The following is a 57,671-nucleotide window of genomic DNA, read 5'->3' on the forward strand; positions in this document are numbered from 1 at the left end:
CTTCGATTTCAGGGCGATCTTCTCCGGTTTCGCAGGTTCGGCAATGATGTATGGCATCAAGCGCGGCCTGTACTCGAACGAGGCCGGTGTCGGTTCCGCCCCGAACGCCGCTGCAACCGCCTCAGTCTCCCACCCCGTGAAGCAGGGCCTGGTCCAAATGCTTTCGGTCTTCATTGACACAATGGTGATCTGCACGATCACCGCCTTCATCATTCTTTCTTCAGGGGTGCAAGGAGGCGAGGACCTCAAGGGAGCTCCACTGGTCACCCAGTCAATGGCGACCATCTTCGGCGACTTCGCTCTGCCCTTCACGAGCTTCGCTCTGCTCCTCTTCGCTTTCACGACGATTATTGGCAACTTCTACTACGCAGAGGTCAATCTTCGTTTCCTCGTGGGGGATCGTCCGACTCCGATCTGGGCACTACAGATTTTCCGCTCACTCGCGGCCGTGCTCGTCTTCATGGGTGGCCTCTTGGAGTTCTCGGTCGCCTGGAATCTTGGCGACATCCTCATGGGCATCATGGCCCTCATTAACCTGCCCGTCATCATCATCCTCGGCAAGAAGGCCCTCGACGCCGCCGAGGACTACATCGCCCAGCGCAAGGCCGGGAAGAACCCCGAATTCAGAGCCACTTCAATCGGTATTACCGACACGCTCGACTACTGGCGCTAAGGCTCCAGCGCTCCACGAGCCTTCACCCTTGGGCCCCGCCCTCGTTTCATACGAGGACGGGGCCGCACCCTTTTCAGTCCTCTTCCTCTTACCACTCCCCCTCCCCTCAGTTCTTCCTCGCACCCGCTTGATCTGCCCACTCGACCTCGCATTGCTGCCCTTGAGCGCAGTGGCCTTTCCAGCTCATTGCGCCTCAGAATCACGAGCACACCAAACTTGATAGCGAGAATGCTTATCATTAAGATTCTTCGGTGACCCACTCATTCGAGCGCCGCAACACGGACTCAGTGCCTCGAATGTCCTCGTCAATAAGGAAGCAGTGATGTTACTGAAGAAGTCGAAACTCCTCAGCGGGATCATGGCCTGCGCCCTCTCCCTCGGCCTCCTCGCACCCCCCGCGAGCGCCGCCGGGAGAGAAACCATCAGCGAAGGACACACCGATGCCTTCTACGTCGATACCAGCGACGGTACCCCGAAGGTCCTCGTCAATCACGGTCTGAGCAACACCAAGCACGACCCGAATGAGGTCGCTTTCGCCATTTCCGCCTCGACCTACGGCGAATACGAGGTCTTCGCCCCCTACCTCGAACGCGGACACAGCGGCTACTACACGGCTTCAGAAGACAGCGATTACTTCGAGCCCGGCTGGTCAGCACCACAATTCCGCACCAACGGATTCACCTCGGTACGCATCGACTTCACCAAGGTCGAAGGCCCCGGCGATGTCGCGGTCTTGGGCAATCGACTCATAGAGAGCGAACCCTTCGCGAAATTCCTCCTCCCCACCGAGCAGATCGACACACTGGGGGCCCTCTTTGAGGCCCTCGCTTCCCCGGACAAGCTCAACCAGTTTGGAACCGAGGGAATCCCCAATGGCAGCTACTACCTCGAGGCCGGCACCTCATTGCCGATCTTCGGTCACACGCACGCCCACTGGTTCTTCAACGCTCCCGGCCACTACGAATTGACCGGAAAGGCCGTTGCCACCAGGCAGGACGGCGAGACAGTCGAATCTGAACCCTTTACAAGCGTTTTCGAGGTCGAGGACGCAGGCGCGAGCGGCCCTGGGGCGCCGCCGAGCACGGACGGGGAAGAGGCAGACCCTTCAGAGACGGATGCTTCGGAGGCAACCCCTTCCCCTCAGGGAAACGAGGGGCAGTCCGGATACACACTGAAATCGGATCCGATCACCTTCGACTCCGGCCACATGGATGCTTTCTTCATCGGCACCCGCGGCGGCTCGCCCAGTCTCTTCCTCAAAGAGGACGTGAGCGCCGCAGAGCCCACGCGCCGCGTCCCCTCCTCAGTGACCATGGTCTTCGTCAAAGAACGCTACGAGGAGACCGGGAACTACAACGGGTCAATTCATGAGACGGCCGGATACCACTCGAATGCCATCGGCCCTGAGATGAGCATCTACTCCCCCGGCTGGTCCGTTGACGATTACCAGGCGAATGGCTTTTCGAAGGCGCAAGTGCGTTTCACCTCGGTCGAAGGCCCCGGAAAGATCGTCCTGACGGGCACCCCCACCCTGGAGGGATCCCTTCCCCCCGTTCTTCGTGATTCGAGCCCTTACCTCAGTGCAGGTGCGGTTCTTCCAGTTACTGGACACACCCACGGCTACTGGCTCTTCACCCGCCCAGGAACCTACACGATCAAAGCTCAAGCGCTCGTCACCCCTGCCAATGGGGGTGCAGCCCTCGAATCCCCGATCGAGACCTACACCTTCATCGTCGAAAAGAATCCGGCAGATCCTTCAGTTTCCGAGCACGAAAAGCCCTCGCTCCTCATCTCCAACACCGGCGGCAAAGTTGAAGCCGGCTCGTCACTCGAAGCCCTGGCTTCCGGCTTCCCCGAAGGCACTCGCCTCGAAGCCGCACTGACCGCCATGTCCGCGCCCAACACGCGCACGGCGCTCGCATCTGATGCCACCGCTGATAAGACGGGGAAAGCTACCCTATCCCTCCCCATCCCCGCGCAGCTCGAGCCCGGGATGTACACCCTCTCAGTCGGGCGCCCCGGTGAAGAACACGAGGCTTTCGCCCTCGTCACCATCACCGCTCGCCCCTCAAGCCCGCAACAGCCCGACCCTGAGGCACCCACGCCCCCGCAACAGCCAGGCAATCCCCTCCTCCCCACCCCCGAGGAAGGTCCCTCTCCCGATGGGATCATCACCACGAAGGACAAGGTCGAAATCGACCACGGACACCTCGACCTTCTCACCGCGATCGTCAAAGACCACGCCCTATACCTGGTGGTGAAAGACGATTCGACGGGTAGGCCCATCCTGCGTGACCCCGCAGATGTCACCCTGCGAGTTCGAGGCAATGCGTTGAGGAACTTCGACAAGCAGATCGCCCCGGGCCTTCCCGAACAGGGCTACCTTCTCGACGCCGGAGGTCTGAACCAGCAGGAGATCCTGTTCCCCGGATGGGACACGAACGGGGTTCGCCCCGACTACGGGGAGGTCGACTTCGAGATCGTGTCAATGAGCGCCCCCGAAGGCGCGAAAGCCTACATGTTCAACACGAAGACCTTCGGTGGAGCCGAGCCTGCCTTCACGAATGGTGAACTCGAGATCACGCCCGGCGCAATCATCCACCAGTCCCGCCCCGCCCACGTGCACACGAATTGGCTGTTTTCCGCTCCGGGCGAATACACGATGACGGTCCGGGCCACGGCCTCGCCGCTTCTCGCCATCGGCTCTGGCCCCTTGAAATCTCGGACAGCGACCTACACCTGGAAGGTCGACGAGGCCGAAGCGGCACCCGCTCCGCCCACGACCTCACCCTCCCCTGCGCCCGCGCCCTCTCCTGCGCCCGCACAGGACACGAGGGAACACTCCTCCTCCCCCTCTCCTTCACAAGCCTCCGCTCCTGGGACCACGAGCACGACATCGACTCAGCGTTCCAGCGGCTCTGCCCTCCCCAAGGCGAAGTGCTTCCCGAAGAGTCAAGCCGGTTCGGGGGCAGACACCCTCATTGCGCAGATCAAGGACGATAGGACTTCCCCAGGAGAGTGGGTCGATCCCACAACCTTGAACTTCTCCATCGGAGAGGCAGGGAAGGTCACCACCCCGATGGACATCGGAGGGATTGCGAAGGGCACCACCGCCTGGATGATCTCCATGTCCCAGGTCAAGGGTGTTCCCTGGATCGGCGTCAACACTCAGCATCCGAGCCTGCAAGAGAAGACCCAAGGGGCGACGAACTTCGCATTGACCTCCTTCTCAGGCCCGGGCAGGGTTGAGGTCTTCGAGTTCGGCCCTCCCCCCATCTCCTCAGTCGGCGAGATCTGGTTCTCCGGCTCTGAAGGCTCCGCGCAAGGATCCCATTCGGTCGATCCGAATACCCACGTCCACCCGAACTGGATCTTCACAGAACCCGGGCACTACACACTCGGAATCACCATGACAACTCAAGCGAAGGACGGATCCGAGTTGAAGGGTTCAACGACTCTGAGTATCGACGTCGGAACTGAAGGCGGCGTCAACGACGGACACTTCGACCTCGGGCCGAGCATCGGAGCGGCAGGTTCCACAACCGTGTGGGTCGACGCGAACGGCAACCCCTGCACCCCCGACGCGAACGACCTCGCAGCCGCAGGACTGGCGAAGACCGGGGCTGCGGGCATTGGAGAGCTCGAAACAGCCGCTGCTGCCCTTGCCTTCCTCGGAGCACTGCTCCTCGTGCTCAAGCGACGAGGCTCACTGCATCTCAGACCGCGAGGAGTCTGAGATGCACTCAAGGGTGGGGCTGTTTCTCCTCAAGAGAAGCAGCCCCACCCTCAGTGTGTATTCGCCGAAATGCACCATCCGCGTCATCGAGGTCTCTATTGAGAGGAGTCCAGATGGTGAAGGAGGCTTTCAATCAGGTCGGGTAAATCTCTTTCAGCCGTCCTCCACAAGATCTGCGGATCGATCTCGTGATAGCCATGGGCCATTCGGTTGCGCATGCCCCGCACGAGGGGGAAAGGCAGATCGGAGTTGTTCTGAGTGAAACCTTCCGGGAAGTCCTCAATGATTGCCTGCAATCTGATCACCGCGTGGCTCGCCGCAAGCTGGAGAACACCCGCCTCACTCGTAGAGGCAACAAAAGCGCCGTGTCCGCGCTCGACAATCCACTCGACCTGCGCTTTCAATTCATTGAGCGCTGCAATGAGCTCTTCAACGCTAACGGATTCGCGCGTCATACCAGTAGCACCGCCTGACGACGAGCATGGTCGGCGGCGTAGCCGCTCGCCCGGAAGGACATGATGTCGACAGGTCTTCCGAACAACTCCGAGAGTTCAGCCTCAGCGGCCACAACGTCAAGGAGCGATGTCCCCTCCCCGAACTCGACCAGAAGATCGATGTCCGACTCCTTGGTCGCCTTGCCCGTGACTTGAGAACCGAAGACGGCGATTTTTCCCGTCCCGTGGTGTGCACGGACGATGGCGCGAACCTCATCGGCACGCGACATGATCTCCCCCATCACCACAGGAGGGGTGAGATGCGTGCTCGTGCTCATATGGCCAGCCTATCTTCTCGCCCAGTTCATGTCAGTCCTTGTGACGCGCCGAGGCCCAGCGCCAGGCGATGGCCCGGATGGCGCTGAGGCTCATAGCACCTCGGGCGACGAAAAGCCTGAGACGCACTCAAGGGTGGGGCTGTTTCTCCTCAAGAGAAGCAGCCCCACCTATGCTTGTCCGACGGAACGAAGGACACCCGCTGACTCAGCAGGAGACGCCGATCACGACGGGTTCACTTCGCGCTCGCGAGCAGAGCCTCCTCGGCCTCCTTCGTCCACAAGCCGTCATTGAGCTTGGCCGCGACCTCGGGGAACTTCTCGGCAAGCTCGGTAACGGGAGTCAAGCCAAGATCGTGAAGCATCGGGAAGACCATGATCTTCCCGCCCGAGGTGCGCTTGATGACCGAGCCAATGGCATCGCCGAAGCCCGCCATCCCCGTCACCGCCCACAAGGAGATCGTCGTGTCGATGATCCCCTCCTCGATCTTCTTCAAGACCGTGCGCATATCGGACACATCCGAACCGGAGGTGCCGAGCATGAAGATCTTGCGCTCAATGATCCCCTGCAGATCGAAATCGCCGAAAGTCCCGGCGGGGATGCCTGCGAAAGCGTTAAGAATCGCCCCCTCGGCGCACATGTCGACCGCCTGGGAGACGAGGGGCGGGACCGGCACGAGGCAGGTGACGTAGGTGTAGCCGTACTCGAGGGGCTGAGTCGAAGTATTGAGGATCTCAAGGGGCACCCTGTTTTTCTCAGCGCTCGGGCCGACAACCTTCTTGAGGTTCTCCAAGCGCTCATCCGACAGGTCGGTGCCTACGACGCTCAAGCCCTTCACTCCCGAAGTGACGGCGCGCATCGTGTGCATGACGCCCATCGGACCGGCAGCGCCAATGAAGGCGCACGTGTCGTTCTCGCGCAGCTCGCCGTTCGCGGGGATCCAGGCGTACCCCTCGGCCGGGTCCGAGCCGGTCGTGCCGCAAAAGCGAGTGAAATCGTAGTGGACTCGACCGATGTCCAAGCTGAGCTTACGGTCGATCCTCTCTCCGGAAAGGACTGTGCACATCACTCCGCGCGTCCCCAGGAGCAGCGCGGCTTTCTCGATCCCCTCCGGGTCGGCGCCGAAGAAGACGATGTCGTCAAAAGACTCGCCCTCGAGAGAATCGAGCTCAACGACCTCGACGCGCACAATCTCGGCGGGAGTGTGCTCAGCAGTCAAAGAGTCGATTGTCCCCTCGCCCACGACGAGGAGGCGGCCGCCATCAGCGATGTGGTTGCGCTCGGCCCAGGCGTAGGAGCCTTCGACTGTCGCCCAGGGTTCGATGAGACCGACGGCCGCGGCGGAGGGGCCCTCCGAGACGTGGATGAGGAATTCTTCCCCATCGGGTGAAACGACGCAGCGCTCGTCGACGACGACGTACTCTTCGAGGGCTCCATCGAAGTTGTAACCGAAGGCAGCGTTCGACTTCGCGGTGCGCAGGTGCTTCCAATCGGCCTGGACGAGGAGGCGGTCGCCGACGGCGAAATGCGTGACCTTCTCGCCGACTTCAACGACGCGGACGACGGGCTCATGACCGGGGGTTGTCGGCTCTGTTCCGGGCCGGTAGCTCGGGATCTCCTTGAGGGCCTCCACGTCGATGCCACTGATGATCTCAGACTTGCGGGGGTGGGTGTTGAACTGGTGGAGGAGTTTCGTATCGGAGAAGCAGATGCCGCATGCCTCAACCTTGAGCATCATCTGGTGCGGGCCAACCGGATCGATCGCCTTGTGATCGTTGACGATGAACTCGTCGGGTCCGACGATCTGGATCGCGCACTGGGTCTTCGGGTACTCAGTCATGGTGTGTTTCCTTTGCTTCGGTTGTTCTCCGGCGAGCCCTGGCTCTCCCGGTCTGCACAAGGCGTGGGGTGGAAGTGACGCCCGCTCGCCAATTCACACGGCGATTGCATTCGAAGCCCAGCTGGGTCCGGGCGCGCACCCCACGCGTTCTCATGAGGATTCAGTTCATCATCACCTGGCCGCCCGTTACGGGCAGAGCCTGGCCGGTCTCATAGGCTTGTTCGACGATGTAGTAGATCGCGCGCAGCACATCAATGCCCGAAGCTCCGCGGCGCATCGGGACCTTCGCCTCGTAGAACTCCTTGACGTCCGCGACCGTCTTCGCACCGGGAACCTTGCCGGACTTGAGGTATTGGACGAAGAGTCCGCGCTCCGGGTCGGACCACAACGGCCCGTCGTAGAAGTTACCCGGGCAGATGGCGTTGACCTTCACCCCATGTTCAACGAGCTCGAGGGCGAAGGATTGGACGAGTCCAATGCCGCCGAACTTCGAACCCGCGTACGCCGCGTTCTTATTCGAGCCGACGAGCCCGGACTTCGAGTTGATCTGAATGATGTCGGTCAACCAGGCGCCCGAGGTGGCATGCTGACGACTCAGCACACCACCAAGGTGCTTCGTCACGAGGAAGAAGGCAACATAGTTGATGTCCGTGGACAGACGGAAAGCGGAAGCATCCTGTTCGAGGACGGAGCCTGCGCGAACGATGCCCGCATTCGACACGACGAGGTCAATGCCTCCGGTGATTCTTTCGATCTCTTCACTCATCGCGGCGACGGACTCCTCGTCGGCGACATTCACTGTGATCGGGTGGGTCGTCTCGCTTCCGAGTTCCTTCGACTTCGCGAGCGCGCCCTCGGCGTTGAGGTCCGCGATGTACACGAAACAGCCCTGCTCGACGAGGCCTTTGGCGATTTCGGCTCCGAAACCTTGGGCTCCGCCGGTGACGAGGGCGACGCGCCCGGAGATTTCACGCTCGCCCCGCTTCGTGGCGATCACCTCGTAGGTCTCCTCACCCGTGGAGACGACGACGGGCAATTCGACATCCTTGAGAGTCTGGGCGTCGACGCTGAGAAGATCAGCACCGAGTTCAAGCGTCGCGGGCTGATCAGTCTGGCGCACAATCACCGGACGGGAAAGGGCGTTAAGGAAGAGGCCCCGAAGGAGCGGTGCGTTGGTCATTGTCGTGTCCTTTGTCATGTCGACGTGGTCTTCGGCGTCTGAGTTTTCACAGGAGAGCAGCGGTTTTCGCAATCTCAGCAGGATCGGCACCATCGGCGATGGCCCGCCCCAGTGGGGCGTAGGCCGCGATCCGGGCGACGAGCCCCTCTGGGCTGAGACGCCTCTTCCCGAGCAGATGGAAGTCCGGGGAGATATTCATCAGGGCCTCGTGTGCGACGAGCGCCCAGGTCGCCTCGTTGAGCTCGCGGAACTGGGGTTGGCGCAGTTCAGGACAGTTGAAACTCTGACGGGGCTGATTGATGTCGACCCCAGAGATTTCAAGCATCCCGTGCGCGGCGGCGAGTTCGTGGACTCGTTTGAGCTGTTCGGGTGTGTTGCGCGGCGGCATGTAGGTGACGGCGCGCAGCCCTTTAGCTTCCATGGCGTCGAAAAGTTCGTCGAGGAATTCATCTTCGAACTTCTCGGCCTTCTTATCTCCCGTCGGAGATGCCAAGACGTCTCCGAGGTAGGCGTAGGTCGCGATCGCGCCAATAGAGTCGGCGAAAGCAACGACCTCTTCGGCACTCGGGAGTTCATCGCTCGGCTGAATGTAGATGCGCTCAAGGTACTCGGCTTTCAACACTCCGAGGAGGTCGTACATGAGGTGCGGGTTCTCTTCGGAGCTGAGGGCTTGCTCAAGGGAGGGGGGAATTGCAATCCCCATGGATTTCAGGCCCTCGAGGAGCTGTGGTCCTTTACCGAAGCCTTTGATGAGGGCACTCGCCATGGCGGCGAGCAGGTGGCGTTCAGTAATACCCCCACCATTCGCGTACTGCGAGATGGCGAGCATGTCCTTGTCGGGGTCGAAGGGAGCCAGGCCCAGGTTGATGAGGATCTCGTTTGCGACCTCGGCCATTTTCAGGGTGCGTTCGAGGCGGGCGGCACGCTTCGGGGCGAGCCATGCTCCGACTTCTTCGCGGGCTTTCGCCGGAACACCCTGAACCGTCATATAGGCAATCCCCATGGAGTCGGGGTTGTTGAGCTTACGCGTCGACAAAGGGCCCTCGGAGTCGAAGACTGCGCGAATCTCGAAGCCGGTGACCGAGCCCATCGAAAGGGCTCGGCATGCGGCCGTCATCTCGGGGGCGGCGGCAATGGAGTCATGGTCGACGGAGCCGACGACCCTCAGTCCGGCACGGCGGGCGTTCAATGCCGCGGCGGTCGGCGTGTAGGGGCTGAAGGAGTAGCAGGTGTGAATGTGGTTGTTCGACTCGGCAACCCATTCGGGGAATGACTCACTCTCAATGAGTTGCCCGAGGGCGTCGAGTCGTTCCTGCTGGCTCAGACTCGGATCGTTCGTGGCGTCCATCGGTTCCTCGCATCGCTGGGACAAGGGTGTAGGAGGGGGAAGCGGTGGTGACCGCTTGAGGATCGGGCGTCTTTGCCCTTTCGTGAGTCGGCTCTGCATTCGCTCTGATGGAGCCGAGAATCGTGCGTTTCAGGCCGAGGCGTTCAAGGCGCGCGTCGTGCGCGAGACGAGGGCAGGGCCCGGTGGGTCGGGGTGGATGCCCGACCCACCGGGTGCGCCTCACAGGCCGAGGCGGTTGCGACGAGCGATCTCGCCCTCGGTCTGGTTGCTCGTGGGCGTGTGGCCCGGGAGCGGGACGATGCGCTCGTGGATCGCATCGATGATCCACTCGACCTGCGGGAAGAAGTAGGACTCCAACTCGGGGCCGGGGGTGATGCCATTACGCGATCCGACGACCGCGATCGGCGCGTCAAGCGCATCGAAGGCGAGGGTCTGCACATTCGCGGCAACGGTGTTGAGGAAGTTGCCGCGCTCGACCGCATCCGAGGTGAGGAGCAGGCGACCGGTCTTCTTCACCGAGGCAATGAGCTTGTCGTAGTTGAGAGGTGCAACGAAGCGAAGGTCGATCACCTCGGCGCTCATGCCGTACTTCTCCTGGAGGACCTCGGCGGCTTCGAGGGCGCGGTACATTGTGGCGCCGTAGCCCGCGATCGTGATGTCGCTGCCTTCGCGGCGGATCGCCGGTTCGCCCTCGGGAGTCTCGTAGTAGCCCTCGGGAACACCGCCGGGTTCGAATTCTTCGCCCTTGTCGTAGAGGAGCTGGGATTCGAAGAAGACCACCGGGTCGGTGCCGCGCAGGGCGAGGTTGAGCATGCCCTTCGCGTCCGTCGGGGTCGTCGGGAAGTAGACCTTCAGGCCCGGGATGTGGGCGGTGAGGGCCGACCAGTCCTGAGAGTGCTGGGCGCCGTACTTATTGCCGACGGAGACGCGCAAGACGAGGGGCATCTTGAGCAGGCCTGCGGACATGGACTGCCACTTGGCCATCTGGTTGAAGACCTCGTCGCCGCTTCGGCCCAGGAAGTCGCAGTACATGAGTTCGACGACCGCACGCCCGCCGGCCATTGCGTAGCCAACACCGGCACCGACGATCGAAGCCTCGGCGATCGGCGAGTTGAAGAGGCGACGGTACGGCAGGGCCTCGGTGAGGCCACGGTACACGGCGAATGCGCCACCCCAGTCGCGGTTTTCCTCGCCCCAGGCCGCCATTGTCGGGTCCTCCTTGAAGCGGTGGAGCATCGCTTCGAAAAGGCCGTCGCGGAACTGGTACATCTTCATCTTCGAGACGGGCTTGCCGTTCTCATCCTTCGCGGTGCGAACCTTACGGGCGATAGCGGCGACACGCGGGTTGGCTTCGAGGTCGATCTCCGCTTCGCCCTCTTCCATCTTCTCCGTGGGGGTGTTGGAGAACATGACGGTGTCAATGTAGCCGTCGGCGATGCGCGGGCAGTTGTCCTCGTCGATCGCGAGCTGCAACACCTTCGTGAGCTTCTCGGTCAGGCCCTCGGTGTAGGCGTCGATGTCGTCTTGAGTGGTGAGGCCATTGGAGATGAGGAGCTGGGAGTATTCCTTGATGCAGTCGACGTTCTCCCACAGTTCGACCTCGTCCTTCGTGCGGTACGAGGACGCGTCCGAGGGCGAGTGTCCGGAGAAGCGGTAGGTGATCGTGTCCATGAGGACGGGGCCGCGTCCCTGCTCGAGGATCGTCTTCTTACGGGACACGGCGTCCGCGACGGCGAGGGGGTTGATGCCGTCGACGCGCTCGGCGTGCATGGCTTCGGGGTTGAGGGCTGCTCCGACGCGGGCGAGGACGTCATAGCCCATGGTTTCGCCGTAGGTCTGGCCGCCCATGCCGTAGAAGTTGTTGAAGAAGTTGAACAGGATCGGCGGGTAGCCGCCGTCCTCTTCACGCCACAGGGTGCGGAACTGGTCCATGGACGCGAAGTTCATGGCCTCCCAGACGGGGCCGCAGGCGAGGGCCGCGTCGCCAACATTGGACACGACGATGCCGGGCTTGCGGTTGATGCGCTTGAAGAGGGCCGCGCCATTGGCCACCGGGGCCGAACCGCCGACGATGGCGTTGTTCGGGTAGGAGCCGAAGGGCAGGAAGAAGGTGTGCATGGAGCCGCCCAGGCCGCGGTTGAAGCCGGACTTGCGGGCGAAGATCTCAGCGAGGGCGCCGAAGAGGATGAAGTTCTCCGTCAGTTCAGTCGTGTTCGCGTAGTTGATCTTCTCCGCGAAGGACAGGGTTTCGCCGCCGAGGAAGCTCTTCATGATCTCTTCGAGCTGATCTGCGGGGATCTGGCGCATCGCGGAGTAGCACTTCGCGAGGATCTCACCGTGCGAACGGTGCGAACCGAAAACGAAGTCCTCTGGGGCGAGAACCGTGGCCTGGCCGACATAGGCGGATTCCTGGCCGATGCCCAGGTGGGCGGGACCCTTGTGGTTGTAGGCGATGCCCTGCCATTCGCCGGTCTTCTTAATCGAGTCGAGCATGGATTCGAAGGTGCGCACGACGATCATGTCGTGGAGCATGTTCACCATGCCCTCGGCGCCGTAGCGCTCGAGCTCCGTGTTGAGGTCGAAAACGTACTGGTTGATGGGGACCTCGGGGAACTCGACCCGCCCGGCCGCCCGCACCTTCGCGGGATCAATGATGAGTGACTTAGTCATTGTCTTGTTTCTTTCGTGAGGAAGGATCAGAGATTCAGAGTTTGACGGCCCAGACGGCTTCGCGAATGACTTCGGAGACGGTCGGGTGGGGGAAGACGACTTGACGGAGGTCTTCGACGGTGAGTTCCATTTCGAGGACGGCCTGAGCTCCCCAGATCATTTCTGCGGCGTAGGCACCCAGGACGTGGATGCCGAGGATCTGGTGGGTCTTCGGGTCGACGAGGATCTTCGCTTCTCCGGTGGCTTTGAAACCGTTCTCCGCGATGAAGCGCCCCGACATTTGGGCGGGCACCTTCGCGACGAGGACGTCTCGGCCTTCGCGTTTGGCAGCTGATTCGGTCAGGCCCACGCCTGCGGCCTCGGGGATTGAGAAGACCGCCCAGGGCACGGTGTTCCAGCGCATGACCTCGCCTCGTTTGGAAGCTTGGGGGTCGAGGATGTTCGCTGCCGCGATCTCGCCCATGCGGTAGGCGGCGTGGGCGAGGAGGGAGCGTCCGGTGACGTCACCAATGGCCCAGACGTTCGGCAGATTCGTGCGCATGCAGTCGTCGACGACGATGCCGCGGTTGATTTCGAGTCCAGCTTCTTCACCTCCCCAGCCCTGGGTTGCGCTGCGACGCCCGACGGCCATGAGGATGACATCCGCTTCGAGGCTCTTCTTCTCCTCGCCCTTCGAATAATGGATGGTCGTGCCCTCGAGAGATTCGACGCGGCAGCCGAGCTCGAAGGTGATGCCCTTCATCGCCGCGCGCATCCTGGCGGCCATGTCATCATCCATGAAGGGCAGGATCTCGGGGGTCATCTCAATGACGGTGACCTCGGAGCCGAGGGTCGAGTACAAGGATGCGAATTCGACGCCGATGACTCCGCCGCCGATGACGGCAAGGCGCTTGGGCACCTCAGGCAGGGAGAGGATGCCCGTCGAATCGACGACCACCGGGTTGTCTTTCACTCCGGGGATCGGGGGAACGGCGGGCACAGAACCCGTCGCGATGATGACGTGTTCTGCGGTGTATTGAACACCGTTGACACTGACTTTGCCGGGAGCGTCGAAGTGTCCGCGCCCTTCAACGACGGTGACACCGGCGCGTTTCTCGGTGGCGGCAACTCCCGACACGAGGCCCTTGACGACTGTGTTCTTCCAGTCCTGCAGGCGGCCCCAGTCGAGGGCGAGGCCTTCCACATTGACGCCGAAGGTCGTGGCCTCCTTAGCGTGGAGGTAGTTCTTCGCACCGGCGAGCAGGGTCTTGGTCGGGATGCAGCCAACGTTCAGGCAGGTGCCACCGAGGTACTGCTCTTCGATGAGCACGACCTTCTTTCCGGCGTGTCCGAGTCGTTCGGCGGCGAGGTAGCCGCCGGGGCCCGCTCCTAGAACGATGACGTCGAAGTTCGTCTCAGTCATGACTCAGTTTTCTCCTTTAAATGAGTTTCAGGCGAGAACCGTGACGTCGATGTTTTCGATCGCCCGGACGAGGTCTTTGAGGAAGCGGGCGCCGTCTGCGCCGTCGATGACCTGGTGGTCGATCGTGAGGGACAGGCCCAGACGCTGCTCGACTCCGATTTCGCCTTCAGCGGTGACGACGGGGCGGGGCGTGATGGCGGCGACGCCGAGGATGGCGGTCTGCGGGCGGTTGATCACGGGGGTGAAGGACTCGATCCCGAAGGAACCGATGTTCGTCACGGTGAAGGTGCCACCGGACAGGTAGTCGGGGGCGATGGTGCCTTCAATGGCTTCGGAGGCGAGACGCTTGGCTTCAGCGGAGAACTGCTTGAGGGAGAGGGATTGCGCGGAGCGGATGACCGGGACGAGGAGTCCTCGCGGGGTGTCGGCCGCGAAGGCGAGGTGGACCTGTTCGAAGAGGGTAAAGTCCAGGCCCTCGAGGGTCGCGTTGAAGGCGGGGTACTTCGGCAAGGTCTTGACGACCGCGTAGCAGACGAGGTCGTTGAGGGTGATCTTGCCAAGGCCCAGGGACTCCTCGGCGTTCTTGAGTTTCTTGCGCAGCGCGAGAAGACCTTGAGCGTTCGCGGAGGTGTTGAGGGTGAGCTGGGCGCTTTCCTGCAGGGAGGCCATCATGCGTTGGGCGACGACCTTGCGGACGCCCTTGAGCTTTTCCGTGGTGGATGCACCCGGGAAGTCCGCGCTCGTAACCGCGAGAGGGGCCGGGGCCTGGGGGGCGGGCTTGAGGAGGTCGGCGGTGGTGACTCGTCCGCCAAGGCCTGTGCCGCTTGCTGCGGTGCCGCCGAGTTGGGTGGCGGCGGAGGTGTAGGCGGGGCCCTGGGCGATGACGGCCTGGACATCGCGTTCGATAACGCGCCCGTGGGGGCCTGAACCCTCGGCAATGGAGGAGGTGTCGATGCCTTTGGAGCCTGCGAGGGCGCGTGCTCTGGGGGAGACGGCGCCGCTGGCGGCTGTAGTGGCGAAGGAGGGGGCGGGGGCCTCGGGGACTTCGGCCTCTGGGGAGTCTTGGGGGGCGGAGGCTTCTTCGGCAGCGGAATCGGAGGGCACGAGGGCGGAGATGTCTTCACCGGCTTCACCGAGGATGATGAGCGGGTCCTTGACGGGGACTTCGTCGCCTTCGGCCCACAGGAGCTTCAAGACGGTCCCAGCGTCGGTGCTGGGAACCTCCATGGTGGATTTGTCGGTTTCGATCGAGCACAGCGTCTGATCGACGGCGACCGTGTCACCTTCGGAGACGAGCCATTCGACGATAATGCATGACTCTACAGAGTTGCCCAGCTGGGGCATCACCACGATGGTGGCCATGTGTTTCCTCCTAGACGATGCGCAATTGCGTGCGCTCGCTCAGTTCCTTTTGTGGTTCTTCCAAAAGGGCGTCGTCGGTGATGATCCCGGTGACGTCCTCGACTCCCATGAAGCTAACGAAGCCGGCTCGCCCGTATTTTGACGAGTCGCTCAGCAGCCAGGTTTCCTCGGTGCGTTTGCTCATGAGGGCGCCGATATGGCCGCCCTCGACGAGCTGGGTCGTCAAACCCCGTTCGACGGAGAAACCATCGGTGCCGAGGAAGACGAGGCGTGCGTTGAAGTCCGTGATGGACTTTTCTGCAACCGGTCCGACAAGGGATTCGGTTTCAGGGTGGAAGCGCCCGCCCGTAAGGGTCACAGTGATGTGAGGGTTCGGGCGAGCGTTTTGAAAAACGAGGAGAGAGTTCGTCACGACCTGGATCCCGCGTTTGCCGGTGAGGTACTTGACCACGAGGGAGCAGGTCGTACCCGCTTCGATCATGATGCGGTCGTCGTCACGGATCATGGCGGCGGCGGCGCGCGCAATCCGTTCTTTCTCCTTAATGCGGTCGTTCTGGCGCAGGTGGATATTACGGTAGGCGGTCGGCCTGGCTCCTCCGTGCGTGCGAACGAGGTAGCCCTCGTCTTCGAGTTCTTTCAAGGTGGTGCGGATGGTGACGAGAGAGACGTCAAGATCCTCGGCGAGGGCACTGACGCTGACCTCGCCGTTCATGGCGAGGCAATCGAGGATGTAGCTCGTGCGCTCTGGACGCCCCACACCCATCACCTCTTCGTGAGCCTTCGAGAAACTATCGCTTTGCTTCCGCTACAGCGAGTTTAGCCAAGAAATCGAAAGTGCACAAGCGCACATTTCCCCTCAAATCCACCTGCCTTAGATGAAGGGCGAAGAACCTGCTCCACATCATTTTTTCGGCTTTATTGCACGGTTTTCTCAGGAATGAGATCACCCCCTTCGGGGCGAAACCTATCCGAAGGGGGTGATCCTGAAAAAGAAAAGCAAGCGAAAGCTTTTCCTTCCCTATGATGAGTGAGAAGCAGGCCGACAGAGCTCACTGTCCAGGCATGCGAACTCCCACAGTGAGCAGCAGATTGCCGTAGAGACGCTGCTCACCGGTCGCGACGATAATGCCGACGTCCTCACTGCGGGCGGCATCATAGAAATCAAAACGGGACAGTTCAGCGAACTCGGTGTCGGGCAGCTGGGCCTTGAACTCCTCATGGATCGGGATCTGCACCTGGGGAGCATCGGGAGCCGGAACCATGATCTCGGCCTTTTCGATCGGGCACACCTGTTTCAAGACCTCGAGGATCTGGACGACATCAAGCATGCCAGGGGCGAAGTTCAAAGAGACGAGCTCACAGCGCGGGGAGACTCCGGTCGTGTGCGGGTAGTTCGCATCTGCGAGTAGGATCTTCGAACCGTGTCCGGCTGCGGCGAGCGCGCGCAGCAGCTGGGGATGAGTCATTGAGCCGTAGATCATGGCGGGCCTTTCTCCTGAGGGGGATTCTTGTTCAGTTACACAAGGGGTCTTAGAGAGTCGAACTCGCCCGGATCACGAGTTCTGGATCAATGGTGACATCCTCAGCCCTGCCGCCCTCCATGAGTGAACGCACAAGACGCACCCCAGTGCGCCCCAAGCGGTCGAAGGGCTGACGGATCGTCGTCAGGGGCGGCGTATAGCAGTCGGCGCCATCAACATCATCGAAACCGACGACGCGCACATCCTCGGGGACTTTGGCACCGCGCTCATGAATGAGGCGCATCGCTCCCAAAGCGAGTTGATCGTTCGCACATTGAAGCGCTTGAGGCAGATGCGAAAGGGAGCGCATCGCGTCATAGCCATCGTGAGCGTTCCACGAGAAGGACTCAATCACCTGGCCCTCCACGCCCGCCTCTTCGCAGGCCTGCGTAAAGCCCTGGCGCCGCATCACCGCATCCGACCAGTTCCGAGGTCCGGCGATATGCACGATATCGGACACCCCCTGACGCAAGAGATGCTCAGCTGCTAGCCTCGAGCCTCGAACATTGTCAATGGACGCCGTCGAAATCCCCTCGAGATTCTTCTCCGAGGACAAGAGCAGGCAGGTGGGAATCCTCTTACCGATCTCAATCGCAAGCTCAACACTCGGATCCTGGCCGGCCAGAATCACGACCCCGTCCACGTCAAAGGGGGCGACCTGCGTGTGCAGCGCACCATCGGGACGGTATGCGTTCGACAAGGAGACGTGATACCCGGCTTCAGAACCCGCATTGAGGACGGAGAGCAGGACTCTGCCGTGCCCATGGAACATCGGCGCGGCAAGCAGAACGTGCAAGACGCCCGTCTTCTTCGATGCGAGTGCCCGGGCCGCATAATTTGGCCGATATCCCATCTCATCGAGGAGAGCGGAGATCCTCGCCCTCGTCGCATCCGCGACTTCCGGGTCTCCTCGAACGACGCGCGAAACTGTGTTCGTGGAGACTCCGGCGTTGGCCGCAACGTCAGCGAGAGAGACCTTCTTAGGGCTTGGAGGGCGCGTGGACATGGGTCTTCGCTGTTTTCGCAATGAATGCGCTGCGCTGGGCGGGATCGAGATGCCCGAGGGTTTCAAGCTGGGCGATGAGTGAACCAAGGGTGGAGGCCTCGATCGGGCCACGGATCACGGTCACGCCGGAAATACTCGCGGTCAGATCACACAAGAGACGGTTGCGGGCCCCTCCGCCAACGAGATTGAGCTGTTCAGGGCGAGTGCCCGTCACCTCGGAAAGCTCATCAATTGCTCTGGCGTAGCGTCGGGCGAAGGATTCGATAATGAGGCGCACATATTCAGGCATTGAGGAAGGATGAGGGGCTCCTTGCTCGTCAAGCGCAGAATCGATCTTCTCTCGCATCTCCCCCGGTTCGGCGAAACGTGGATCATCAGGGTCGAAGAATGCCGTGCAAGGCGCGCATTCTCGAGCCTGGGCGACAAGTTCATCCGTGTCGGTGGGAGTGCCTTCGCGCTCCCACTGACGCTGAATCTCCTGGAGGATCCACATGCCGGTGATATTGAACAGAGGACGCACTCCCCCGTCCGTGCGAGACTCGTTCGTCACGCCGAGCTCATAAGCAGCATCGCTGATGAGCGCATGATCCTCGAGTGCACCAAGAACGGACCAGGATCCGCACGAGAGGAAGTAGGCGCGAACGCCCTCGTCAATGGGCAGGCCGTGGACGGCGCAGGCCGAGTCATGGGCTCCACCGCGGACGACGCTGAGCCCCTCAAGACCCGGGACGGTGCAGGGCCCGACAATGCTCAAATCATCGTTGAGCTCGCCGAACCAAGAGCGCGGGATCCCCAATCGCGCGAACATGTCATCGTTGAAGCGCGAGGCTCCGGGAACGCACAGGCCCGAGGTCGAAGCGATCGAACGCGACCATCCCTTCACGCCGGTGAGTTTCCAGGCGAAGTAGTCAGGCAGGAATAGAACACTTTCCGTCCGCTCGGCCAGTTCAGGATCTTCGATGGTGAAGGCGAAAAGCTGATTCGCAGTGTTAATCGTCGCAGGCTGGTTCCCCGACATCTCGAAGAAAGAACGGTCATCAATGCGGGAACGGAACGCCTTGAGGGTGCGGGTGGTGCGCTCATCACGATAGGCGCGGGCAGCACCGCATCTTTCCCCCTTCGCATCAAGGGGCACGAAGTCCACGCCCCAGGTGTCAACGGAAACGCAGACTGCGTCGGGGAAGCGAGCGACCGCCTTCTTCAATCCCTCGAGCGTCTGCTCCCACATCGTGTCGACATCCCAGATCAAGGAGCCAGAATCATCACGAGTCGCCTGGTGCTTGAAACGGTGAATCTCCTCCACCTCAAGGCGTCCGTCAAGGATCGTACCCGCGATCACGCGGCCCGAAGCCGAGCCGAGATCGACTGCGAGTGCAGTGGTCATGTGTCTCTTGCCTTTCGATGTCGAGATGGGGCGTTTCTTCTCACCCGGGAGCGTGAAACACTGGGCTCCAGGCTTCAGTATCCGAGCTAGGCGCTGCACCTAAGGTAGATGCTCTGTCCGACTGGGCGGTGCGCCCAAGGTAGGCGCTGCGCCCAAGTGAGGCGCTTCTTTGCGCCGGAGGTGATTCGTCTTCGAATCGATCCGAGGGTGGGTGGGCCCCTCGGCGGGGCCCACCCACCAATCATGAATCAGCGGTAGAGCGGACCGAACTCCGCGCAGGCACGGTAGTCGGCACCCTCCGGATCGGCAGTGCCGAACAGAGACCAGGCGCGCGGACGGAAGACCTGATCCTCAGGGACATTGTGCATATTGACCGGGATGCGCAGCATCGATGCGAGGGTGATGAGCCTCGAACCGATGTGTCCGTAGGAGATCGCACCGTGGTTCGCACCCCAGTTGTTCATCACGTCGTAGACGCTCTTGAAAGCGCCCTCACCTGTGAGGTTCGGAACGAACCAGGTCGTGGGCCACTCGATGTTCGTCCGTTCTTCGATCGTGGTCGCAACCTCATCGGGCAGCTCAACCGTCCACCCTTCGGCGATCTGGAGGTAGGGCTTTCCGTTCACGAGGTTGATGCGCACCATAGTGACAGGCATTTCGCCGGAAGTGCGGAAGTGGGTCGAGAAACCGCCACCGCGGAAGTAGCCAGTCGAAGCCGGATGGAAGGTTGTGGCCTCGAGAGTCGCCTTCTGGTCATCTTCGGTGATCTCCCACCAGGGTTTGATGACGTTCTTGCCATCACGGGTCGCCTTGCCAGCCCCATCCAGGGTCGTCGAGCCCGAGTTGCGCAGGTCGAGGAAGCCGACCGCAGCGCGGCCTTCGGGCTTCCAGCCGGTGACGCGCTCAACGGCTTCCGGGCTCCAGTAGGTGCGAACATCGGAGAAGATCTGAGGCGTATTGGTCAGCAGGTAGTTAAAGAGCATCGACACACCGTTGAGCGAGTCGTTCTCGGTGGCGAGGACATTGGGCTGACGCGGCCCGTTCCAATCGAAGTTGGTGTTGAGCAAAGTCTCCATGACATCGCCATTGGGGAAGTGATCGGTCCACTGGCGCTGCCCCTGGAAGCCCGCAGCGATTGCGCCGTGGCCACCGGCCTCTTCTTCGAAACCGAGTTCGGCGAGGCGAGGGTTGCCCTGCATGAGATCACGGCCAATGAGCGTCATCTTCGTGACGAACTTCCACCAGTCCTCGAACTGCTCAGGCTTCTGCCATTCTTCGGGGTTCCAGTCCTTGCCGAGGGTGAGGTTCTCACGAATCCACGCGTATGCCTTCTCGTACTCCTCCGGATCGTAGATACCCTCTTCGATGCGGCGAGTGAACTCGGACATGTCAATGTACTCATTGCGCATGCCGAGGTAGGGGCCGAAGAACGAGGGATCAACCATGGAGCCCGCAATACCCATGGCGACACCGCCCATGGACAGGTAGGACTTGCCCTTCATCTGAGCAACGGCGAGGCCTGCGGTTGCGTAGTCAAGGAGACGAGCGCGAACGTCCTCGGGAATGGAATTGTCGTCGCCGTCTTGCACATCCTTGCCGTAGATGCCAAAAGCGGGGATGCCCATTTGCGCGTATCCGGCCAAAGCTGCGGCAAGGTAGACGGCACCGGGACGCTCCGTACCGTTAAAGCCCCAGATGGCGTGCGGCATTGCGGGATCCATGTCGGTGGTTTCGGTGCCGTAGCACCAACAGGGAGTGACGGTGATGGTCAGACCGACATCGTTCTTGCGGAACTTGTCAGCGCAGGCTTGGGCTTCATGGACGCGGCCGATCGTAGTGTCGGCGATGACACATTCAACCGGGGTGCCGTCGGTGTAGCGCAGGTTAGCAGTGTAGAGCTCGGCGACGGCCTTCGCCATATTCATGGTCTGCTCTTCGAGCGCCTCGCGCACGCCCTGACGACGTCCGTCAATTGCGGGGCGGATTCCGATACGGGGGTGATCAGTCATTGTCTGTGTTTCCTTAATCGATTGTTCCTTAGACAGCGGGGTGGCCACACCCCTCGGATTCCAGATGCGAGTGGCAGGGGCGGGCCTGTGAAAAGGCCCGCCCCTTCACGCTCACTCGTAGAGGTTCGGCTTGATCTCGTCCGAATCGATGTTGGACTTGTCGTACCAGTAGAAGCCGGAGTCAATGGTCTTCGGCAGCGCGATTCCGTTGATCGCCTGAATGGCGGCGGTCACGGTCTTGTAGCCCATGAGCTTGGGAGCCTGGGTCACAGCACCCGCCTGAGAGCCGTCCTTGATCGCGTTGATCTGGGTCTTGCCGGAGTCGAAGCCGACGACGACGAGCTTCTTACCGGACTCGGTGGCACCCTGGATCGCACCGGAGGCTGCGGCCTCGTTCGAGCCGTACATGCCGACGATGTCGGAGTTCGCCTGGATGATGGCCTTCGAGGTATCGGCGGCCTTGCCGACCTCGCCTGCGATCTGCTCATCGAGGAGCTTGAGGCCGGAGGGAGCGTTCTTCTCGAAGTAGTTCTTGAAGCCCTCGCAGCGCTGCTTGCCGGTGGTGGAGGTCGCATCGTGGCAGACGAGGCCAACGGTGCCCTTCTGTCCATCGAGGAGCTCGATCATGTGCTTTGCGGCCTCTTCAGCGGCTGCGTAGTTGTCGGTCGAAACCGTGGTGAGCGGAAGGTCGGAGTCGACACCGGAGTCGAACGCAACGAGAGGAATCCCGGCAGATTCAATCTGGGTGAGGAGAGGGCCCGCAGCGCCCGAATCGAGGGCCGCGAGGCCAATGGCTGCAGGCTTCGTGTCGAGGGCAGCCTGGAGCTGGTCGAGCTGCTGGGTCACCTTCGTCTCATCGTCGGGGCCGACGAACTGGATCTTGTAGTTGAACTCGGTACCGGCCTGTTCTGCACCTTCCTTCACTGCCTGCCAGAAGCGGTGCTGGAAGCCCTTGGAGACGAGGTAGATGGTCTTGGAGCCATCGCCCTTGGGCACCTCAGTCGATTCCGTGACGGTCTCAGAAGCACCGCTCTTGTCTGCGGCGGCGGTGTCGCTAGCGGCCGAGTCGGTGGAGGTCGAGCAGGCGGCGAGGCCGAAGGCCATGGAACCGGCGGCGGCGACGGCGACGATACGTCCGATGGGGCGCATGTGTATTCCTTTCATGGGGGCGGTCAGACCTTTGTCTGCCCTGTGTTGTGTGGACGGCGATGTCCGTTGTTGTGTGGACGACGATGTCCCTTGGGAAAGATCTCGAGGATCAGGCGGCGTTTTCGCGGGCTCGACGGATGTTGTCGATGAAGACTGCGAGGAGAACGACGACACCGGTGACAACCAGCTGCCATTCGGAGGCGACGCCCATCATCGTCAGGCCCTTCTTCAGGGTCTCCATGATGAGCGCACCGAGGAGGGCACCGGGGATTGAGGCGCGACCGCCGGAGAGCGAGGTGCCGCCGATGACGGTTGCTGCGATGACGTTGAGTTCGAAGCCAACGCCTTCAGCGGGCTGGACGAATCCGAAGCGCGCGGAGTAGAGGATCGCGCCGATCGCCATGAAGACACCGGCGACAACGTAGATGATGACCTTCCACAGGCGCACGTTCACGCCCGAAAGACGCGTCGCCTCTTCATTGGAGCCGATTGCGAGAGCGTAGCGGCCCAAGAGCGTCTTGGACAGGAGGAAGGCGGCGAGGATGGTGAGCAGGACGAAGATGAGGGCGGCATTCGTCAATGTGGCGCCCCCGACGGTCGGGAAAAGGCTGCCGGTCGACAGGGCGATGTAATCCTTATTCGCGATCGAGATCGTGGACTTGTCAGAGATGATGAGCGCGAGGCCGCGGGCGACCATCATCATCGCGAGTGTGGCGATGAAGGGAGGAAGGCCGAGGATCGAGATGTTCACGCCGTTGATGAGGCCGACGAAGGCACCGAAGAGGAGAACGAGGATCAGGCCGACTCCCAGGGGGAGGTTCATCCAATCGGCTGACAAGAAGACGCCCGCCATGACTGCGACGAGAGTCATGCCGGTGCCGACGGACAGATCAATACCGGCAGTTGCGATGACGAAGGTCGCACCCAGCGCCATGACACCGATGTATGCGGCCTGCAAGAGGATGTCGGTGAAGATCTTCGCCTGAGCGAAGTTCGGGGCTGCGAACATGAAGTACGCATAGATGATCACCAATGCAATGAAGACCATCACGAGCTGCATGTTGGACTTGATGAAGGCGGCCACCGGATTGGTGGGCTGCTGCGCCTTGACGGTAGCGGTGGTCACGCGACTACTCCATTCGCTTCTTCCTGACCGACGGTGGCCAGTTCCATGATGTTTTCCTGGGTGGCGACCTCATTGTCGAGGGTGCCAATGATGCGCCCGTGGGCCATGACTGCAACTCGATTCGCGAGGCGCAGAACCTCTGGCAATTCGGATGAAATCACGATGATCGCTTTGCCTTGCCTGGCGAGTTCCTCAAGGAGGGTGTAGATCTCATCCTTAGCGCCGACATCGATGCCTCGAGTCGGTTCATCGAAGATCAAAATGTCCGAGTCGCGCACGAGCCACTTCGCGATGACGACCTTCTGCTGGTTGCCGCCAGAGAGGGAGCGGAGTTCGGCTTCGACGCTCGGGGTGCGGGTGCGCAGCTTTTCGACGTAGTCTCGAGCGACCTTGGTGATCTTCCTGCCGTTGATGATGCCGCCCGTTGTAAAGCGGTCCATCGCGGCGAGCGCGGTGTTGAAGGCGATCGATTTGTCGAGGAGGAGGCCGTATTGCTTGCGGTCTTCGGAGAGATAGCCAATGCCGTACTTCACACCGTCTGCGGCGTTGCGGATCGAGACTTTCTTACCGTTGATGGTGATCTCGCCTTCGGTATGAGGATCGGCTCCCGACAAAGCACGGGCGACCTCGGTGCGGCCTGCGCCGACGAGGCCGGCAAAGCCGAAGATCTCGCCCTTCTTCACTTCGAAGGAGACGTCGTGGACGGCTTTTTTCGTGGAAAGGTGCTCGACTTTGAGGACTGCTTCATCGGAGAGGGGGCGGGTTGTGGGACGAGCGTCGGCGGGGACCTCGCGCCCGACCATGAGGCGAATGACCTCGGACAAGGGGGTCGTTTCGGTTTCGACAGTTCCCACGTATTGGCCGTCGCGGAGCACGGAAATGCGGTTGGTGAGTTCCTTAAGCTCGGGCATGCGGTGGGTGATGAAGATGAGGCCGGTTTCGGGGGTGATGAAGTTACGAACGAGTTCGAAGAGGGACTCCGTCTCGGTGGTCGTGAGCGGCGCAGTAGGCTCGTCCATGACGAGGATCTTCGTTTCCTCGTAGGAGAGGGCTCGGGCGATCTCAAGCATCTGCAGGCGAGCAACGGTGAGGTCACGGCACACGTCGTTCGGGTTGAGATCCATGTTCAGGCGCTCGAAAAGGGCCTTGGCATCCCTTACCATCTTACGGTCGTTGATATAGCCACCCTGGTGGGAGCCTGCGCGACCGATATAAAGGTTCTGAGCGACCGTGAGGTCGGGAATGATATTGAGCTCCTGATGGATAATGCTCAGCCCAAGGTCACGCGCGTGGTTCGGCCCCTTGAGATTCACCTTCTCACCCTGCAGCCAGATCTCACCTCCCGGATCTGCCTTGTGAATACCGGTGAGTACCTTCATGAGCGTCGATTTACCGGCGCCATTCTCACCGCAGAGTCCCAGGATCTCGCCGGCACGAAGGTCGAGGTCCACATCGGACAACGCCTTCACACCGGGGAAGGTCTTGGAGATCCCCTTCAACTCAAGCAAGTTCGTCACTTTTCACCCCTCGGGTACCGGCCACGGCTATGTGTCCGGAGTTTTGTAAGCCACAACTCGTTAACGCTAACGAAACGGGTTACGACGATCACCTTCATTGGTGTAGGGCAAGCGTACGACACTTGGAAGCATCAACAAAATCGAGGACGGCACCTCGTTACCCAATCGTTACCGCTAACGATTTGTGGTGGAGCACACGGCATCGCAGGCTCAGAGATGCCCACAAGTCGGACACAACCCCCATACAGCAGGCCCCGCAGGCTCAGGCACGCCCACAAGTCGGACACAGGCCACGCATAACAGGCAGATTTCCGACCTCGACCTGGGGTTTCTTCTTTACTCCGGGCTATCAGGTTCGACTTGTGGATCGCTGACATAGGAAAGAGGCTCCTAGGTGGTGGTTCCGGCACCTTAAAGCCGCTTATGCGCCTACTCCAACCCCGCGCTCGTGAACTGGAGGCACGAAGTGGCTCACCCCCTATCTCCTCGACCACTCCAACCCCGCCCCCAGCGGGGATTGAGGCTTGGGGGCTGTCGTGATGGAGCTTGCCGTCCCAGCCCCTACCCTCCAGGGACTGGGAGGAACCCCCCACCAGCGTCTGCAGAACGGTCCCCAACCCCCAGCCTCCGGGGACTGGGGCTCGCGGGAGCTCATCACAGTCCTCGGGTGTCTATTTCCCTCCAGCGCCCAGGGGGAAGGAGGCGCTCATGATGTTCTGGACGCTCATCCCAGCGACTTCTCCCCGCTCCTCTGGGGGAGAAAGCAAACTCCGATGCTTCGGAACGCGACGGGAACACTTTTCCCCGCCCCCTCACAGGGGGAGAAGTCCCGATATCGACGAGAGACGCGGGGATCTGCACACTTCTCCCCGCCCCTCAGGGGGAGAAGTCTTCTCCGCGAGCATCCCCTGCCAAGGTCTATGCCGCCCCAATCAGTGCGCCGCGACGGAAAATGCCATGCACCTCTGCGGCCTGCATCCCCATGATCTCGACACGGCAACGGGGAAAACACGAGTTAAGCCCGGCCATCTGTGATGACCGGGCTCTTTACGCTCCCGCGACTGGATTCGAACCAGTAACCGTCCGATTAACAGTCGGATGCTCTGCCGTTGAGCTACGCGGGATTGCGACCTGACAAGTATGGCCGAGCAGCCTCGATCTTGGCAAATCTGGGGACGGTGGTTCACGCCACGCCTACTATCCAATCGGTACCGCCCCTCCCGAAAGGCGATGCTCGAAGCGTTCCAAGCGGATCCCATCGATTCCCTGCTCTCAGCACGATTCTCCCCCGCCCTCGTCCTTCAGGCACCAACACAGATGCTTGACCGCTCCTAAGTGCTCTCCGCCGGGCTCACCCACCCCCGAGCACCATTCACCCTGTTCGCGTCCCCCGATTGTGCTTTCGGCAGAATTGAAAGGTGACGAGCACCGCCGAAAACCCATTGAGGGTCCTCCGAGTTAGCATCCAAACGCGCACAACAACCCCGATTGTGCTCTCGGCGGAGGTGAGTCGGAAAGGAGAACGTTGAGATCATGACTGGGGTCGACCAAGCGCCCTGCACCCAGTGTTGCTCCTCACAGTGTCGTAGTGAGTCTTCGGGGTGGCGTTTGGGCGCTGTCCGTGAAAAAGATGGAGACCCCGCAACAAGCAGGCACAGCACTCCCCTTTTCAAGCCCGAACGACACGCCAGAGAATGCTTCTTCAGTCAAGCGGTAGCCTGGCCGCTAGCGCAGCGGGCAGAAGCACTTATGATCCCGCTCTTCGCCAAAGCAAGTCCCCTGGCCCTAGCGCGCCGAGCAGAGGCTAGGAAGGCCGAAACGGCCGGGAGTGAGCCTACCTTGCCCATTAGCGCGCTGGGCACAAGGTGTTCCGTGCGCTGACTTCGATCTTTGGATGCACCCTGGTCCCAGCGCACCGGGCAGAAGCTCGCAAGAAGAAGCGGCTCGCAAGCTCGGCAGAGGTCTCCTTGAACCCTTCGATCCAAAGCAAAACGAGACTCCCGCCTCCGCTGAACTCGCGTTTCCCCCTAGACGCTTCCAAGACCGTCAGGCACTACGACACTTCTACTTACACACTAAGCTCGTACTTTCCCCTGACGGCGACGGAACCCAGACACACCAAACGGCACACACAAGATGGTGCCCCGGGAGGAGTTACTCCTCCCGGGGCACCGAAGACGATGAATCGTCGAGAACCATCCCCTCGCAAGAATCTCAGAGTCTCACTAAGGGAGCAGGATCACTTAAGGGTGACCTTGCCGCCGGCCTCTTCGATATCAGCCTTGGCCTTCTCGGCGTCTTCCTTCTTGGCGTTCTCGAAGATGGTCGAGGGGGCGCCGTCAACGAGATCCTTGGCTTCCTTGAGGCCAAGACCGGTGAGGTTCTTGACAGCCTTGACGACCGCGATCTTCTTTTCGCCGGCGGACTCGAGGACGACCTCGAACTCCGTCTTTTCTTCCTCAGCAGCGGCTTCGCCGGCCGGGGCGGCGGCAACGGCCACGGCGGCCGGAGCGGCGGCGGTGACGTCGAAGGTCTCTTCGAAGAGCTTGACGAAGTCAGAGAGCTCGATGAGGGACATTTCCTTGAAAGCTTCGATGAGCTCGTCGTTGGAGAGCTTTGCCATGATCGGCATCCTTCCTATTGGGCCTGCTTCGCGAGCAGATATGTGGAGTGTTCCGGACGAATTTCGCAGCTCGGGCTGCCGATTCTTCCGGGGCCTGTCGCGTCAGGCCGCTTCGCCCTGCTTTTCGCGCAGAGCGTCGATGGTGCGCACAGCCTTGGAGGGCAGTGCGTTGAATGCGTACGCCGCCTGGGACATCTTGCCCTTGAGCGCGCCAGCGGCCTTGGCTAGCAGCACCTCGCGGGATTCGAGATCCGCAAGCTTCTTGACACCCTCAACGGACAGCGCAGCGCCGTCCATCGCGCCCGACTTCAGGACGAGCTTCGGGTTCTCCTTGGCAAAATCACGCAGCGCCTTGGCGGCCTCGACGGGCTCACCGGAGACGAAAGCGATCGCCGTCGGACCCTTGAGGTCCTCAGCCAGGAAGTCGAGTCCGACCTCCTTGGCCGCGAGGCGCGCCAGCGTGTTCTTCACCACGGCGTAGCTCGCGTTGTCGCCCAGTCCGCGACGCAGCTGCTTGAGCTGGCCAACGGTCAGGCCGCGATATTCGGTCAGCAGGACGGCGTCAGACGCGCGGAAACGCTCCACGAGTTCAGCAACCGCTGCCACCTTGTCAGACCTCGCCATGGTCCTCCTTCCAGATAGTTGACCCCGGACAATGCGAATGCCCGACACGCAGGATCGTGTCGGGCATGAATGTCCGTGTCACCCTGGGGCGACTCACTCACCTGCGTCGGCTGCTTTCGCATTTCGTACCCGGTCACCCGAGTATCCGACGGTCTTCGGCCTTTGCAGGCTACCAGCGACGAGGACGAGGACGCCAGTCGCGGGCCTGTGGTACCAGACACTCGTGCTTGTGCGAGCTATCAGTTCGTAGGCGCCGGGCCTCAGCACTATGTTCACCTTGGCGTGGCTTCATGGTGCGAGGCCGCTTATTCGCACGCGACGGCGCTTTTCGGGTTTCCATTGGTCATCATAAAGTGCGGGCACGGCGCATCCACGCGACGGGAGCCTTCGAGATGGCTTCCCTGGCCACAGGGTGGCTGGAGGCAGCATCCGCGCGCGATGCGACCCTTTCGGTTCAGTCTCAGGGATATGTCGCGACTCTTCTGCAGCATCCGCCAGCGACGCTGAGCTTCGCGTTGATCAAGACCTCGCCACATGCAGGCTGCGGCTGTCATTCGCATGTGACGACGTTCTTGCTCTTAACGAGGGAAGGCTCGGTACCACTTGCCCCAATGCGCCTGAACAGCTCATTCTTCCTTAGCAGATAGGGAGGGATGCCAGCCATTTCAGGCTTTCGCACAGGTGAGTCACGGGCAAGGGCCTGAGGCTACTTCGAAAGAGCCCTCCATGTACACGGGCAACTAAGCGGCAAACACAAGATTCGCGGGGCGAAAGCACTCAGCTTTCGCCCCGCGAACTTCAAAAATGAATCCCGAAAAAATCAGGAGATCACTCAGCGACGTTCTTCGTCTTCGTCGGGTCAACGGGGATACCCGGACCCATCGTGGTGGAGACGGTCGCCTTGGAGATGTAGCGGCCCTTGGCTGCGGCCGGCTTCAAGCGGAGGACCTCTTCGAGGACCGCCGCGTAGTTCTCCGCCAGCTGCTCGGCCGTGAAGGACACCTTGCCGACGATGAACGCGAGGTTTGCGTGCTTATCGACGCGGAACTCGATACGACCGCCCTTGATCTCCTTGATCGCCTTCGCGACGTCCATGGTGACCGTGCCGGTCTTCGGGTTCGGCATGAGGCCTCGGGGGCCGAGGACGCGGCCGAGGCGGCCGACCTTGCCCATGAGGTCCGGGGTGGCAACGGCGACATCGAAGTCGGTGTAGCCCTTGGCGACCTTCTCAATGAGTTCGTCGCCGCCGACCTCGTCAGCTCCGGCGTCGATTGCTTCCTGCGCGCGCTCGCCAACGGCGAAGACCAAGACCCGGGCGGTCTTGCCGGTGCCGTGCGGCAGGGAGACGGTGCCGCGCACCATCTGATCGGCCTTACGAGGATCGACACCGAGTCGCAGGACGACCTCAACGGTCGAATCGAACTTGGTGACGGTGGTCTCCTTGGCCAGCTTCATGGCCTCGAGAGGGGTGTAGAGGACGCCCGCGTGGATCTTCTCCGCTGCGGCGCGGTAGCTCTTGGAGCGCTTCGTCATGCTGCTTCTTCTCCTTGCAGTCGTGGGTTCCGGGCAGCGCCTGCCCTACCACTGGGATTTGGTCTGGGGGGATCAGTCGGTGACGGTGATGCCCATGGAGCGGGCGGTGCCGGCGACGATCTTGGTGGCGGCCTCAATGTCGTTCGCGTTGAGGTCGACCATCTTGGCCTGCGCGATTTCGCGGGCCTGGTCCATGCTGATCGAACCGACCTTCGCCGTGTTCGGGGTGCCGGAGCCCTTCTGGACGCCCGCAGCCTTCTTGATCATCTCAGAGGCCGGAGGGGTCTTGAGGACGAAGGTGAAAGAGCGGTCCTCGTAGACCGTGATCTCGACCGGGACGATCGAGCCGCGCTGCGACTCGGTCGCAGCGTTGTAGGCCTTCGTGAACTCGACGATGTTCACGCCGTGCTGGCCCAGTGCGGGGCCGACCGGCGGAGCGGGGGTGGCGGCGCCGGCTGCGATCTGAAGCTTGATCAGGCCGGTGACCTTCTTCTTCGGTGCCATGTTTCGGGTCTTTCTTTCTCTGTTCCGCGACGACGGTCGCCGTCGCGGACGTACGATCGTTCACCGGCTTGAAGGCACAGTGAACCCAGTACGCACGAATGTTGATGATATCGCGCACCCGAGCCCGTTCCCAAGTCCGGGTGCCGGAGGTCACTCCTCGCGTTTGGTGACCTGTTCGAAAGCGAGTTCGAGCTCGGTTTCGCGCTCGAAGATCGTGACGAGGACCTTGAGCTTTTGAGCCTCGGGAAGGATCTGCGAGATTGTCGCTTCCATTCCTTCGAAAGGCCCCTCGACGATGGACACGACCTCGCCGGTTTCGAAGGCCACGCGGATCTCTTCCTTGACGGCGGCAGCCGGAGCAGCCTGAGGCCCGGCCTCTTCGAGGATGTTGAACTTGAGGAGGTCGACGACCTCGTCGGTGGAGAGAGGAACCGGGTTATGCTGATCGCCCACGAAGCCGGTGACGGCGGGGGTGTCTTTCACGACGCGGTAAGAGTCATCGTCGAAGTCCATGCAGACAACGACGTACCCGGGGATGCGGACGTGGCGCACCCTCTTCTTCACCGAGCCTTTGAACTCGTTGATGTACTCGTCGGGCACCTCGACACGGAAGATCTTCTCCTCCATGTTCTGGCTGGCGATGCGCTGCTCAAGATTCGCCTTCACCTTGCGCTCATGACCCGAGTAGGTGTGGATCACATACCAGTCACCCGGGATCATCATGATCTCGCGGCGGAAAGCCTCGAGGGGATCAACAGCCTCCTGGGCACTGTCCTTTTCAGCTTCAGGGGCAGTGTCGGCTGCTTTCTCCGTGGGAGTTTCGACGGCAGCTTCTTCAGCGGCATTGAGCGACTGCTCGGTCTCGTCCTCGAACTCGATTGAGTTCTTGTCCTCGTTCACGCATTCCTCCTGGCGCCGGATATCCGACTCTCGGGGCTGACGGCTCGTAGAAGAAACCCGCCTGCAGATTCCTGCGGGCGGGTCCGTTCGGCGTCAGCCGAAGATCAATGCGTTCAGTTTACCGAATCCCAGATCAAGAAGCCCGGTGAAAGCCATGATTGCCGCCACAAAAACGATGACGACCACGAAGTAGGTCTGAGTCTCTTCCCCAGTCGGGTAGGTGACCTTCTTCATCTCGGCGATCACTTGAGTGATGAAGACCCAGATACGACGAAAGATATTCGGCTTCTTCTGTGATTCCTGCGAAGACGCATCGCGAGCCCTGGTAGGTCCGGACTTCGTACGATCCGCGGGCCCGGAAACGTCCCCGGCCATCGTGTGTGCCATGAGAGCCTCCTGTCACCTTTCGTTCTGGCAGGGCAGGCGGGACTCGAACCCACAACCGCCGGTTTTGGAGACCGGTGCGCTACCAATTGCGCCACTGCCCTACTGCAGATCTGCCGATCCGCAGGCCCAAGAGTATCGGCAAGCTCTGAAGGTGTCCAATCCAGCCGGGCTCGCCGGCGGGATTTGGGGAGGCACACACAGTTTCAGACGTGCCCGCACGGCGATACAGGTAAAACTGGGCGCGCCTTCAGGCGGCTCCCTCGTGCTCGAGCCAGCTCTGTGCACCCCTTGAGGCGGCCCACAGACAGACACGCCCACCCCTCTACAATCACCCCTTCATTCACATACGAACGCACGCACACTGGCGTGGAGTCGAATGGCCCGATACTTCCCTGGGGGGCATATATTCAGGGCCTCCATACAAGGCTTTTTCATGCCAGAAAAATGCGCCGAAGATGGGCGAGGTACGGCTTTTCATTTTCTATACGTCGCAAGATGCCCGCCATCCGCGAGCGCCCAGGCGACACCTAGACGACTACGTCCACAGGCAATATGACCGGCTACAGCACCAAGGAGCCTCCCGCCAAGGAGCCTTACGCCCACACGCGCTCGAACCATACTCCCGCTTCCCAGTCCTCGGCATCGACATGCGTCCCCGCTCATATCTCGGTTCACCCTTCCACCACCTTCTCGCTCATGCGACGATGGAGGCATGAGCACACGCCCTCGTTCGCGGATCTCCGCACGTTTCGCTGCCATCACTCCTTCGGCCACCCTTGCCGTTGACGCGAAGGCCAAAGCCCTCAAAGCCCAGGGACGCCCCGTCATCGGATTCGGTGCGGGCGAACCCGATTTCCCGACCCCAGAACCGATCGTCGAAGCGGCCGTGCGCGCTGCCCGCGAACCCGCGATGCACCGCTACACGCCCGCCGCTGGTCTGCCCGAGCTGCGCTCGGCAATCGCCGAAAAGACTCTGCGAGACTCCGGATACGAGGTCGATCCCACTCAGATTCTCGTGACCAACGGCGGCAAGCAGGCCGTCTTCCAGGCATTCGCCTCCATCCTCGACCCTGGCGACGAGGCCCTCCTGCCGACCCCCTACTGGACGACCTACCCCGAGGTCATCAAACTCGCCGGCGGCGTCACCGTCCCCGTTTTCGCCGGCGCCGAGCAGGACTACAAGGTCAGCGTCGAACAACTCGAAGCTGCACGCACCGAGCGCACGAAGGTCCTCCTGCACTGCTCGCCTTCGAATCCGACGGGCAGCGTCTACACCCCCGCCGAAACCAAGGCGATCGGCGAGTGGGCCCTCGAGCACGGCATTTGGGTGATCACCGATGAGATCTACGAGCATCTCTTATACGAGGATGCCGAGCCCGCTCATATCGTCAAGCTCGTTCCCGAACTCGCCGATCAGAGTCTCGTCCTCAATGGAGTCGCCAAGACCTACGCGATGACCGGTTGGCGAGTCGGCTGGATGATCGGCCCGGGAGACGTGGTCAAAGCCGCGACCTCCTTCCAATCGCACCTGACCTCGAATGTTTCGAATATCGCGCAGCGGGCCGCCCTCGAAGCCATCTCAGGTCCCCTCGACGCCGTGTATGAGATGCGCAAGGCCTTCGATCGTCGTCGCCGCACCATGATCTCCATGCTCTCTGAAATCGAGGGCATGACGGTCCCCACTCCCAAGGGTGCTTTCTACGCCTACCCCAGCGTCGAGGGCATTCTCGGCAAGCGCATTCGAGGCACGGTCCCGACTTCCTCCGCGGAGCTCGCCAATCTCATCCTCGACGAGGTCGAGGTCGCGCTCGTCCCAGGTGAGGCTTTCGGTCCCTCTGGGTTCCTGCGTCTGTCCTACGCACTTTCAGATGACGACCTCGTCGAAGGCGTCAGCCGGGTTCAGAGCCTCCTCGCAGAAGCGCAGTGATCTGCGTGGGCTGAAGGCTGAAGCGGCCGCGGTTGTGTCCTGGTAACGCGATTGCCTGAGCCGGAAAACACGCTTGCCCAGACAGGGGGCGCTGCGGCGCACGAGGGCGAGGCGGGAAGCACTTCTCGTCTCGCCCTCGGTTCATCTCCTCTGAAGGACCCCCGCCCATTGTGATTCCCTCCCCTGAATGGAGGGGTTCACGACAAGTGGAGGGGGTATAGCCCCTCCACACACCGCTAAACCCTCCACTCATCACCGCCCATCATCGCCTCCACTGTGAGCCCCTCCCTGGCCAAGCTCCGCTCAGCGCCCTCGGTAATGCGAGAAGGACGAGGGACGCATGAACAGCCATAATGGAGCAATGGAGATCCGTTACCGCCGCGCCGACCTCGAAACCCCTAAAGGAAGCGTGCTCCTATGCCACGGATACGCCGAACACTCCGGACGATATCTGCCACTTCAGGAAGCCCTCCTCGCCGCCGGATACGACATCGCTTTCTACGACCACTACGGCCACGGCACCGCACCAGGCCCACGCTCGCGCGTCGACGTGGGAGCCCTCATCACAGACCACCTCGACGCGCGCAGGATCGCCCTCGCCCATTCGCGCACGGACAGCCTCTTCCTCTTCGGACACTCCATGGGAGGCCTGATCACCGCTGCCTCAACAATCCTGGAACCGAAAAACCTTAGCGGCACGGTCCTCACCGGCCCCGCCCTGCGGCCTCTCCCCGACGTTCCCGCGTCCTCGGCCCGAGCTCTGCTGCCCCTAGCGCGCCTCGCACCCGGACTGATCATCACGCCGCCTCGTCAACCGGGTTCCCCTTCTGCCCTTTCGCGAGATCCACGCGTCCAAGAGGCCTTCGACGCCGACCCCCTGTGCTACACAGGCGGCGCCCCGCTCCTCACCGCCACAACCATGATCCTCCAAGGCGACAAGACCCTGCGACGCGCAGAGCGGGTCAAGACCCCCATGCTCGTCCTGCACGGCAATGCGGATACCCTCGCCTCCCTCAATGGCTCGCGCGCCTTCGTTCAAGGGGTGCTCGCTGCGAACCCCGATGCGGATGTCCACCTGCGCATCATTGACGGCGCCTACCATGAAGTCCTCAACGAGCCCGAAGGTCCCGGTCTCATCCGTGACATTGTCGCGTGGCTGGACATGCACTAATGCCTCCGCTTCCTCGTATCCGCGGACCCGAGTTTCCCGCTCAGCCGGTCCTCACCACCGCGCCTGCAACACCGCCGAACAGGCGCGAGCTGCGCCTACTCCCCAAAGCGCATCTGCATTTGCACTTCACCGGCGCGATGCGCCCGCAGACCCTCGTGGATATGGCGCTCGAACAGGAGATCCGCCTGCCCGCTCATCTGCTCGATGTGGATCCTTTGAAAGTGCCCGCCGATGGGCGGGGCTGGTTCCGTTTCCAGCGCTCCTACGACGCGGCCCGTCACCTTGTTCGCTCGGAGGAGAGCATGCGTCGCATTGTGCGCGAAGCCGCCGAGGACGAGGCCGCGGAAGGCTCAGTCCGCTTGGAGATCCAAGTCGACCCGACCTCCTACGCCCCCTGGGTCGGAGGCATCACCCCCGCTCTCGAGATTGTTTTGGACGAGGCGAAACTCGCATCGGCCAGGACCGGAGTCGAAGTCGTCGTCATCGTGGCGGCCTCGAGGATGCGGCACCCCCTGGATGCGAGGACTCTCGCCCGTCTGGCCGCCCGATACGCAGGAGACGGTCCCGGTGAAGTTGTCGGCTTCGGACTGTCGAATGACGAGCGAATGGGCCAGACCTCGGCTTTTTCCGCGGCCTTCGGCATCGCCCGACGAGCGGGGCTCGCGGCCCTGCCCCACGGTGGTGAACTGCTCGGCCCCGAGTCTGTTCGCGAGGTCGTTACCTCTTTGAATCCGCACCGACTCGGACATGGTGTCCGAACAAGCGAAGACCTAGAACTCCTGGACCGGCTCATCGAAGCGGGAATCGCTTTCGAAGTCTGTCCCACATCGAATGTTCACCTAGGGGTGTATCAGGATTTCGGCTCGGTGCCACTGCCACTGCTCATGGGGCGCGGCGCGACGATCGCCCTGGGAGCTGATGATCCCCTTCTCTTCCACTCGCGTCTGCTCGAACAGTATGCGAATGCCCGCGAGGTGTTCGCCCTATCGGATCGTCAGCTCGCCGACCTGGCGCGCCAATCAATCGCGGCTTCGCTTGCCTCGCAGTCCTCGAAGCGCAGGTGGTACGCCAGAATCGAGGAGTGGGTGTCGAGCGAAGCACCCGGCGCTGATTTCAATGTGTGATGCCGCCGCTGACGAAAGGTCTGATCCCTCCTACGGCTGCCGGAGGCTCACTGTGGCAGGCAGAGCGACCGGGCTTACACCTGATCCTGAGGACACGTAGTGAAGCGCCCACTGCACGATCCGCGAAGGTGAGTAGTGAAGCTCCTAGCGCTGCCCTCGCCATGTGATCCGCGAGGGCAAGCGGTGAAGCTGTGCCGTCTGATCCTAAGAGCGAGTAGTGAAGCGCCCGCCTCAGCTCTTCACCACGTGATCCCCAGGGCGAGCGGCTCAGGGACGAGGTGCACACCGAAACGCTCCTCCACCCCTTCTCGGACCCTAAGCGCCAGCTCCACAACTTCTGCTGCACTCGCCTGCCCCCGATTCGTCAGGGCGAGCACGTGCTTGCCAGACAGCGCGGCCCCGCCCTCGCGAGCCCCAGGAATCGAATACCCCTTCGGGAAGCCCGCATGGTCAATGAGCCACGCGGCGGAAGTTTTGACACGTCCATCTGCTGTTGGGAAGCGGGGCGCCTCGGCGGGGAGGAGTTCGGCCGCCTGCGGAGAGAGGATCGGGTTCGTAAAGAATGAGCCCGCGCTCCACGAGTCGTGATCCTCGGGGTCGAGGACCATGCCCTTCGTGCGGCGAAGCGCCAAAACAGTGTCCCTGACGATCCGAGCCTCGGCGCGCTCCCCCTGCTCAATGCCGAGGCGCTTGGCGAGCTCACGGTACAGGACCGGGGATGACAGAGGGGAAACTTCGAGGAGGAAGGTCACTTCGAGGACGATCCAACGGCCCGAAGGCCCCCAGAGTCTCCCATTCTCATCGCCCGTGTGGATGGAGCGTTTGATGATGGACTCGCGATATCCGAAGGCGAGCTCCTCGGCGCCAAGGGTTGCCTCTTGTTTCTTGTGTCGATCCCACACCCGCACCTCGAGCAGAGTTTCACCGAGCTCATGGCCGTAGGCACCGATGTTTTGGACGGGAGCGGCACCCACGGTTCCAGGAATCCCTGAGAGGGCTTCGAGGCCGGAAAGGCCTTCATCGAGACTCCAGTCAACGAACTCGTCCCAAGTCGTTCCAGCACTTGCCGTCACGCGGCGAGTGGCTCGGCAAGGCCCTTCAGGATCGTGCGGTTCCGCCTGCGCTCTGGTGGATGCCGGAGTCTGCTCGATGTGGATCTCGGAGCGCAGATCCTTCACGACCAGCCCCTCAAAGCCCTCGTCACAGGCCAGGAGATTCGATCCTCCGCCGATCACGAGGAGGGGTGTCCCGGCCTCGTCCGCCTTCTTGATCGCGTCGATGAGGGCGGCGCGATCATCTGTGGCGAGGTAGTCGCGGATCGGGCCCCCGACGCGGAAGGTCGTCAGCTCGGCAAGAGTCGGAATCGTCATGGGGGATCCTTGAATCGGGTGATGTCAACGGGTGGCGGATGCGGCGTCTGAGGAGGCGTAGCCATTGGGGTTCATCGACTGCCAGCGCCACGAGTCCGCGCACATGCGCTCAATGCCAAACTCGGCCTTCCAGCCGAGAATCTCGGCGGCCTTCTTCGGATCCGAATAGCAGGTCGCGATGTCTCCGGCTCGGCGAGGGCGGATCACGTAGGGCAGTTCGCGTCCGCAGGCCCCTTCGAAGGCGTGGAGGACCTCGAGGACCGAGTAACCCTGGCCGGTGCCGAGATTGAAGACTTCTGAGCCGTTGCGCCCCTGCATCCATTCGAGGGCCTTGACATGCCCCTTCGCAAGATCGACGACGTGGATGTAGTCGCGTACGCCCGTGCCGTCGGGGGTGTCGTAGTCATTGCCGAACACTTGGAGAGCTTCGAGCCTGCCGACGGCGACCTGGGCGATGTAGGGGACGAGGTTGTTCGGGATCCCATTCGGGTCTTCGCCGATGAGACCGGACTCGTGGGCACCGATCGGGTTGAAGTAGCGCAGGAGGACGACGTTCCACTTCGGGTCTGCCTTCGCGATGTCGATGAGCATCTGCTCGATCATCCACTTCGTCCAGCCATAAGGGTTCGTGGGGATTCCTTTGGGGCATTCCTCTGTGATCGGAATGAACGCCGGATCGCCGTAAACGGTTGCTGAAGAGGAGAACACGATCGATGTGCATTCATGCGCGCGCATGACCTTGAGGAGGGCGAGGGTGCCGGAAATGTTGTTCTCGTAGTATTCGAGGGGTTTTTCCACCGACTCGCCAACGGCTTTCAGACCCGCGAAGTGGATCACCTGGTCGATGTGATGGCGGGAGAAGACCTCGTCGAGAGCATCCTCATCGCGAGTATCCACCTTGTAGAACGGGAGAGGCTTGCCAATGATCTTCTCTATGCGCGCAAGACTGGTTTCATTCGCATTCACCAGGTTGTCAACGACGACGAGGTCGAAGCCGACGGCGTCCAATTCAATGAGAGTGTGTGAGCCGATGTAACCGATGCCGCCGGTGACGAGGACCGTGCTCTTTTGTGAAGCCATGTTGTGCCTTTCAGTCGCGCAGATCGAGAACTCCTCGGGCCTCGAAGCTCGTGCTCGGTGCCACGAAGCCCGGTGTCGTCTCTTTTCATCCTACTCTGAGGGGTTTCGGCGATGCTGGAGTGCCTCTGCGCTGATCGGCACAGAGTCTGATCCCCTTGGCCTCCTGCCAGTGCCCCGGCCCTGTGGTCCCAATTCTCGCCACAGCCTCCACTCGCGACAGAGGAGGCACGTGAAGAGGTCGAGGGCGCAAAGAAAGGGGGGCGCTGGCAGCGCCAGCGCCCCCTCCTCACAGATCTCAGGCGTTCTCCTTCGCCCAGACCTCCTTGTAGAAGTCCTTGAGTTCAAGGAGCGAAGCCGCGTCCTCGTCGATGATGACGAGAACATCATTGTGGTACTGCAGGGCGGTCGCGGGCCAACGCTGCGACACGCCTCCCTCGATCATCTCTTTGACAGCCTGGGCCTTGCCCTTGCCGGTCGCGATGAAGACGTGAGCGCGCGAATCCATGATCGTGCCAATGCCCTGGGTGACGCAGTGGGTCGGGACCTGGTCGATGTCGCCGTCGAAGAAACGCGCGTTGTCACGGCGGGTCTGCTCCGTCAGGACTCCCACGTGGGTGCGAGAGGACAGGGAACCACCGGGTTCGTTGAAGCCGATGTGGCCGTCGGAGCCGATGCCGAGAACCTGGATGTCAATGCCGCCCGCATCCTTGATGGCCTGGTCGTACAGGCGCGCCCCCTCATCGAGGTCCTCGCACCAGCCGTCGGGGCCGTGTGCTGCGCCCTCGGCCATGTCGACGCGGCCAACGAGGTGACGGCGGATGAAGTTCGCGTAGCCCTCGAAATGGTCCTTCGGCAGGCCAACGTACTCGTCGAGGTTGAAGGACTGCACTTGCGCGAAGGAAATCTCTCCTGCCTCGTAGCGGCGAACGAGCTCATCGTAGAGCGGGATCGGAGAGGATCCGGTCGCAAGGCCGAGAACGAAGTTCGGCTTGTCACGGTAGACCTCGCACACGCGATCAGCGGCGAGGCGTGCGATTTCTTCTTCATTGTTCACGATGGCGATGCGCATCGTCATTCCTTTCTTTTGGCGACAGGCCAACTCTAGGCCCTATCCTCATCGGTGTTGTTCGGCTGGACAAGATGATTCCCCAGCCCTGTGCTCCGCATGGGCGTTAGCCGATTCAAGGCATGTTGTGATGAAGGAACGGATTGTGTCCTTCATCCGTTCCCATGTCTTCGTCGGGGGCACGGTGGTCCACCCGTGGACCGTCCCTGCGAAACTGTGAAGATCGACTGCGACTCCGCTGCGCACCAGGTCCCAAGCCCAGGACACGGCTTCGTCTCGCAAGAGGTCCGCAGTGTTGACCGCTACGTAGATCGGCGGAAATGGGCGACGGTCGCGCCCCATCGGCGGGCACACCTGCCACGGCTGCGCTCCCCCCGCCTGATAGTGGCCCCAGGAGATCGCGGCGGTGGGCCGCGGCCACACCGGAGCATCCCGGTAGTCGTAGGAGGAAGCGCTTACCAGCAGCGGATTCAGGCAGGGTTCGAGGGCGAGCACTCCGCTGACCCTCGCAAGTTCCTCATCTTCAAGAGCTTGGAGGGCCTGGTAGACGAGGCCGGCCCCGGCTGAATCTCCCATGAGGAAGAGCGGCGCGCCCCGGTGGCGTCGCATTGTCTCTCTCAGGGCTGTGAGTACATCATCTCGGCCCGCGGGGAAGGGATGTTCGGGTGCGAGGCGGTACTCGGGGCTGATCGTGATGACTCCGCAGCTCTTATCGGCCAATAGGGCCGAAGAGAAGTCCGTGATGAGATCGATATTGCGAGGATCTTCGTAACGGGCCTCCCCGAGCATGTAGCCGCCCCCGTGGACGACGAAGAAGACGAGGGAGCTTTCCCGCTCTTCGTATCCCATGACCCGGCATTCGATTCCGTTGAAATCCTCGACTGCGAGCGAGAATCCTTCGGGCAGTTGCGGGGCGGTGAAGTTCCGGGCCGTGAACTCGCGCGATTCACGGTATTCGCGCCGCCCCATCTCCGGGTCGGCGAAGGCTTTGAGCGCCTGCTCGGATTCGTAGTAGGGGCGTGCGAGGGGGAAGGCGGGGCAGGCTTCTTCGAGGAAAGCGGCCACGGCTTCGAGGTCGTGGGCGGTTTCGCCAATGAGACAGGGGATGTCCCTGCCCGTGAGAAGGGGGATTGCGCGGGTGGTTGCCCCGGGTGTTGGAGTACTTCCCTGAGTATGTCCTGTGTTGAAGGCTCCGGGGCTTCTCGCTTCCCCGGCGTTCGCGAGCGCCTCATGCGCGGGCATCGCGGCCCCAGGCCCCTCGCCCCCGGGCGCTCCACTTTCGGGCGCCTCATCGAGGACGAGGGCGAGGACGCACTGGGGAAGCTCACGGGCCACCGCCCGGGCGAGCCTGGCCCCCTGTCCAATCCCATAGAGGATGGCCGCCCCCACGGGGGCGTTGAGGAGACGTTCCATGACGAAACGGCAGGCAGCCGCCTCGTCCTCGGGTATGGGTTTCGGAGCGTCCTCACCAAAGGAATCGGACGCGCCCTGACTCCCGGGGTGCTCTTCCAGTGAATCTTTACTCCCCACAAGCTCTGGCGAAAAACCCCGCCTCTCGGCGAGCGCGGCAGACGAGTTCGCAGCTGTGAAGGATTCGCAGACGATGACCCGCCACTGATCCTCGAAACGCTCACGCAATCCTTCAGGGGCCTGCGCTTCCCCATCGGGGTCGGCGAATGCAATGATGCTGCCGCGCTCAGGGGCTCCTGACACGAGGTAACGACAGGTCATCGTCTGAAAATCCTTGTCACTCGGCGCGTCTCGACGGGCCTCAGCGCTTCTCGACCGCGTCCTTGAACCAGGTGGTGATCGACGTCGGATGCGTGATCCCCGTGCCGACGATAACAGCGAAAGCACCCGCGTTCATGGCCTCAACCGCATCCTGAGGCGTGTGAATACGGCCTTCGCAGATCACGGCGGCATCCGGGTAGGCGGCAACGATCTCCTTGAGGAGCTCCAGATCGGGGCCCACGCTCTTCTCACGATCGCCCGTGTATCCGGCGAGAGTGGTCGAAATGATGTCTGCCCCGGCCTCGTAGGCCGCTTTTGCATCCTCGAAAGAGCCACAGTCAGCCATGACGAGAGCACTCTCCTCGTGGAGGATCTGGCAGGTCTCAGCGAAAGTGCGTCCATCAAGACGAGGACGCGAAGTCGCGTCGATCGCGACGATATCGCAACCGGCCATGATGCAGGCGCGAGCGTGACGCAGGCTCGGGGTGATGTACACGCCCTCGTGGCCTTCCTTCCACAGGCCGATGACGGGGACCTCGACGCGTCCCTTGATCGCGGAGATATCCGCAAGACCCTGACAGCGGATGGCGGCGGCTCCACCAATCTGGGCGGCGCGGGCGATCTGGGCCATGGTTTCGGGGTGGCGCATCGGCTCACCCGGGTAAGCCTGGACGGAGACGATGAGCTTTCCGCGCAGGGATTCAATGAGTTCGTGCATGGTGTCCTCCCACAGTGTGTCGCTGCTCCAGATGATGCGATGCAGCGGGTGTTTCGGTGCGGCGGGTTGTCGTCTCAGGAAGAGGCGATCTGATTGAGATAGTGGATGAAGGCTCCCAGAAGGGGCGCGTTTGAGCCAAGAGAACCCGCCACGATCTCAAGATCGGCGACGGCGTTCATAGCAGAGGCCCTGTAGCCTTCACGAAGAGAAGCCCACCAGGCCTCGCCGGAGCGGGTCATCGAACCAGAAAGGACGATGATCGCGGGGTCCACGCAGTTCGCGAGGGAACCGAGGGCCTCCCCCAGTGCATAGGCGGATTCGGTGAAGCACGCCGCTGCGAGTGGGTGGCCGGAGTCGGCGAGTTCTTGGAGTCGACGTCCGTTAAGAGCCTTTGGGTCTTGCGTGCTGCGCCGCGCCTCGTACCAGGCGGTGATTCCCGAGCCCGAGCAAAACGCTTCGATATGTCCCATGCGCCCGCAAGAGCACAGCATCTCGGGCGCGAAATGATGGTGGATGTGTCCGAGGTGGCCGGCGAGATTGTGACTGCCGAAAACGACTTCCCCGTCGTGGATGAGGGCCCCACCGATCCCGGTGCCAACTGCAACGGATAGGACCGTATCGTGTCCCACTCCCGCACCCAGGCGGGCTTCGCCCAGACCGTGGGCGTGCACATCGTTGAGAATCCACACGGGGCGCCCACTGGCTTCGCGCAGCAGATCACCCAAATCGGTTCCGCCCCATCCGGGCATTGTGTTCGTTGCGGAAACGATCTTCCCCGTTCGAGGGTCGACGACGCCGGCGCTGGCGACCGCGACACCCTTAATCTCGGGGAACGAGGAGGAGGTGGAGGCAACGAGTTCGCAGATTCGGGAGGCGACCTCGGCTCCGCCTTCGAGCGCCAGGGTGGGGATGCTCCCCGACTCTGTGACTAAGAGCTCCTCGCCGACAAGGGAGATGATGGCCCAGCCGACTTTGGTGCCACCAATGTCAAGGGCCAGGAGAGGGAAGGACGAAGCCTTCAGTTCTTCAGACACTATGAGCTCCTTGGAGTATTCGCTTAGTGGGCCGGAAGCCGCTAACGCGGCCCCCGGCCCACATGACTCAATCGAGCATTCCCGTTTGACGCAGAACGCTTTCGACCCAGGCCACGTTCTCACCCTCGAGGGGCTTGACGGGGGTCGGCATGTCGTTCGTGTCGAAAACGCCCAAGAGTTTCAAAGCGGTCTTGAAAGCACCGATTCCAGCGCCGAAGCCCTGAACCCCGGAGACCTGGACGATCCGCATGAGATCGGCGAGACGATCCTGCTCTTGGCGGACCCTCTCCCAGTCCCCAGCCTGGAACGCATCCCACATGCGCACATACGCGTGCGGGTCGACGTTGCCCAGTCCGGGAACCGCCCCGTCAGCGCCACTCATGTAGGCGCCGTCGACGACGACCTCGTGGCCGGTGAGGAGCTGGAGCGGGTGGCCTGCTTCCTCGTTCGCGCGGGCCAACCAGCGGAAGGCCACATCATCGCCTGAGGAGTCCTTGACACCCGAGAGGACGCCCTGCGTGCCAAGGTCCATCAGGAGACGGTTGCTCAGCTTCGTGTGGACGCACACCGGAATGTCATAGGCCCACAGGGGCAGATCCGTTGCCTCGCGAAGAGTGCGGAAGTGCCGGTAGATCTCCGCCTCGCCCTGGAGGGCGTAGAAGGGGGCCGTCGCGACGACCGCGTCAACGCCGAAGGACTCGGCCTGACGGATGTGTTCGATGACCCGATCGGTTTCCGTGTCGATCACACCCGCGATGACGCGGATGCGTCCCTCGACGATCGACTGTGTCGCCTCGAGGATCTCCCCGCGACGCTGGGAGGTCGAGAAGACCACCTCACCGGAGGAGCCGAGGACGAAGAGGGCGTGGATGCCCGCATCGATCATCCGGTTGATGTGCCGTTTGAGGGAAACGGTGTCGAGCTTTCCATCCTTGTGGGGGATTGCAAGCGGCGGAACGACGCCGCGGATAGGGGCAGTCATCACTTTCCTTCGAGTGTCGGGTGCAGAAGCGAGGGCGCTGCACCGAGCAAGGTGCGGGTGTAGGGATCCTTCGGGTTCTCCAGGAGCTGGCGCGCGGGCCCTTCCTCGACGACGAGGCCCTTATTCATCACGGCGATGCGGTCCGAGATGTAGCGGACCGTTTGAATGTCGTGAGAGATGAAGACCATCGCGAGGTTGAGTTCGCGTTTGAGATCGGTCAGGAGGTTGAGGACCTGAGCTCGAACGGACACGTCGAGAGCCGAGGTCGGCTCGTCGGCGATGATCGCATCCGGGTTGAGCGAGAGGGCTCTGGCGATGGCGACGCGCTGACGCTGACCGCCGGAGAGCTGTCCGGGCAGAGTCTCGAGTGCTGAAGAGGGCAGGCCCACCATGGAGATGAGTTCCATGACGCGCTTTTGGCGTTCCTCTTCTGTTCCGATCTTGTGGACCCGCATCGGGTCGGCGAGTTGATCGCGCACGATCATGCGCGGGTTGAGCGCGGTCGCCGGGTCCTGGAAGACAACGGAGACGACGCGGCCGATCCTGCGTCGAGCCTGCGCAGTGCGCTTCGTGACCTCTTCGCCGTTGAAGTACACCTTCCCGGCAGTGGGGGCGACGAGGCCGCACATGACATTCGCAGTCGTCGACTTGCCACAGCCGGACTCGCCGACGAGGCCGAGGGTCTGGCCGCGAAGGACCGACAGGTTGATGCCGCGCACGGCGTGCACCTTATTGGGCTTGAACAGGGAACCCGTTCGTGACGTGAAAGAGACTTCAACGTCCTTGAGTTCAATGATCGGGGTTTCGGTGGCGTTCATCAGTTCTCCTCCCCTGCACTGCGTGACGCTTCATCGCCCTCGGGGCGCGGCGGGAGGGCCGCGTACACGTGACCGGGGCTGACCTCGGTAAGGACGGGTCGAATATCCAGGCCATAGTCCGGGTGCGAGGAGCGCGGCGCGAAACGATCGCCCTTGGGGAAATCGCGGGGCGAAGGCACGACGCCCGGGACCTGGTGGAGTCGACCAGAGCCGGCTTCAATGGAGAGAACAGCACCGAGCAGGCCTCGGGTGTACTCGTGGGTCGGGTGTTCGAGGAGCTCCGAGGTGGGGCCCTGTTCGACGACCTGGCCGGCGTACATGACGGTGATCGAGTGCGCGACTTCCGCGACGAGCGCAATGTCGTGGGACACGAAGATCATGGCGAAGCCGAGTTTCTCGCGCAGCTCGTTGAGGAGCTTGATGACCTGCTTCTGGACGGTGACGTCCAGGGCGGTGGTCGGCTCATCGGCGATGACGAGCTTCGGGTCGCGGGTCAGTGCCATGGCGATGAGGACGCGCTGGCGCTGACCGCCGGAGAGCTCGTGCGGGTAGGACTCCAGGGTGCGCTTGGGATCGAGGCCCACGAGTTCGAGGAGTTCTTCGGCCGAGCGGGTTCCGCCGCGGCTGGTGAGCTGCTTCATCTGAGTCTTGATGAGCATGGCGGGGTTGAGCGAGGACAGGGCGTCCTGGTAGATCATCGCCATTTCGTGGCCGAGGAGCTTTTGGCGCTCATCGGGTGACATGTCGAAGAGGTTCTTGCCCTGGTAGAGGATCTCGCCCGACAGGGTCGACTTCGGGCTGATGAGCCCCATGATCGACAGTGAGGTGATCGACTTGCCGCAGCCGGATTCGCCGACGAGGCCCATGGTCTCCCCGGGGCGAACCGAGAAGGACACGTGGTCGACGACATTGACGTCCCCGTGGTTGTCGAACTTGATGCACAGGTCCTTGACTTCGAGCAGCGGCGCCTCGGTCGAGGTCGATTCGAAGCGATCATCGCGTGCGGATTCGACCTTTTCGAGGGCGTCGAGTCTCGCCTGCAGCGACTCGGCCTGCTCTGCGTAGGCGCGGCGCGGGTCGAGGAGGAGACGGTCGGCCTCGCGCTGAGCTCCGGAGGAGACCTGAGCGACTGCGGGGCCCTTGGGGGCTGCGACCATGGCGTCGGTGATGCCCTCGGACAAGATGTTGAGGCACAGGACCGTGACCATGATGAAGACGCCTGGGAAGAAGGCGGTCCACCAGTAGCCGAGCATGACTGACAGGTTCGAGGATGCTTCGGAGAGGATATTGCCCCAGGTCGGGACGGTGGTCGCCTGCAGGCCCGAACCGATGAAGGTCAGGGATGCTTCGAGGATGATCGCGTCTGCGACGAGCACGGTGGCGAACACGAGGACCGGTGCGGCGGTGTTGCGCATGACGTGCTTGACGAGGATCCAGGGGGCGCGGGCGCCGGCGACGATGACTGCTCGCACGTAGTCCTCGCCGTAGGCCGCCATGACGTTCGCGCGAACGATTCGCGAGAGCTGGGGAATGTAGACGAAGGCTATGGAGCAGACGATCACGAAGACGAGGGCGGAGACGTTACCGGCCTTTTGGAGGGCGCGTCCGAAGACGAGGACGGAGACCGCGGCCATCGCGATGCCGGGGACGGCCATGACGATGTCGAGGATTCGCATGATGACTTCGGAGATGGACTTGCGCACGACTGCCGCGACCGAACCGATGATGGCGCCGAAGAAGAGGGCGATCAGGGTTGAGAAGAGGCCGATCATGAGCGAGAAGCGGCCGCCGTACAGGACGCGGCTCAAGATGTCGCGCCCGACGTGGTCGGTGCCGAAGAGGTGCTCGCCCGAGGGGGCGGTCCACTTGGTGAAGATCTCTTCGGGAGAGTAGGGCGCGATGAGGGGCGCCAGTACGGAGATGAGAACCATGAAGGCCAGGACACCCATGGCGAGCTTCGAGCCGAGCGACATGGCGCCGATCCGGCTGAAGCGCGCGCCCGGCTGGCTCACCTTCGCGAGTTTTTCTTTCTGAGTCATCATCACACCGACCTAATACGCGGATTAATGAGGAGGTAGAGCATGTCAACGATGATGTTGACGACGATGAAGGCGATCGCGACGACGAGGGCGCCTCCCTGCACGAGGGTCACCCAGTTTTCCTGGATTCCTTTGAGGAGTACTGCTTTGCCCATGCCGTCGATCGCGAAGATGATCTCGATGACGACTGCGCCGCCCATGAGGTAGCCGATGCGCAGACCGAGAACGGTGATCGGGGTGATGAGGGCGTTGCGCAAAACATTGCGTGCGACGACGATCCACTTGGGGATGCCTGCGCCCAGGGCCGTGCGCACATAGTCGCGGTCGAGTTCTTCGACCATGGAGGTTCGCACGACGCGCGTCATCTGTCCGACGACGGGCACTGCGAGGGCGATCGCGGGAAGGAGCATCCTGAGGAACCAGCCTCCCGGGTCTTCGCTGAAGGCGGGAAGCGCTCCGGAGACGGGGAGCTTACCGACGAAGCCGAGGACGAGGAGGGCGGCGAGCCAGAAGGAGGGGGTGCCGATCGAGACGACCGAGATGACGCGGATCACTTGGTCGGGCCAGCGGTCGCGGTAGATGGCGGCGAGAACTCCGAGGGGGAAGGCGAGGAGGATCGCGAAGAAGAGTCCGAGGAAGGTCAGCTGAAGGGTGACGGGCAGGGCCTGGGCGACGAGGTCTGAGACCTTGTTGGAGGTGCCGACACCGTAGGTGCCGAGGTCGCCGTGCAGCATTCCCAGGAGGTAGAGGCCGTATTGGACGAAGAAGGGCTTGTCGAGTCCGTGCTCGACTCGGTAGGCCTCGAGTGCTTCGGGGCTCGCTGTCTCACCGAGGGCCGAATAGGCCGGGTCGATCGGTGAGAGCGACATGATGAAGAAAACGAGGAAGGATACGCCGATGATCATGATGGGCAACGCGACCAAGCGGCGCCCGATTAATCTCAACAGATTATTCACTGCTCATACTCCTGTTTCGGCCATTTGGCATGCAAAAGGAGGGGCGGGTAGCGGGAGAGCACCCGCCCCTCCTCTTCAGATAGGGGCTGCCAAATGGCAGGCGGGACTGCTTACTTCAGTCCGACGCCAACGAGGTCGAGGCCGGTCGAGGCGATCGGCTTGAAGTTGGTGACCTTGTCGCCGTTGTACGCGGTGATCAGCTTGCGGTGGAACAGCGGGTAGGTGACGGCCTGCTCGGCGAGGAAGTCCTGGGCTTCTCCCCACTTGGCCTTGGCGGCATCGCCGTCAAGCTGAACGGCTTCGTTCATGATCTCCTGGAACTTGTTGAAGTTCTCCGGGTCAGCGTTCTTCCACTGCGAACGCTTGTTGGTCCACACGTTGTCGGCGTTCCACCAGCCCATGATGATGCCGGGGTCGGTGCCGAAGACCGAGGGGTCACCGGGGGCGAGGATGACATCGAAGGTGGGCGAGTCAACGTCGGCGACGTTCGAGTAGAGGTCGGAGGAGGCCATGGAGTTGACGGTGACCGTCAGACCGAGGGCTTCAAGATCAGCCTTGATCTGGGGGATGAGGTTCTGGATCCACGGGTGGTCGGTCGTCGTGAGGTTGATCTCGCTCAGGCCAGCGGCGGAGATGGCGGCCTTGGCGGCGTCAACGTTGTAGTCGAGCTGGGTCGTGGTCTTCTTGTACGAGGGGTTGGTGTTCGGCAGGAAGGATGTTGCAACCGTTGCCTGGCCTTCCATGGCGGAGTCGACAAGCTTCTGCTTGTCGATGGCCATGTGGATCGCCTGGCGCACCTTGGCATCGTTGAAGGGGGCCTTGGTGGTGTTGAACATGAGGAAGGGGTTGCCGTAGCCCTGAACGGACTCGACGGTCCAGCCGGTGGCCTTGATCTGGTCGGAGGCGGAGGCCGGGACGGCTTCCATCACATCAGTGGTGCCGTCGAGGGCGGCGGCCAGGCGTGCGGAGTCGTCCTTGAGGACGTGCCAGCGGATGCGCTCAACCGTCGCGGGGGCTTCGCCGTTGTAGTTCGGGTTGGGAACGGCGGTGACCTCGGTTGGGGTGATGTTCTCGTACATGTACGGGCCCGAACCTGTCGGCTTGGCCTTGAGGCTGTCGGCGTCCATCGAGGTCGGGACGATCTTCACGTTGGTGAAGCGTTCCTTGAGGCTCGCGAAGGGGTACTTCAGTTCGATGGTGACGGTCTTGTCGTCCTTGGCGGTGACCGACTCGACGAAGCCGAAGAATTGCTTGTAGATGGACTTGTCGTCGGTGGTGCGAGCGTAGGAGCTCACGACGTCCTCGGCGGTGACGGGGGTGCCGTCGGAGAACTTGGCGCCGTCGCGGAGGGTGACCTCGTAGACGGTGTCGGAGACCTTGACCGGGTCACCGGCGGCGAGGGCCGGGTACACCGAGTAGTCGGCCATGTGGAACTGGTAGAGGCCTTCGAGGACCTCCCAGTTGGTGCCCATGGCGAGCGCCGAGGTCGTGATCGGGCCGTAGTCGGTCGTTTCGTAGGCGGCGCCGACGTTGAGTTCACCCTTAGGGCCGGCCGCTGGGGCTTCGGACTGCGTCGTCTTCTCCGCAGAGCCGCCACAACCGGAAAGCACCAGGGTGGCTGTGGCCATGAGTGCCACGCCTGCAGCCATGTGCTTGCGCAAACGCATTGTTACTCCTCACCGTTGAGTAAAGACTCGAGCGGGACGCTCGAATCCGATAGAATGACCTTATGTTGTCTGACAACTCTTTGCAAGTGGGTTTGGCGAATCTGGCCGGCTCAAAAACGTTACAAAATGATAAAGACGCCTCGACCTCGTCCAATCGTTCAACGATGACGATGGATTCGATCAAGGCATACATTCTCGCGCATGGACTCACCCCCGGCTCTCCCCTGCCGACCGAGGCCGCGCTATGCGCCGAACTCGGAGTCTCTCGTTCCTCCGTACGCGAAGCAATGCGAAGGCTCGAAGCCCTCGACATCGTCCGTTCCCAACGAGGATCGGGCTCCTACGTCGGTGATATGTCCATGCGTCCCCTGGTCGAGACCCTCGTACTGCGCTCCGCCCTCGACGTCAAAGGAGGGACGAGCTCCTTATCCGAGGTGATCGCGATCCGCAAGGCCCTCGACCTGGGGATCGGCGCTGAACTCGTCGCCGCAATGAAGGGCACGAAGAACCCCGAACTCGAAAAACTCGTCACCTCGATGCGCGAACACGCCGAAGCCGGGGAAACCTACTACGACGACGACATCGCCTTCCACTCCACGCTCATCAAGCAGCTGCACAACACGATGCTCGAACAGCTCATTTCCGCAATGTGGCTCATCCACCAGACGGTGACCCCGAGCCTGCATCCGGCCGACCACGAGGCGATGCTGCTCACGGCCCGCGCACACGGCGACATCCTCCGGGCCTGCGAAGAAGGCGACCTCGAGGGCTATGCCGCCGCGGTCGAATTCCACTACGCCCCACTGAGCAAGCTCATCTCCGATTCGGAGTGATTCACCCGGAGGGTCCCGCCAAGGCTGGGCCCTCCGCCGCACTGCCTCCCCCCCTTCCTCTTCTATGCACGGCTCCCCTTCAGCGCAGGGGGAACGCGCTCCTGTTCAGCGCAGCGCGCATGCAACCCCGAGGAAGGGGCTCCTCACTGATCGGAGGCTGAGCTCACTGATCGACACTCAATACAAAAAATCCCCGAAGATTCCTCCTCGGGGACTTTTTTAAAAAACGCGACTCAGCGGGTCTCGCGGTGCGCCGTCGACTTGCGACAACGCGGGCAGAACTTCGCCAGTTCAAGACGATCCGGCGTATTGCGACGATTCTTCTTCGTGATGTAGTTGCGCTCCTTGCACTCCGAGCAGGCCAGAGTGATCTTGGGGCGAACATCCTGAGACTTGCTTGCCACGGTGTGTCCTCTTTTGCTGAATAGTGGTGTCGGCGCGCGACCTGTCATCTTGGTAGCGGGGGCGGGGCTCGAACCCGCGACCTCACGATTATGAGTCGTGCGCTCTGACCAGCTGAGCTACCCCGCCGCGGTGCGACCTTCGCCGCAACCAGAGCCCCGAAAGGGAATCGAACCCTTGACCTTCTCCTTACCATGGAGACGCTCTGCCGACTGAGCTATCGGGGCAACGCGGAAGAGCCTAACTCAGCGTTGACTGCTTTCGCAATCAGCCTTCCTGAGAAGGACCTCACACGCATTCCTGACCGAAGTCAGGACCGTGGCGGGAGAGGGATTCGAACCCCCGAAGCACGAAGCGTCTGATTTACAGTCAGATCCATTTGGCCGCTTTGGTATCCCGCCATGCTCCGCTTTCGCGGTGCCGTGAAAGAATAACAAGACAAGCGCATCGAACGCCAATCGCGCTCAAGTGCGACCGATCACCCTAGAATCTTGGGCAGGATCGCCCCGCAGACTCCACCGAAAAGAGGACACCATGGCTGATTCATCTTTCGACATCGTCTCCAAGCTGGACCGACAAGAGGTTGACAACGCCGTCAATCAGACCGCGAAGGAGATCGCGAACCGCTACGACTTCCGCGGAGTCGACGCCACGATCCGCCTGGCGGGTGACGCCATCGAGATGGAGGCCAATTCGGCCGATCGCGTCCTCGCGATCCTCGATGTCCTCCAGTCCAAGCTCATCCGCCGGGGTCTTTCACTCAAATGCCTCGACTACAAGGACCGCGAGCCCAAGCCCTCGGGCAAGATCTACAAGCTCGTCACTCCTCTTCGTGAGGGCATCGCCCAAGACATTGCGAAAAAGATCTCAAAGCTGATCCGCGAGGAAGGCCCCAAGGGTGTCAAAGCGCAGATCCAAGGCGATGAACTGCGCGTCTCCTCCAAGTCGCGCAACGACCTCCAAGCGGTCATCGCCCTGCTCAAAGGCCCTAAGGGTGACGAACTCGATGTCGCCCTCCAGTTCGTCAACTACCGCTGAGTCCTTCCCCCTGCAGGCGACGAGGCCGCGCTGCGCCCGCACTCCGCCATGAATGGCGGCCAAACACACGGGTAGGCCCCTAAGGCCGCTCGGCCATGAACGCGGGTGCAGCCGAGCACGACACAGGGGCTCTCACCAAGCTTTAGAGGCGGGGCCGGAGGGGAAACTCCCCCGGCCTCGCCTCTTATACCTTCTTGGCGCTCAGTAACCGGCCATCTTTTCGAGACGGGCAATGCGCTCATTCATCGGCGGGTGAGTCGAGAACAGATTGCGCAAGCCCCGGAAGGGGTTCGCGATCATCAGGGCCGACACATTCTGCACCTGCGGAGTCGGGGTGAGAGGCACCTGATCGGTCCCACTTTCCAGTTTGCGCAAAGCAGAGGCGAGGGCAAGAGGGTCACCACTGAGGCGAGCCCCGTCCTCGTCCGCGTCGAACTCCCTGGTGCGCGACAGCGAGAACTGGAGGATACTCGCAGCCAGAGGCGCCAGAAGAGCCATTGCGAGAGTCGCTAAGACACCGATCCCACCCCTGTCGTTATCGCGTCGTCCCCCGCCGAAGAACATGAGGAACTGAGCGATCGAGGTGATGAGCCCACCCAAGGCTGCGGCGACCGAAGAGGTGAGAATATCCCGGTTGTAGACGTGCATAAGCTCATGGCCGAGGACGGCGCGCAACTCGCGCTCGCCGAGGATCTGCAGGATACCCTCAGTGCAGCACACGGCCGCATGCTGGGGATCTCGACCTGTTGCGAAAGCGTTCGGCGTCCTCGTCGGCGCGATCCAGATGCTCGGCAGCGGCTGATTCGCTTTTTCTGCGAGCTCGTGGACCATCGCATAGAGCTGAGGATACTGCGCCTGCGATGCGGGGTAGGCGTTCATTGCACGCAGGGCCATTGTCGCCGAGTTCCAATAGGCGTAGCCGGTTTGGAACAGTCCGATCAGAGCGAAGATCCAGATCCAATAGGAGTGGCCGCTTCCACCGGCGATAAGAGCGCCAATCGCGAGGAGGAGGGCCCACATGCCCCCGAGGAGGACCGCGGTTTTCAAACCGTTGTGATAACTCCGCTCAGTCATATCCGAAGCATAGGTGCCACCCCTGGATATCACCTGGGAAGAGTCAGAACGAACGCCTGAGGTTCCCTGTTCAACGATCCTGTTCCAAAACTCGGCATCGCACTCAAAGGATGAGCGCGGGGGCGGGTGGCCTTGCGCCCCCGCCCCCGCGTTCGTCACCTCGCCCCTGAAATGGCCTTAGAAGCGCCGGCCCGGACCGGAGTAGTCCTCAAAGCGTTCAGGAGCGCTGGGCACGCCCATCTCCCCCATCTCACCGATAAGGTCCGCCCCAGCCTCACAGCCGCGAGAAATATCGGTCATCGCCCGACGAGACACGACCTTCACCCTTTCGCGCATCCCGCGTCCCTCAGGCAATTCGCCGTACTCTTCACCGAGTTGACGCTCGTAGGCGTCGAGGAGCTCCCACCCCTGCCAGGTCGTGTATTCGACGCCGCGCTCTTCGAGGAGGGCGACCATGGCCTCGTGGCCAACTTCCGAGGTCTTCGCGTGCAAACGCCCTTCATTCGCATCTTCAACGAGATGGGCGATGGTCTGCTGCGCATCGGACTTCGTCGAGCCAATCAATCCGACGGGGCCGCGTTTGATCCACCCCGTCGCGTAGATTCCCAGGAGGGCATCCTCAAGCGGCGAATCCGGGCTCGGCACGACGCGCCCCTCAATATTCGGCACGACGTGACGCTCCTCGTCGAAGGGCAGGCCCGGGATGGGCGAAGAAGCGTAGCCAACGGCGCGGTACACGGCCTCGACAGGCCAGGTCGTGATGAGCCCGGTGCCGCGCACCGAACCGTCTCCGGTGAGTTCAGTGCGTTCAGTGCGAAAAGCCTTCACGTGCCCCTTCTCGTCGGCGAGGATCTCCACGGGAGATTGGAAGAGGTGAATATGAATCCTGCGGGAGGCCGTATGCTCTTCCGAATCGACGGAGGCGTAATTCGTGAGGGTCTTGACGACCTGGCGCTGCTGGTTCGACTCGCGCAGGGTCTTCTCCGAGCCCTCGTCGAAGTCGAAGTCCTCTTCGTCGACGATGACGTCAACGTCCGGGACCTTCCCGAGCTCGCGCAATTCCAGGGGCGTGAACTTCACTTGGGCGGGGCCGCGGCGACCGAAAACGTGGACATCGGTGATCGGGTTCTCCGCCAGGCCCTCGGCGACGTTCTGGGGCACCTCTGTGGTCATCATGTCCTCGGCGTGCTTGGCGAGGACGCGCGCAACGTCGAGGGCCACATTGCCCACGCCCACGACCGCGACGGACTTCGCGCGAAGCGGCCAGGTCCTGGGGTAATCAGGGTTGCCGTCGTACCAGGACACGAAGTCGGCGGCCCCGTAGGACTCGGGCAGCTCAACGCCCGGAATGTCGAGGGGGGCATCGCGGTCGGCCCCGGTCGCGATAATAACGGCGTCGTAGTGGTCACGAAGATCCTCGATCGTAATGTCGCGGCCCACCTCGACATTGCCCAGGAGGCGAATGTCTCCACGCTGCAAGATCTTGTAGAGCGCCACAATGATCTGCTTGATGCGCGGATGATCGGGGGCGACGCCGTAGCGGACGAGGCCGTAGGGTGCGGGCAGGCGTTCGAAAAGGTCGATATTCACCTCAAGGCCCGACTTCGACAAAATGTCGGAAGCGTAGATGCCTGCGGGGCCCGCTCCGATGACGGCAACGTTGACAGCTGTCACGCTGTTTCTCCTCTCGATCCCCACCACTCGGGGGCTTGCACAATGCGGGACGCACCCGCGGTTGCTTCGATCCTAACGATCCTGCAGGCCCTGGTCGCTTTTCGTTGCCCGCCTCACTCCTTTCAGTCGCTCACAGGTCCCATAAGGCAGCGGCGCACAGGCCCATTGAGGCGAATGGGACACGGGTGGGGAAAGGAGGACACACTTGTCCCAAGCGCGGGGCATTGCCCGCTTCGCCTCCTTAAGGTGAGAAAAGGGGCCGCCCGCGCTCACGCAAACGGCCCCTCAACGCACATCACCCGCAAGTACACAACCCGACACCCATGAAGCGGGCCTTAATGACTCCCCTTTGGCCCAGCGCACTGCCGAGGGGACGCTGCCCCCATGTTCGCCGCCGCCCTCGTGCGCTTCATCCCCACGCACTGGCCAAGTGGGCGGAGCCCTTTAAGCCAGACGATCCACCATGAGGTGCGCAAAAGCGATGAGCGCTGTCTTCGCTTCCCCCTCAGGCAGGGGCTCAAGCGTCTTGATCGCGCGCATCGACCAATCCTTAGCCATCTGGCGGGTCTCTTCCAAAACCTCGTGGCGACGCAGAGCCGCAACAAGTTCAGCCAGAGCCTCATCCGAGGACAAGTCCGAATCCAGGGCTTCGAGGATGCGGCGCCCGTCCTCGTCGATCGTGCCCTGGGCGAGGCGGCGCTTGAGCAGCAGCACCGGGAGGGTGTCGACCCCTTCACGCAAATCAGTGCCCGGGGTCTTCCCGGAGGTATCGCCATTCGAAGCGAGGTCGATGACATCATCGGCGATCTGGAAGGCAACGCCAATGCGCTCGCCGAACTCGGACACGATCGCCGCGACTTCCTCGCCAGCACCCGAAAGCCACGCGCCGAAATGAGCTGCCGTGGCAACGAGGGACCCCGTCTTATCGGCGAGGACCTTGATGTAGAAGTCGACGCGGTCCTGCCCTTCTTCCGGTCCGAAAGTCTCATTCAACTGGCCGATGCACAGGCGCTCAAAAGTGCGCGCATGATGGGACACCATTTCCGGGCCGAGCGCGGCGATGAGCACCGAAGCGCGGGCGAAAAGCACATCCCCTGCGAGGATCGCCCGATTATTGCCCCACAGATGCTGGGCGGAGGGCACACCTCGACGGACGGACGCAGAATCCATGACATCGTCGTGGTACAGGGAGGCGAGGTGGGTGAGCTCAACCGCAGTCGCACCTGTGATGACCGCTTCGTCGAGAGCCCTCGCAGGGTCCCCGAGTTGGGCGCACACGAGGGTGAGGACGGGGCGAAGACGCTTACCGCCGGCGAGTGCGAGGTGGCTGGTGAGCTGATCCACGAGGTCGCGCGAGCCTGAAACGGCTTCGCGGAGGCGACGCTCGACGACCTCGAGCCCCGGCTGGATACGGGCCTCGAGGTCGGGAGCAGAAAGATTCGGCGCTGAAACGGTCACGGTAGCAGTATGACGACCTGGGAGAGGATCGACAAAACCGGTCCCGGAAATACGCCGAGCAGGATCGTCGCAGCTGCGGCGGCAAGGACCGTCAGGTAGGCCAAGCCCTCAGACTTCACGACACGAGCGCCAGGGCTCGCCTCAGTGAAGAACATCAAACGGACGAGGCGGAAATAGTAGAAGGCCGTGACCGCCGAGCAGGCGAGAGCGAATCCGACGAGCCAGCCGAACCCTCCCGCGAATGCATCAGAGAACACGAGGAACTTGCCGACAAAGCCCGCGCTGAGCGGAATGCCCGCGAAGGACAGGAGGAAGACCAGCATGGCCCCCGCCATGAGCGGGTTCTTCTTACCCAGGCCCGCCCAGCGTTGCAGAGCCGTCGCCTCAGGGCCGACAACACCTTCCTCATTCGTCGAACGCACAAGCGAGACGACGCCGAAAGCTCCGACGGTCGCGATGCCGTAGGCGATCACGTAGAAGAGCACATGTCCCGTTGACAGCTTCACCAAGGAGAAGACGCCAAGGAGGATGAAGCCCGCGTGAGCGATCGAGGAGAACGCGAGCATGCGCTTGACATCGCTTTGGACGATACCCGTGAAAGTACCGATGAGCATCGTCAGGAATGCGACACCCATGAGGACGGGCACGAGATCCCACTGGAGGATCGCTGCGACGACCTCGTAGAAGCGGAGCATCGCCGAGAAAGCCGCAACCTTGACCGCTGCGGCCATGAAACCGGTGACGGGGGTCGGGGCGCCCGTATACACATCCGGGGTCCAGGCGTGGAAGGGCGCGGCACCAACCTTGAACAGGAGGCCGAGCATCACGAGGAACACGCCGATGAGGACCAGCCAGTCCATGCTCGAATCGAGGGCGACCCTGTTCGCGAGCGTCGAGATCGTCAGCGAACCGGAGAAGCCGTAGAGGAAGGCCGAGCCCATGAGGAGGAAAGCTGAAGCGAAAGCACCCAAGATGAAGTACTTGAGGCCCGCCTCCTGGGAGAGCTGACGGCGCCTGCGTGCCGTCGCCGCCAGAATGTAGAGCGGAAGAGACATGACCTCAAGGGCCACGAAGAGCAGAACATACGAGTCCGCCGCCGGGAAGAGCATCATGCCACCCAGGGAGAAGAGGGTCAGCGGGAACATCTCCGAACGCTGATAGTTCTTCCGATCGGAGAGCTCTTCATCTGATGAGCCCGGACGATCCGAGGGCTGGCTCGCAAAAGCACCATCACCGATCTCGCTGCGGTCAGCCATCACGAGGATCGCGAGGAAAGCGATGAGGACAAGAATGAACTGTGCGGCAATGCTCAGCGGGTCCTCAATGTACTCCCCGAAAGAGGAAGGAGAGTCAAGGAGCGGCAGCCAGCGGGTCGCGAGGACCGCTCCGGCGGCGAGGGGCGTCAGGAGGGTGACGCCAATGACGAGGGAGCGGCGGTTCTTCGCAGGCGCGAAAGCTTCAACGAGGACGCCGAGGACCGCACCGCCGAACACGATGATGATCGGAACGAGTGACGCCCAGGGGATCTGCGGCGCAGCGAATTGGGCGGAAGCGAGGAGATTCACTTCGAGCTCCCTTCGAGGAGGGTCTGGGCCACGGCGCTGGGGGCATCGCCGAGAGCCGAATCGGAGGCGATCGGGGTGAGCGCTCCGACGAGCGGGGCCGAGTACATGCCCAGGACGAGCATCGCGACAATGAGGGGCGCCATGACCGATTTTTCACGCAGATCAAGATCGGGCAGCGCGTCTTTGCCCTTCACAGGCTCACCCGTGAAGACCCTCTGGTAGGGCATGAGGACGTACACGGCGGCGATGATCACACCGAGGACCGCGAAGCAGGCGAGTACGATACTCACCTTCCAGGTCCCCATGAGGACGAGGTACTCGGGAACGAAGCCCGACAAGCCCGGCAGTGCGATCGAGGCGAGACCGGAGGTGAGCCACAGGCCCGCAAGGTAGGGGGTGACGCGCTGCATTCCCCCGTATTCGCGCATATCCTGTGTGCCTCCGCGGCGGGCCAACCACCCTGAGAGGAGGAACATCGCGGCGATCGACACTCCGTGGGCGACCATGTAGAACATGGCGCCGACGAGCGCGATCTCGGATCCAATGAAGATGCCAAGAACCATGAAACCGAAGTGCGAGACCGAGGTGTAGGACACGAGGCGCATGATGTCGTCTTGGCCGTTGGCGGCCAGGCCGCCCCAGATGATCGACAGGACAGCGAGCGCGCAGAGCACCCACTTC

At 62.1% G+C, this 57,671-nt stretch carries 47 protein-coding genes and 5 tRNA genes (2 of these 52 cut by a window edge); 7 read left to right on the forward strand and 45 right to left on the reverse strand.

The genetic code is table 11. From position 1 onward, the window contains the following. Together FFA61_RS06985 and FFA61_RS06990 are read left to right on the forward strand one after the other, a co-directional pair. A protein-coding gene (locus FFA61_RS06985) for an alanine/glycine:cation symporter family protein (protein WP_005963537.1) crosses the window boundary here: on the forward strand, nt 1-673 show its 3' end. The gene continues 770 nt to the left of window position 1, outside the view; the window shows 673 of its 1,443 coding nt (coding positions 771-1,443); its start codon lies beyond the left edge, outside the window; the stop codon is at nt 671-673. Nucleotides 674-995: 322 nt separating this feature from the next. Continuing rightward, nucleotides 996-4,409: a TIGR03773 family transporter-associated surface protein gene (locus tag FFA61_RS06990; RefSeq protein WP_005963536.1), complete on the forward strand. Its 3,414-nt coding sequence runs from the start codon at nt 996-998 to the stop codon at nt 4,407-4,409. A gap of 95 nt (nt 4,410-4,504) precedes the next feature. Here the strand turns inward: FFA61_RS06990 and FFA61_RS06995 are convergent, their stop codons facing one another. From FFA61_RS06995 to FFA61_RS07110, 25 genes are all read right to left on the reverse strand, one after another. Further along, the gene (locus tag FFA61_RS06995) at nt 4,505-4,864 is read right to left on the reverse strand and encodes a HepT-like ribonuclease domain-containing protein (RefSeq protein ID WP_005963535.1); all 360 of its coding nucleotides are present in this window, start codon (nt 4,862-4,864) and stop codon (nt 4,505-4,507) included. Further along, complete coding sequence (locus FFA61_RS07000; RefSeq protein ID WP_005963534.1) at nt 4,861-5,181, reverse strand: nucleotidyltransferase family protein; 321 nt, start codon at nt 5,179-5,181, stop codon at nt 4,861-4,863. Before FFA61_RS07000 ends, FFA61_RS06995 begins: the two co-directional genes overlap by 4 nt. Before the next feature lie 233 nt (nt 5,182-5,414). Continuing rightward, a complete protein-coding gene (locus FFA61_RS07005) occupies nt 5,415-7,019 on the reverse strand; it encodes an alcohol dehydrogenase catalytic domain-containing protein (protein WP_005963533.1) in 1,605 nt (534 codons plus the stop codon). 160 nt (nt 7,020-7,179) lie between these two features. Then, nucleotides 7,180-8,199, reverse strand: coding sequence for an SDR family NAD(P)-dependent oxidoreductase (locus FFA61_RS07010; RefSeq protein WP_040313630.1), 1,020 nt, complete (start codon nt 8,197-8,199; stop codon nt 7,180-7,182). Nucleotides 8,200-8,245: 46 nt separating this feature from the next. Beyond that, complete coding sequence (locus FFA61_RS07015) at nt 8,246-9,547, reverse strand: hypothetical protein (protein WP_005963531.1); 1,302 nt, start codon at nt 9,545-9,547, stop codon at nt 8,246-8,248. A gap of 219 nt (nt 9,548-9,766) precedes the next feature. Next, complete coding sequence (locus tag FFA61_RS07020; protein ID WP_005963530.1) at nt 9,767-12,217, reverse strand: alpha-ketoacid dehydrogenase subunit alpha/beta; 2,451 nt, start codon at nt 12,215-12,217, stop codon at nt 9,767-9,769. 34 nt (nt 12,218-12,251) lie between these two features. Beyond that, nucleotides 12,252-13,619: a dihydrolipoyl dehydrogenase gene (lpdA, locus tag FFA61_RS07025; protein ID WP_005963528.1), complete on the reverse strand. Its 1,368-nt coding sequence runs from the start codon at nt 13,617-13,619 to the stop codon at nt 12,252-12,254. Nucleotides 13,620-13,646: 27 nt separating this feature from the next. Beyond that, on the reverse strand, nt 13,647-14,981 hold the full coding sequence (locus tag FFA61_RS07030) for a dihydrolipoamide acetyltransferase family protein (protein WP_005963526.1): 1,335 nt from the start codon (nt 14,979-14,981) through the stop codon (nt 13,647-13,649). 10 nt (nt 14,982-14,991) lie between these two features. Beyond that, nucleotides 14,992-15,738: a DeoR/GlpR family DNA-binding transcription regulator gene (locus tag FFA61_RS07035; protein WP_040314082.1), complete on the reverse strand. Its 747-nt coding sequence runs from the start codon at nt 15,736-15,738 to the stop codon at nt 14,992-14,994. A gap of 292 nt (nt 15,739-16,030) precedes the next feature. After that, entirely contained in the window at nt 16,031-16,462 is a 432-nt protein-coding gene (locus FFA61_RS07040) for an RbsD/FucU family protein (protein ID WP_005963521.1), read from the reverse strand. 49 nt (nt 16,463-16,511) lie between these two features. Continuing rightward, nucleotides 16,512-17,507 (reverse strand): LacI family DNA-binding transcriptional regulator, encoded by a 996-nt coding sequence (locus tag FFA61_RS07045; protein ID WP_005963520.1) that lies wholly within the window; start codon nt 17,505-17,507, stop codon nt 16,512-16,514. After that, nucleotides 17,482-18,891: a rhamnulokinase gene (locus FFA61_RS07050; RefSeq protein WP_005963519.1), complete on the reverse strand. Its 1,410-nt coding sequence runs from the start codon at nt 18,889-18,891 to the stop codon at nt 17,482-17,484. Before FFA61_RS07050 ends, FFA61_RS07045 begins: the two co-directional genes overlap by 26 nt. Before the next feature lie 248 nt (nt 18,892-19,139). Next, complete coding sequence (locus FFA61_RS07055) at nt 19,140-20,900, reverse strand: L-fucose isomerase (protein ID WP_005963518.1); 1,761 nt, start codon at nt 20,898-20,900, stop codon at nt 19,140-19,142. A 111-nt stretch (nt 20,901-21,011) separates the two neighbouring features. Beyond that, on the reverse strand, nt 21,012-22,049 hold the full coding sequence (locus tag FFA61_RS07060; RefSeq protein WP_040313629.1) for an ABC transporter substrate-binding protein: 1,038 nt from the start codon (nt 22,047-22,049) through the stop codon (nt 21,012-21,014). Nucleotides 22,050-22,158: 109 nt separating this feature from the next. Further along, on the reverse strand, nt 22,159-23,175 hold the full coding sequence (locus FFA61_RS07065; RefSeq protein ID WP_005963515.1) for an ABC transporter permease: 1,017 nt from the start codon (nt 23,173-23,175) through the stop codon (nt 22,159-22,161). After that, entirely contained in the window at nt 23,172-24,692 is a 1,521-nt protein-coding gene (locus tag FFA61_RS07070; protein WP_005963513.1) for a sugar ABC transporter ATP-binding protein, read from the reverse strand. The genes FFA61_RS07065 and FFA61_RS07070 overlap by 4 nt, the downstream gene beginning before the upstream one ends. Nucleotides 24,693-25,744: 1,052 nt before the next feature. After that, nucleotides 25,745-25,816 (reverse strand) — tRNA-Asn (locus FFA61_RS07075). Between the two features lie 1,115 nt (nt 25,817-26,931). Then, a complete protein-coding gene (gene rplL / locus FFA61_RS07080; protein WP_040314080.1) occupies nt 26,932-27,315 on the reverse strand; it encodes a 50S ribosomal protein L7/L12 in 384 nt (127 codons plus the stop codon). Between the two features lie 102 nt (nt 27,316-27,417). After that, nucleotides 27,418-27,939, reverse strand: a complete 522-nt coding sequence (gene rplJ, locus FFA61_RS07085) for a 50S ribosomal protein L10 (RefSeq protein WP_005963508.1) — start codon at nt 27,937-27,939, stop codon at nt 27,418-27,420. Nucleotides 27,940-28,032: 93 nt separating this feature from the next. After that, on the reverse strand, nt 28,033-28,206 hold the full coding sequence (locus tag FFA61_RS09205; protein ID WP_005963506.1) for a hypothetical protein: 174 nt from the start codon (nt 28,204-28,206) through the stop codon (nt 28,033-28,035). 561 nt (nt 28,207-28,767) lie between these two features. After that, on the reverse strand, nt 28,768-29,472 hold the full coding sequence (gene rplA, locus FFA61_RS07090; protein WP_005963502.1) for a 50S ribosomal protein L1: 705 nt from the start codon (nt 29,470-29,472) through the stop codon (nt 28,768-28,770). 72 nt (nt 29,473-29,544) lie between these two features. Then, entirely contained in the window at nt 29,545-29,976 is a 432-nt protein-coding gene (rplK, locus tag FFA61_RS07095; protein WP_005963500.1) for a 50S ribosomal protein L11, read from the reverse strand. Between the two features lie 150 nt (nt 29,977-30,126). Next, on the reverse strand, nt 30,127-30,876 hold the full coding sequence (nusG, locus tag FFA61_RS07100) for a transcription termination/antitermination protein NusG (protein WP_005963498.1): 750 nt from the start codon (nt 30,874-30,876) through the stop codon (nt 30,127-30,129). A 93-nt stretch (nt 30,877-30,969) separates the two neighbouring features. Further along, the gene (gene secE / locus FFA61_RS07105) at nt 30,970-31,263 is read right to left on the reverse strand and encodes a preprotein translocase subunit SecE (protein WP_005963496.1); all 294 of its coding nucleotides are present in this window, start codon (nt 31,261-31,263) and stop codon (nt 30,970-30,972) included. Between the two features lie 25 nt (nt 31,264-31,288). Next, a tRNA-Trp gene (locus FFA61_RS07110) sits at nt 31,289-31,364 on the reverse strand. Between the two features lie 611 nt (nt 31,365-31,975). On the opposite strand from FFA61_RS07110, the gene FFA61_RS07115 reads away from it, so the two are divergent. The 3 genes from FFA61_RS07115 to FFA61_RS07125 all read left to right on the forward strand — a co-directional run bounded on the left by FFA61_RS07115 (nt 31,976) and on the right by FFA61_RS07125 (nt 35,485). After that, complete coding sequence (locus FFA61_RS07115; protein ID WP_005963495.1) at nt 31,976-33,190, forward strand: pyridoxal phosphate-dependent aminotransferase; 1,215 nt, start codon at nt 31,976-31,978, stop codon at nt 33,188-33,190. A 340-nt stretch (nt 33,191-33,530) separates the two neighbouring features. Then, the gene (locus FFA61_RS07120; RefSeq protein ID WP_005963491.1) at nt 33,531-34,361 is read left to right on the forward strand and encodes an alpha/beta hydrolase; all 831 of its coding nucleotides are present in this window, start codon (nt 33,531-33,533) and stop codon (nt 34,359-34,361) included. Then, nucleotides 34,361-35,485: an adenosine deaminase gene (locus FFA61_RS07125; RefSeq protein WP_005963489.1), complete on the forward strand. Its 1,125-nt coding sequence runs from the start codon at nt 34,361-34,363 to the stop codon at nt 35,483-35,485. Before FFA61_RS07120 ends, FFA61_RS07125 begins: the two co-directional genes overlap by 1 nt. A 239-nt stretch (nt 35,486-35,724) precedes the next feature. On the opposite strand, the gene FFA61_RS07130 is transcribed toward FFA61_RS07125, so the two are convergent. The 11 genes from FFA61_RS07130 to FFA61_RS07180 all read right to left on the reverse strand — a co-directional run bounded on the left by FFA61_RS07130 (nt 35,725) and on the right by FFA61_RS07180 (nt 48,946). After that, nucleotides 35,725-36,855, reverse strand: a complete 1,131-nt coding sequence (locus tag FFA61_RS07130; RefSeq protein WP_005963487.1) for a UDP-N-acetylmuramate dehydrogenase — start codon at nt 36,853-36,855, stop codon at nt 35,725-35,727. 24 nt (nt 36,856-36,879) lie between these two features. Further along, a complete protein-coding gene (gene galE, locus FFA61_RS07135) occupies nt 36,880-37,935 on the reverse strand; it encodes a UDP-glucose 4-epimerase GalE (protein ID WP_005963485.1) in 1,056 nt (351 codons plus the stop codon). A gap of 295 nt (nt 37,936-38,230) precedes the next feature. After that, a complete protein-coding gene (gene nagB, locus FFA61_RS07140; protein WP_040314075.1) occupies nt 38,231-39,004 on the reverse strand; it encodes a glucosamine-6-phosphate deaminase in 774 nt (257 codons plus the stop codon). Nucleotides 39,005-39,049: 45 nt separating this feature from the next. Then, the gene (locus FFA61_RS07145) at nt 39,050-40,732 is read right to left on the reverse strand and encodes an alpha/beta hydrolase fold domain-containing protein (protein WP_005963482.1); all 1,683 of its coding nucleotides are present in this window, start codon (nt 40,730-40,732) and stop codon (nt 39,050-39,052) included. A 40-nt stretch (nt 40,733-40,772) separates the two neighbouring features. Next, nucleotides 40,773-41,450, reverse strand: a complete 678-nt coding sequence (locus FFA61_RS07150; protein ID WP_005963480.1) for an N-acetylmannosamine-6-phosphate 2-epimerase — start codon at nt 41,448-41,450, stop codon at nt 40,773-40,775. A gap of 74 nt (nt 41,451-41,524) precedes the next feature. Beyond that, a complete protein-coding gene (locus tag FFA61_RS07155; RefSeq protein WP_005963478.1) occupies nt 41,525-42,484 on the reverse strand; it encodes an ROK family protein in 960 nt (319 codons plus the stop codon). Nucleotides 42,485-42,551: 67 nt separating this feature from the next. Then, nucleotides 42,552-43,466, reverse strand: a complete 915-nt coding sequence (locus FFA61_RS07160; protein ID WP_005963476.1) for a dihydrodipicolinate synthase family protein — start codon at nt 43,464-43,466, stop codon at nt 42,552-42,554. Further along, a complete protein-coding gene (locus tag FFA61_RS07165; RefSeq protein ID WP_005963474.1) occupies nt 43,466-44,284 on the reverse strand; it encodes an ABC transporter ATP-binding protein in 819 nt (272 codons plus the stop codon). Before FFA61_RS07165 ends, FFA61_RS07160 begins: the two co-directional genes overlap by 1 nt. Beyond that, entirely contained in the window at nt 44,284-46,323 is a 2,040-nt protein-coding gene (locus FFA61_RS07170) for a dipeptide/oligopeptide/nickel ABC transporter permease/ATP-binding protein (RefSeq protein WP_040314068.1), read from the reverse strand. Before FFA61_RS07170 ends, FFA61_RS07165 begins: the two co-directional genes overlap by 1 nt. A 2-nt stretch (nt 46,324-46,325) precedes the next feature. Continuing rightward, the gene (locus tag FFA61_RS07175) at nt 46,326-47,279 is read right to left on the reverse strand and encodes an ABC transporter permease (RefSeq protein WP_005963470.1); all 954 of its coding nucleotides are present in this window, start codon (nt 47,277-47,279) and stop codon (nt 46,326-46,328) included. A 110-nt stretch (nt 47,280-47,389) separates the two neighbouring features. Beyond that, the gene (locus FFA61_RS07180) at nt 47,390-48,946 is read right to left on the reverse strand and encodes an ABC transporter substrate-binding protein (RefSeq protein ID WP_005963468.1); all 1,557 of its coding nucleotides are present in this window, start codon (nt 48,944-48,946) and stop codon (nt 47,390-47,392) included. Nucleotides 48,947-49,008: 62 nt separating this feature from the next. Here FFA61_RS07180 and FFA61_RS07185 point away from each other — a divergent pair, with 62 nt between their 5' ends. Further along, the gene (locus FFA61_RS07185) at nt 49,009-49,779 is read left to right on the forward strand and encodes a FadR/GntR family transcriptional regulator (RefSeq protein ID WP_005963466.1); all 771 of its coding nucleotides are present in this window, start codon (nt 49,009-49,011) and stop codon (nt 49,777-49,779) included. Nucleotides 49,780-50,012: 233 nt separating this feature from the next. Here FFA61_RS07185 and rpmG read toward each other — a convergent pair whose 3' ends face one another. From rpmG to FFA61_RS07205, 4 genes are all read right to left on the reverse strand, one after another. Next, nucleotides 50,013-50,183 carry a 50S ribosomal protein L33 gene (rpmG, locus tag FFA61_RS07190; protein ID WP_005963462.1) on the reverse strand — a complete coding sequence of 57 codons (171 nt, stop codon included), beginning with the start codon at nt 50,181-50,183 and terminating at the stop codon, nt 50,013-50,015. A 50-nt stretch (nt 50,184-50,233) separates the two neighbouring features. Then, a tRNA-Met gene (locus FFA61_RS07195) sits at nt 50,234-50,310 on the reverse strand. A gap of 25 nt (nt 50,311-50,335) precedes the next feature. Continuing rightward, nucleotides 50,336-50,408: transfer RNA gene (locus FFA61_RS07200), tRNA-Thr, on the reverse strand. Between the two features lie 92 nt (nt 50,409-50,500). Next, nucleotides 50,501-50,582 (reverse strand) — tRNA-Tyr (locus tag FFA61_RS07205). 133 nt (nt 50,583-50,715) lie between these two features. Here FFA61_RS07205 and FFA61_RS07210 point away from each other — a divergent pair. Continuing rightward, on the forward strand, nt 50,716-51,219 hold the full coding sequence (locus FFA61_RS07210) for a YajQ family cyclic di-GMP-binding protein (protein ID WP_005963460.1): 504 nt from the start codon (nt 50,716-50,718) through the stop codon (nt 51,217-51,219). Nucleotides 51,220-51,420: 201 nt separating this feature from the next. Here the strand turns inward: FFA61_RS07210 and htpX are convergent, their stop codons facing one another. The 5 genes from htpX to FFA61_RS07235 form a co-directional block, all read right to left on the reverse strand. Next, nucleotides 51,421-52,293: a zinc metalloprotease HtpX gene (htpX, locus tag FFA61_RS07215; protein WP_005963458.1), complete on the reverse strand. Its 873-nt coding sequence runs from the start codon at nt 52,291-52,293 to the stop codon at nt 51,421-51,423. Between the two features lie 177 nt (nt 52,294-52,470). Next, nucleotides 52,471-53,967: an FAD-dependent oxidoreductase gene (locus FFA61_RS07220; protein WP_040313626.1), complete on the reverse strand. Its 1,497-nt coding sequence runs from the start codon at nt 53,965-53,967 to the stop codon at nt 52,471-52,473. A gap of 444 nt (nt 53,968-54,411) precedes the next feature. Continuing rightward, nucleotides 54,412-55,425 (reverse strand): polyprenyl synthetase family protein, encoded by a 1,014-nt coding sequence (locus FFA61_RS07225; protein WP_005963452.1) that lies wholly within the window; start codon nt 55,423-55,425, stop codon nt 54,412-54,414. Further along, the gene (gene nuoN / locus FFA61_RS07230; protein ID WP_005963450.1) at nt 55,422-56,990 is read right to left on the reverse strand and encodes an NADH-quinone oxidoreductase subunit NuoN; all 1,569 of its coding nucleotides are present in this window, start codon (nt 56,988-56,990) and stop codon (nt 55,422-55,424) included. The genes FFA61_RS07225 and nuoN overlap by 4 nt, the downstream gene beginning before the upstream one ends. Beyond that, nucleotides 56,987-57,671: the 3' portion of a complex I subunit 4 family protein gene (locus tag FFA61_RS07235; RefSeq protein WP_423213310.1), read on the reverse strand. 872 nt of this gene lie beyond the right edge of the window; the window shows 685 of its 1,557 coding nt (coding positions 873-1,557); its start codon lies beyond the right edge, outside the window; the stop codon is at nt 56,987-56,989. Before FFA61_RS07235 ends, nuoN begins: the two co-directional genes overlap by 4 nt.

It is taken from the genome of Schaalia cardiffensis F0333, assembly GCF_005886435.1.
GTDB classification, from domain to species: Bacteria; Actinomycetota; Actinomycetes; order Actinomycetales; family Actinomycetaceae; genus Pauljensenia; species Pauljensenia cardiffensis.

What these genes read in the sequence shown, in the direction of transcription:
- FFA61_RS06990 (WP_005963536.1), top strand. Translation starts at nt 996, where the DNA reads ATGTTACTGAAGAAGTCGAAACTCCTCAGCGGGATCATGGCCTGCGCC.
- FFA61_RS06995 (WP_005963535.1), bottom strand. Translation starts at nt 4,864, where the DNA reads ATGACGCGCGAATCCGTTAGCGTTGAAGAGCTCATTGCAGCGCTCAAT.
- FFA61_RS07000 (WP_005963534.1), bottom strand. Translation starts at nt 5,181, where the DNA reads ATGAGCACGAGCACGCATCTCACCCCTCCTGTGGTGATGGGGGAGATC.
- FFA61_RS07005 (WP_005963533.1), bottom strand. Translation starts at nt 7,019, where the DNA reads ATGACTGAGTACCCGAAGACCCAGTGCGCGATCCAGATCGTCGGACCC.
- FFA61_RS07010 (WP_040313630.1), bottom strand. Translation starts at nt 8,199, where the DNA reads ATGACCAACGCACCGCTCCTTCGGGGCCTCTTCCTTAACGCCCTTTCC.
- FFA61_RS07015 (WP_005963531.1), bottom strand. Translation starts at nt 9,547, where the DNA reads ATGGACGCCACGAACGATCCGAGTCTGAGCCAGCAGGAACGACTCGAC.
- FFA61_RS07020 (WP_005963530.1), bottom strand. Translation starts at nt 12,217, where the DNA reads ATGACTAAGTCACTCATCATTGATCCCGCGAAGGTGCGGGCGGCCGGG.
- lpdA (WP_005963528.1), bottom strand. Translation starts at nt 13,619, where the DNA reads ATGACTGAGACGAACTTCGACGTCATCGTTCTAGGAGCGGGCCCCGGC.
- FFA61_RS07030 (WP_005963526.1), bottom strand. Translation starts at nt 14,981, where the DNA reads ATGGCCACCATCGTGGTGATGCCCCAGCTGGGCAACTCTGTAGAGTCA.
- FFA61_RS07040 (WP_005963521.1), bottom strand. Translation starts at nt 16,462, where the DNA reads ATGATCTACGGCTCAATGACTCATCCCCAGCTGCTGCGCGCGCTCGCC.
- FFA61_RS07045 (WP_005963520.1), bottom strand. Translation starts at nt 17,507, where the DNA reads ATGTCCACGCGCCCTCCAAGCCCTAAGAAGGTCTCTCTCGCTGACGTT.
- FFA61_RS07050 (WP_005963519.1), bottom strand. Translation starts at nt 18,891, where the DNA reads ATGACCACTGCACTCGCAGTCGATCTCGGCTCGGCTTCGGGCCGCGTG.
- FFA61_RS07055 (WP_005963518.1), bottom strand. Translation starts at nt 20,900, where the DNA reads ATGACTGATCACCCCCGTATCGGAATCCGCCCCGCAATTGACGGACGT.
- FFA61_RS07060 (WP_040313629.1), bottom strand. Translation starts at nt 22,049, where the DNA reads ATGCGCCCCATCGGACGTATCGTCGCCGTCGCCGCCGCCGGTTCCATG.
- rplL (WP_040314080.1), bottom strand. Translation starts at nt 27,315, where the DNA reads ATGGCAAAGCTCTCCAACGACGAGCTCATCGAAGCTTTCAAGGAAATG.
- rplJ (WP_005963508.1), bottom strand. Translation starts at nt 27,939, where the DNA reads ATGGCGAGGTCTGACAAGGTGGCAGCGGTTGCTGAACTCGTGGAGCGT.
- rplA (WP_005963502.1), bottom strand. Translation starts at nt 29,472, where the DNA reads ATGACGAAGCGCTCCAAGAGCTACCGCGCCGCAGCGGAGAAGATCCAC.
- rplK (WP_005963500.1), bottom strand. Translation starts at nt 29,976, where the DNA reads ATGGCACCGAAGAAGAAGGTCACCGGCCTGATCAAGCTTCAGATCGCA.
- secE (WP_005963496.1), bottom strand. Translation starts at nt 31,263, where the DNA reads ATGGCACACACGATGGCCGGGGACGTTTCCGGGCCCGCGGATCGTACG.
- FFA61_RS07115 (WP_005963495.1), top strand. Translation starts at nt 31,976, where the DNA reads ATGAGCACACGCCCTCGTTCGCGGATCTCCGCACGTTTCGCTGCCATC.
- FFA61_RS07120 (WP_005963491.1), top strand. Translation starts at nt 33,531, where the DNA reads ATGAACAGCCATAATGGAGCAATGGAGATCCGTTACCGCCGCGCCGAC.
- FFA61_RS07125 (WP_005963489.1), top strand. Translation starts at nt 34,361, where the DNA reads ATGCCTCCGCTTCCTCGTATCCGCGGACCCGAGTTTCCCGCTCAGCCG.
- FFA61_RS07130 (WP_005963487.1), bottom strand. Translation starts at nt 36,855, where the DNA reads ATGACGATTCCGACTCTTGCCGAGCTGACGACCTTCCGCGTCGGGGGC.
- galE (WP_005963485.1), bottom strand. Translation starts at nt 37,935, where the DNA reads ATGGCTTCACAAAAGAGCACGGTCCTCGTCACCGGCGGCATCGGTTAC.
- nagB (WP_040314075.1), bottom strand. Translation starts at nt 39,004, where the DNA reads ATGCGCATCGCCATCGTGAACAATGAAGAAGAAATCGCACGCCTCGCC.
- FFA61_RS07145 (WP_005963482.1), bottom strand. Translation starts at nt 40,732, where the DNA reads ATGACCTGTCGTTACCTCGTGTCAGGAGCCCCTGAGCGCGGCAGCATC.
- FFA61_RS07150 (WP_005963480.1), bottom strand. Translation starts at nt 41,450, where the DNA reads ATGCACGAACTCATTGAATCCCTGCGCGGAAAGCTCATCGTCTCCGTC.
- FFA61_RS07160 (WP_005963476.1), bottom strand. Translation starts at nt 43,466, where the DNA reads ATGACTGCCCCTATCCGCGGCGTCGTTCCGCCGCTTGCAATCCCCCAC.
- FFA61_RS07165 (WP_005963474.1), bottom strand. Translation starts at nt 44,284, where the DNA reads ATGAACGCCACCGAAACCCCGATCATTGAACTCAAGGACGTTGAAGTC.
- FFA61_RS07170 (WP_040314068.1), bottom strand. Translation starts at nt 46,323, where the DNA reads ATGACTCAGAAAGAAAAACTCGCGAAGGTGAGCCAGCCGGGCGCGCGC.
- FFA61_RS07180 (WP_005963468.1), bottom strand. Translation starts at nt 48,946, where the DNA reads ATGCGTTTGCGCAAGCACATGGCTGCAGGCGTGGCACTCATGGCCACA.
- FFA61_RS07185 (WP_005963466.1), top strand. Translation starts at nt 49,009, where the DNA reads ATGTTGTCTGACAACTCTTTGCAAGTGGGTTTGGCGAATCTGGCCGGC.
- FFA61_RS07210 (WP_005963460.1), top strand. Translation starts at nt 50,716, where the DNA reads ATGGCTGATTCATCTTTCGACATCGTCTCCAAGCTGGACCGACAAGAG.
- htpX (WP_005963458.1), bottom strand. Translation starts at nt 52,293, where the DNA reads ATGACTGAGCGGAGTTATCACAACGGTTTGAAAACCGCGGTCCTCCTC.